The organism is Achromobacter sp. CSND-B12 (genome assembly GCF_052906545.1).
In genome coordinates, this window is sequence record NZ_JBREGJ010000001.1 from 786,604 (window position 1) to 844,274 (window position 57,671).

Consider the following 57,671-nt stretch of genomic DNA (forward strand, 5'->3'; position numbering starts at 1 on the left):
GCCTGTGGTTCGGCGCGCTGCAGATGCTGGCCCAGGCTGGCTGCAGCCTGTGCCGCGCCGAACCCGCTGCCCGCGCCACCCCGGCGCTGGCCTCGCATTGACCCTCTCGCGGGAATTTCCTCCATGGACGACGTCACCATAACCCTGGTCGCCACCGGCCTGATCTTCGTATTCCTGCTGCTGGGCGCGCCGGTCTTCGCCGCGCTGGCGCTGGCCGGCATCACCGGCCTGGTCCTGGTCGAGGACAGCGCTTTCGTGCTGAACCGTCTCAAGTCGTATTCCTATGCGCAGTCGGCCTCGTACCTGCTGACCGTGATCCCGCTCTTCATCCTGATGGGCGCCTTCGCCCATCACGCGGGCGTGGGCCGCAGGCTGTTCGACATGGCGCGCAAGTGGGTCGGCCACATGCCCGGCGGACTGGCCATCGCCAGCGTGCTGACCTGCGCCGGCTTCGCCGCCACGTCGGGCTCCAGCGTGGCCACGGCTGCCACCGTGGGCGCGGTCGCCATCCCCGAGATGAAGCGCGCCGGCTACGACGCGCGCCTGTCGGCGGGCGCGGTGGCGGCCGGCGGTGTACTGGGCGTGCTGATCCCGCCCAGCGTGCTGCTGATCTTCTATGCCGCCCTGACCGAGGTCTCGGCCGGCAAGATGCTGGTGGCCGGGGTGCTGCCCGGACTGCTGTCGACGCTGGTGTTCATCCTGGGCATCCGCGTCATCAGCGCTTCGCCGCAGATGGCCGCGACGGTGCTGCCCAAGAGCCCGTGGCGCGAACGCGTGCTGTCGATCCGCAACGGCTGGCAGGTGCTGGTGCTGTTCCTGATCGTGCTGGGCGGCATCTACCTGGGTTTCGTGACGGCGACCGAGGCCGCCGCGGTCGGCGCGTTCGCCGCGTTCGTGATGCTGCTGTGCGCCCGGCAGGCGCGCGGCGAACTGGGCGGCAAGCTGGTCGAAAGCCTGCGCAACGCCGTCACCACCACCGTGATGATCCTGTTCACCATGCTGGGCGCGGGCCTTTTCAGCCTGTTCCTGAGCCTGGTGCAGATCCCGCAGCAGATCGCCGAGGTGATCGTGTCCTCGGACATCCCGCCACTGCTGGTGGTGGGGCTGATGCTGCTGGCCTACTTCCCGCTGGGCATGTTCCTGGATGCCTTCTCGATGCTGGTGATCACGCTGCCGATCATGTTCCCCACGGTGGTGTCGCTGGGCTTTGACCCGATCTGGTTCGGCATCCTGGCCGTGAAGATGTGCGAGATCGGCCTGATCACGCCTCCGGTCGGGCTGAATGTGTTCGTCATCGCGGGCATAGACCGCCAGACGCCGTTGACGCGGATCTTCCACGGCGCCTGGTGGTTCGTCATCATGGAGGTGGTGACCACGCTGATCCTGTTCTTTTTCCCTGTCATCGTCACGATCCTGCCTGAGATGATGCTCGGAAAATGAAGCGGTACGCGCGGCCCCGCTCAGGCCATGTTGTCGACCAGGATGATCTTGGACACCAGTTCGGCGGTGTTCTTCGCGTCCAGCTTGCGCATGATGCGGGCGCGATGCACCTCCACCGTGCGATAGGAGATGTCCAGCCGCATGGCGATCTCCTTACAGCTCAGGCCGTTGGCGACGTAAGCGGATATTTCGCGTTCGCGCCGCGTCAGGTTGGCCGTGCGCAGGCAGTTTTCGGCGATGCGCTCGAAGCTCCAGATCATCAGGTCGAAAGGGTCTTCCGGGGTCAGGGTGATGCCGCGCGCGCGCGCCCAGAACACCTCGCGGCTGCGGTGCTGCATGAAGCGCTCGTCTTCGTAGTAGCAATTGCTTTCCAGGTGTTTGAGGCAGCGCTGGCCGATCTGGTGAAAATCGGAAAGCGAGGGGTAAAGCTGGAGTATCGATTTGCCCACCAGTTCCCTGCGCGTGTAGCCGAACAGATTTGCGAAGGAGTGATTGCATTCCGAGATCTTGCGCGCGCTGCAGATGACCTGCGGCGCGGGAGATTCCTTGAAGGCGAGCAATGTCAGGTGAAAGTCACTCATATTGTCTCCCCGGATAGCGTGCCGGTCTTGCCGTTGCGCGGCGGAATCCACCGCGCTTTTCTGGCGGCCCGCATCTTGTCCGTGCGGGCTTCGAGGCGCCAGTGTATAAGAAGCTTCCGGCACCTGGAATGGGCTTTTTCCAGCGGTTTCAGGCGGGTTTTTCCACCCCGTTTCATTCCTTTTCATGCACCTGCGCGCCACCTCTTTTTTCGCGCCGCTTGTCCGCGGCGGCCGGCCATGACCGGCGACTCGACCGAGGCCCTGCCCTCGCTGCCGTTGAGCGCCCGCCTGGCGCAGCGGCTGGAATGGATCACGCCCGGCGCCAGCGCCGCCGGCGGCCTGCCGCCGGCACAGCGCCGCCAGGCGGAGTTCCAGGCCGGCCGGCGGCTGGCGGCGGCGCTACTGGCGGCGCTGCGCGCGCCCGCCACCGATGTCGGCGTGGCCGCGGACCGCTCACCCATCTGGCCCGCGGGCTACGTCGGCTCCATCAGCCACAGCCGCCGGCTGGTAGGCGTGGCGGTGGCGCGTCACAGCGACGTGCGCGCGGTCGGCATCGACATCGAAGCGATTGCCGACCCCTCCTCCGTGGAGGCGATCGAATCGCTCTGCATGCGGCCCGAGGAACGCGCGTTCGATGCCGGCGCGCTGACCCGCGCCGAGTTCGCCACGCTGCTGTTCTCGGCCAAGGAGGCGTTCTACAAATGCATGCAGCCGCTCACGCGGGTGGCGTTCGATTTCGCCGACGTTTCCGTCACCCGGATCGATCCGGCGCGGCAGTGCCTGGAACTGCGCCTGCTGCGCGCCGCGACGCCGGAATTCGGGCCGGGTCGCCTGTTTGAATGCGGCTATCGCAGTGCACAAGGCCACGTCTATACTGCCTTGGAAATTGGCCATTGAAGCATCTCCCCCCTTACGTTGTTCCCATCGACAAGGAGCGTTCAAATGTCTGATCCCATCGTTATCGTGAGTGCCGCGCGCACCCCGCTGGCCGCCTTCCAGGGCGAATTTTCCACCCTCTCCGCCAACGAGCTGGGCGCCGTCGCCATCGGCGCCGCGCTCGAGCGCGCCGGACTCAAGCCCGACCAGGTCGACGCGGTGCTGATGGGCAATGTGCTGCAGGCCGGCCAGGGCCAGGCGCCGGCGCGGCAGGCCTCGATCAAGGCGGGCATCCCGTCGTCGGTGGGCGCCATCACGGTGTCCAAGGTGTGCGGTTCGGGCATGCAGGCCGCGATGCTGGCGCACGACGGCATCATCGCCGACACCTATGGCGTGGTGGTGGCCGGCGGCATGGAATCCATGACCAACGCGCCCTACCTGCTGACCAAGGCGCGCGGCGGCTATCGCGCCGGCCACGCCACCATGTACGACCACATGATGCTCGACGGCCTGGAAGACGCCTACCAGGTGGGCCGCGCCATGGGCACGTTCGGCGAGGACTGCGCCGCCAAATACGGCTTCACCCGCGAAGAACAGGACACCTTCGCGGTGGAATCGGTCTCGCGGGCGCAGAAGGCCGCGCGCGACGGCGTGCTGAAATGGGAAACCGTGCCCGTCACCATCAAGTCCAAGAAGGGCGACACGGTGATCGAGCTGGACGAGCGTCCGCAGAAGCTCAACGTCGAGAAGATCCCGACCCTCAAGCCCGCCTTCGCCGCCAACGGCACCATCACCGCCGCGTCCTCGTCGGGCAACGCCGACGGCGCCGCCGCGCTGGTGCTGATGCGCGAATCCACCGCCAGCAAGCTCGGCTGCAAGCCGATCGCCCGCATCGTCGGCCACGCCAGCTTCGCGCAGGAACCCGAATGGTTCACCACCGCGCCCGTGGGCGCGATCAAGAAGCTCTATGACAAGACCGGCTGGAAGACCGCCGACGTGGACCTGTTCGAGATCAACGAGGCCTTCGCCGCGGTGACCATGGCGGCCATGAAGGAACACGACATCCCGCGCGACAAGGTCAACATCCACGGCGGCGCCTGCGCGGTCGGCCATCCCATCGGCGCGTCGGGCGCGCGCATCATGGTGTCGCTGTTGGGCGCATTGAAGGCAACGCAGGGCAAGCGCGGCGTCGCCACGTTGTGCATCGGCGGCGGCGAGGCCACCGCGATCGCGCTGGAAATGGTCTAAAAAAGGGTCACGCCCTCGTTTTAAGACGTCACAGAACTGCGCGTAAACGTTTCCGCGGCGCCTCCGGGCGCCGCCCTGCTGTGCGCGGCCGGCCCCTCGTGGCCTGCCGACACAGGAAAACACATTGCGAAACTTGAAGCCTCCCGGGGTGCCTTGCCATCATGGTCGGACATTCATCCGGAACAAGGAGGTTTCATGCCGTATTCCAAAACCGCAATCCTGTCGGCCATCATGTTGACGGCCGCGCTGTCCGGTGCCCCCGTCCTGGCGCAGAACGCCCCCGCCAGCCAGACGCCCATGGCGCCGGCAGCGGTGCAGCCCACCGACCAGCAACTGCAGCGCTTCGCCTCGGCGTCGCAGAAGGTGTCGGGCGTGGTGGACGAATACCGTCCCAAGGTCGACGCCGCCAAGACCGATGCGGACAAACAGAAAGTGATCCAGGAAGCCGACGCCAAGATGGTCAAGCTGGTGCAGGCCGATGGCCTGTCCGTGGAGGAATTCAATGGCATCGGCCAGGCCGTGCAGCAGAATCCCCAGCTCAAGGAGCGCCTGATGAAGATGGGCAAGGCTGGCGCGACGGTGCAGTAGGTCCGTCCGTCTTTCCCCGCCTGCCCTGCCGGCCGCGCCTTGGCGGTATCCTAACGGGATACTTCCAAGGAGTGCGGCATCTTGACCATCGATCTCACCCTGTATGACCTGGCCGGCGCCGATCCGACGCTGCGCTTCAGCCCCCATTGCTGGAAAACGCACATGGCGCTGGCCCACAAGGGCCTGTCCGCCAACACCGTGCCGTGGCGCTTCACCGACAAGGAAGCGATCGAATTCTCGGGCCAGAAGCTGGTGCCGGTGCTGGTGCACGGCGAGCACGTGATCAGCGATTCCTGGCAGATCGCCTGCTACCTGGAAGACACGTTCCCCGAACGCCCCTCGCTGTTCGGCGGCGACACCGGCCGCGCGCTCAGCCTGTTCGCCAACACCTGGGCCGACACCACCCTGGTGCCGACGCTGGCGCGGCTGCTGCTGCCGGAGATCCACGCCCTGATCGACGCCAAGGACAAGGACTACTTCCGCCATACCCGCGAAAAGCGCTTCGGCCCGCTCGAAGACCTGCCCGCGCTGCGGGAGGAACAACTGGCGGCCCTGCGCGCCTCGCTGCTGCCGTTGCGCCAGACGCTGGCGCGGCGGCCGTACCTGGCCGGCCAGCAGCCGGCCTATGCGGATTACGCGGTGTTCGGTTTCTTCATGTGGGCGCGCTGCACCAGCGCGCTGGAACTGCTGGCGGCCGACGATCCGGTGGCCGCGTGGCGCGAGCGGCTGCTCGATGCCCATGGCGGGCTGGCGCGCCAGGCGCCCGTGGCGGCGGCGTAGCCGGTCCGGCGCTGGCGCCAGGCGCACACGCGGGCGCCTGGCGCGGGCCGCCCCCCTGCTCCGGCGGGCGGCCGACGGACAGGCTCAGGTCTTCAGGCGATAGCCGGTCTTGAAGATCCAGCGCACCACCACCAGGCAGACGGCCAGGAACACCAGCGTCATGGCGACGCTGACCGTGACGTTGACGTCGGCCACGCCATAGAACGCCCAGCGAAAGCCGCTGACCAGGTACACCACCGGGTTGAACAGCGTCACGCCCTGCCAGAACGGCGGCAGCATCTTGATGGAATAGAAGGTGCCGCCCAGGAAGGTCAGCGGCGTGATGATCATCAGCGGAATGATCTGCAGTTTCTCGAAGCCGTCGGCCCACACGCCGATGATGAAGCCGAACAGGCTGAAGGTGACGGCGGTGAGCAGCAGGAACCCCAGCATCCAGAACGGATGCGCGATCTCGAACGGCACGAACAGGCGCGCCGTGGCCAGCATGATCAGCCCCAGGATGACGGACTTGCTGGCGGCCGCCCCGACGTAGCCGGCGACGATCTCCAGGTACGAGATGGGCGCCGAATGGATTTCGTAGATGGTGCCCGAGAAGCGCGGCATGTAGATGCCGAACGAAGCGTTGGCCACGCTCTGGGTCAACAGCGACAGCATGATCAGGCCCGGCACGATGAAGGCGCCGTAGCTGACGCCGTCGATCTGCACCATGTGCGAACCGATGGCCGAGCCGAACACCACGAAGTACAGCGAGGTGGAAATGACCGGCGACAGCACGCTCTGCATCAGCGTGCGCCAGGCGCGGGCCATTTCGAAGCGGTAGATGGCGCGGATTGCGTAGAAATTCATGATTGTCCGTGCACCAGGCTGACGAAGATTTCCTCGAGCGAGCTTTCCGAGGAGTTGAGGTCGGTGAATTCGATGTCCAGCTCGGTCAGGCGCCGCAGCAGGCCGGAGATCTGGCCGCCGCCCTGGTTGTCGTAGGTGTAGACCAGCTGGCGGCCGTCGGCCGACATTTCCAGGTGGAACGGCTCCAGCGCGGTGGGGATACCCGGCAGCGGCGCCTTCAGCGTCAGCGTCAGGCGGCGCTTGCCCAGCTTGGTCATGAGGGCGTTCTTTTCCTCGACCAAGATGATCTCGCCCTTGCGGATCACGCCCACGCGGTCGGCCATTTCCTGGGCTTCCTCGATGTAGTGGGTGGTCAGGATGATGGTGACGCCGTTCTCGCGCAGGCGCCGCACCATCTCCCACATGCCGCGCCGCAATTCGACGTCGACGCCGGCGGTGGGCTCGTCCAGGAACAGGATCTTGGGTTCGTGCGACAGCGCCTTGGCGATCATCACGCGCCGCTTCATGCCGCCGGACAGGGCCATGATACGGCTGTCCTTCTTGTCCCACAGCGACAGGTCGCGCAGCACCTTCTCGATGTACTCGGGATTGGCCGGCTTGCCGAACAGGCCGCGGCTGAAGGTGACCGTGTTCCACACGCTTTCGAAGGCGTCGGTGGAGATCTCCTGCGGCACCAGGCCGATGGCGCTGCGGGCGGCGCGGTAGTCAGTGAGGATGTCGTGGCCGTCGGCCAGCACCCGGCCCTCGGTCGGGTTGACGATGCCGCAGATGATGCTGATGAGCGTGGTCTTGCCGGCGCCGTTGGGGCCGAGCAAGGCGAAGATCTCGCCGCGTTGGATTTCCAGGTCGACGCTCTTGAGCGCCTGGAATCCCGAGGCGTATCGCTTGGATAGCCCTTGAACTGAAATGACCGGCTGCACTCTGGCTCCCAGCGTGGTGGACAACCGGTGATTTTACCTGCCTGCCGCGGGTGACTTGTTCGGCCTGGTGGAACGGTGTGTTTGATAAATACGATAAACGCGCCGGCCTGCCGTACACTGCCCGGAAAGGAAAAACAGGGCGGAAACCGCCCGAACCAGGGGAATCGGGCCGGCCAGGCCCGTCTAAAGGCTATGTTCGCGGATCTGAAACATCTGTCGCACCACGCGGCCTGGCGCCGCCAGCTGGAAATGTTGCTGGAGTCGGCCGGCGAGGGCATCTACGGCATCGACCTGCGCGGCCGCTGCATCTTCATCAACGGCGCCGGCGCCGCCATGCTGGGCTACACCCCCGACGAGGTGGTGGGCCGCAACATGCATTACCTGATCCATCATTCCCACGCCGACCGCAGCCTGATGCCGGTGCACGATTGCCGCATCTTCAAGGCCTTCCGCGACGGCCGCGGCGAACGGGTCGACGACGAGGTGCTGTGGCGCCGCGACGGCTCCTGCTTCGACGCCCAGTACGCCTCGTATCCGATCCGCAACGACCAGGAGGTGGTGGGCGCGGTGGTGACGTTTTCGGACATCAGCGCGCGCAAGCGCATCGAGCGCGAGCTGCAAGCCACCCGGGCGCAACTGGAAGCGCGGGTGCAGGTGCGCACCGCCGAACTCAGCGCCGCCCATGAGTCGCTGCGGCGGCTGGCCTCGCACCTGAGCACGCTGCGCGAGCAGGAACGCGCCCACATCGCCCGCAATATCCACGACGACCTGGGCGCCTCGTTCACCGCGCTGCAACTGGACCTGAACTGGCTGCGCCGGCAACTGGCGGGCGAGCCGCCCTTGCAGGCCCACCTGGACCGCATGCTGGAGGTGACCCAGACGGCCATGGACGCCACCCGCCGCATCCTCAACGACCTGCGGCCGGTGGTGCTGGACCACCTGGGCCTGTGGGCGGCGCTGGAAACGCTGCTGCAGGACCTGCAGGCGCGCAGCGGGCTGCGCTGCCGCTACCTGTGCCCGCCCGACACCGAAAGCCGCCGCCTGGCGCCCGAGGCGGAAATCGCCGTCTACCGCATCGTGCAGGAACTGCTGACCAATGTGCAGCGCCACGCGCGGGCCCGCAGCGTCAGCGTCAGCGCGGTCTGGGGCGAGGATGGCCTGCTGCTGGAAGTGGAAGACGACGGCGTGGGCATGCGGTTGCCCGAGACGCGCCAGACCTTCGGCATCCTGGGCATGCGCGAACGGGCCCGCGCCATCGGCGGCGACCTGGAGCTGGACAGCGCGCCCGGCGCCGGCCTGTGCGCCCGCCTGCGCCTGAACCCGCAAGCGGCCTGAGGAGACGACGCCATGCCTCTGAACCTGCTGATCGTCGACGACCACCTCATCATCCGCCGCGGCCTGGCCCGCATCCTGCAGGAAGACCCGCGCGTGGGCCTGGTGCGGGAGGCCGCCGACGCCCCCGCCGCCCTGCGCGCGCTGCGCCAGGAGCCCTTCGACGCGATGGTGCTGGACGTGGCGCTGGGCGAGCGCGACGGCCTGGACGTGCTCAAGACGGTGCGCGCCGACCATCCGGCGCTGGGCGTGGTGATGCTGTCGGTCTATCCGGAATCGCAGTTCGCGGTGCGGGCCCTGCGCGCCGGCGCCCATGCCTATCTGAACAAAGGCTGCGATCCGGACGAGCTGCTGGCGGCGCTCATCAATGCCGCCGCCGGCCGGATGTACGTGACGCCGACCGTTGCCGAACTGCTGGCGCACACCGTGCGCCAGGACAGCACCCGGCCGCCGCACGAGCTGCTGTCCAACCGCGAATTCCAGGTGCTGCAGTTGCTGGCGGCTGGCAAATCGGTGTCGGCCATCGGCGAGCAACTGGCGCTGTCGGTGAACACCATTTCCACCTACCGCGCCCGCATCTTCGAGAAGCTGGGCGTGCGCACGCTGGTCGAGCTGGTGGACTATGCCCGCGCGCACCACCTGGGTGCGCGCTGAGCGCCACGCGCACCGGCCCGGCGCGGCCGCGCACCGTGTAGTGCGCCCCCTACACGGATATCGTCGAACCGGCGATACCGGGCGCCGGCGGCGCGCCCCAAGATGGAGGCATTCCGAACCCTGGAGGCCTCCATGTCCCTGTTCAGCAATCCGTTCGATCCCGCCAGCCGCCTGGCCTGCGCCTGCGGCCGCCATGCCTCTCAGGCCGAGCACGCGCGCGCGGCGGCGGGCGGCCAGGAGGCCCGCGCAGGCGCGGCGTCCGGCGACGCCGCCTTTGACCGCGCCGTTGAAGGCGCCGTCATGCGCGCCCTGTTCCCGCAGGACCCGCTGCGCCGCCGCTTCCTGCGCGCGGTCGGCGGGGGCACGGCCATGGCCGCCGTCGCCGCGCTGTTCCCGCTGGCGGCCGCCAAGGAGGCCTTTGCCCAATCCGCCGGCCCGCTGGAGAAGCAGAAGCTGAAGGTGGGCTTCATCCCCATCACCTGCGCCACGCCCATCATCATAGCGCACCCGATGGGGTTCTATGGCAAGCAGGGGCTGGACGTGGAAGTGGTCAAGACCGCCGGCTGGGCGCTCATCCGCGACAAGGCCATGTCCGGCGAGTACGACGCCGCGCACATGCTGTCGCCCATGCCGCTGGCCATCTCGCTGGGCGTGGGCGCCAGCCGCGCCGTGCCATGGACCATGCCCGCCGTGGAGAACATCAACGGCCAGGCCATCACCCTGTCCATGAAGCACAAGGACCGGCGCGATCCGAAGGACTGGAAGGGCTTCAAGTTCGCGGTGCCGTTCGACTATTCCATGCACAACTACCTGTTGCGCTACTACCTGGCCGAACATGGCCTGGATCCGGACACCGACGTGCAGATCCGTTCCGTGCCGCCGCCCGAAATGGTGGCCAACCTGCGCGCCGACAACATCGACGGATTCCTGGCGCCGGACCCGGTCAACCAGCGCGCGGTCTATGACGGCGTGGGCTTCATCCACACCCTGTCCAAGGCCATCTGGGACGGCCATCCGTGCTGCGCGTTCTCGGCCAGCCGCGAATTCGTGACCGCCCAGCCCAATACCTACCAGGCCCTGCTCAAGGCCATCATCGAGGCCACCGCCTACGCCCGCGACCCGGCCCACCGCAAGGAGATTGCCGCAGCCATCGCCGCGCCCAACTACCTGAACCAGCCGGTCACGGTGGTGGAACAGGTGCTGACCGGCACCTACGCCGACGGCCTGGGCAACGTGCTCAAGGACCCGCAGCGCATCGACTTCGATCCCATGCCGTGGGGCTCGTTCGCGGTGTGGATCCTGACGCAGATGAAGCGTTGGGGCCAGATAAAAGGCGATGTCGACTATCAGAAAGTCGCCAACGAGGTGTTCCTGGCGACCGACGCGCTGCGCCTGATGCGCGAGGCCGGCCTGACCCCGCCCGCCGACGCCGCCAAGACCTTCAGCGTGATGGGCAAGCCCTTCGATCCGACCCAGCCCGAGGCCTACCTGGCCGGCTTCAAGATCCGGAGGAGCTGATGCGGGCCGTGCAACCCTGGCGGGCGACCTTCCTGTCCGTCATCCTGTTCCTGCTGTTCCTGCTGCTGTGGCACGTCGCCACCCGCCCAGCCGCCGGCGGGGCGACCGTCGATCCGGCCTATGCGGCGCTGGTTGGCAACGCCGCCGCCAGCGGCTCGCAGACGCCCTTCCCCGGCCCGGCCGAGGTCGGCGCCCGATTGTGGCAGCACCTGCGCGATCCGTTCTACGACCGCGGCCCCAACGACAAGGGCATCGGCATCCAGCTGGCGTATTCGGTGGCGCGGGTGCTGACCGGCTTCCTGCTGGCGGCGCTGGTGGCGATTCCGCTGGGATTCCTGATCGGCATGTCCAGGACCGTCTACCGCGCCTTCGACCCGTTCATCCAGGTGCTCAAGCCGATCTCGCCGCTGGCCTGGATGCCGCTGGCGCTGTACACCATCAAGGACGCCGACACCTCCGCCATCTTCGTGATCTTCATCTGCTCGCTGTGGCCGATGCTGGTGAACACGGCATTCGGCGTGGGCGCCGTGCGGCAGGACTGGCTGAACGTGGCGCGCACGCTGGAAGTGTCGCGGCTGCGCACCGCCCTGCAGGTGATCCTGCCGGCGGCCGCGCCCACCATCATGACCGGCATGCGCATCTCGGTCGGCATCGCCTGGCTGGTGATCGTGGCGGCCGAAATGCTGATCGGCGGCACCGGCATCGGCTACTTCGTCTGGAACGAATGGAACAACCTGTCCATCGCCAACATCATCTGCGCCATCCTCTTCATCGGGTTGATCGGCATGCTGCTGGACACCGTGCTGGCGCGCGCCGCGCGGCTGGTCAGCTACCGGGAGTGAACGCCATGAGCCCACCCTTTCTGCAAGTGCAGGCGCTGGCCAAGCGCTACCCGGGCCGCGACGGCCGGCCGGCGGCGCCGGTGTTCGAGAACATCGACTTCGACATCGAACAGGGCCAGTTCGTCTGCGTGATCGGCCATTCGGGCTGCGGCAAGACCACCATCCTGAACATCCTGGCCGGCATCGACGAGGCCAGCGAAGGCGTCGTCATCATGGACGGGCGCGAGATCGCCGGCCCGTCGCTGGCGCGCGGCGTGGTGTTCCAGGCGCACGCCCTGCTGCCCTGGCTGAGCGCGCTGCAGAACGTCGAATTCGGCGTGCGTTCGCGCTGGCCGGCCTATTCCCGCGCCCAGGTGCGCGAGCACAGCCTGCGCTACCTGGACATGGTCGGCCTGGCCCGCGCCGCCGACAAGAAGCCGTGCGAGCTGTCGGGCGGCATGAAGCAGCGCGTGGGCATCGCCCGCGCCTTCGCCATCCAGCCGCGCATGCTGCTGCTGGACGAACCCTTCGGCGCGCTCGACGCGCTGACGCGCGGCACCATCCAGGACGAACTGCGCGCCATCGTGCAGGAAACCCGCCAGACCGTCTTCATGATCACGCACGACGTGGACGAGGCCATCCTGCTGTCGGACCGCATCCTGCTGATGAGCGCGGGCCCCCATGCCCGCATCGCCGAGTCGGTCGAGGTGGACCTGCCGCGCGGCCGCACCCGCGCCAGCCTGCACCACGAGCCGCGCTATTACGAAATCCGCAACCATCTCGTCGACTTCCTGGTCGACAAGGCTTCCCACAAGGAGTGAACCCCCATGATGTCCCGCGCCGAAGTCACCGAACTGATCGTCACCCGCCGCCTGGAAAAGAAGCTGTCCTGGGCCGCCATCGCCGAGGCCGTCGGCCAGAGCAAGGAATGGACCACCGCCGCGCTGCTGGGCCAGATGACCCTGACCGAGCAACAGGCCCTGGCCGTCGCCCGCCTGCTGGACCTGCCCGCCGACGCGGTGGTGCAACTGCAGGTGGTGCCCTACAAGGGCTCGCTGCCCACCACGGTGCCCACCGACCCGCTGATCTACCGCTTCTATGAACTGATCAACGTCTACGGCACCACGTTCAAGGCGCTCATCAACGAGGAGTTCGGCGACGGCATCATGAGCGCCATCGACTTCAAGATGGACCTGACGCGCGAGGCCGACCCCAAGGGCGACCGCGTGCAGATCGTGATGAGCGGCAAGTTCCTGCCTTACAAGACGTATTGAAGCGGCCGGGCGGGCGCAACGGCCCGCCCGCGTCAGCCTTCCACCGCCAGTTCTTCCCAGCCCAGGTCGCGGGTGCGGGCCAGGGCGCCGGTCACCGCCGCCGCCGCGTCACGCGCCGCGTCTTCCAGCGCATCGCCGGCCAGCAGCCGGGTGGTGATGGCCGCCATGAACACGTCGCCGGTGCCGTGCACCGACGGCGGGATGGCGATCTCGGGATGGCTCAGCACCACGCAGTCGTCGCGCGTGACCACCGCCAGCTGCAGCGTGCCGGGCGCGGCCGTCTGCGGCGCGGCGCTGGTCACCACGATCCACTCCGGCCCTTCGGCGATCAGTTCGCGCGCGGCCGCCGCCACCTCGTCGATCGAGGCCAGCGGCCGGCCCACCATCTGCTCCAGCTCGAAATGGTTGGGGGTCATGCCATGGGCGTGCGGCACCAGCTTGCGGCGATACTGCGCCACCAGCCCGGCGTCCACATACAGGCCATCGTTGCGGTCGCCCATGACCGGATCGATATGCACCCGCAGCTCGGGCCGCGCGGCCCGCAGCCCGCGCAGCCAGTCCGCCAGCAGGTCGGCCTGGCCGGGCTGGCCCAGGTAGCCGCAGACCACGACGCGCGCCACCGCGGTCACACCGCGCTCGTCCAGCCCGCGCAGCAGGCCCTGGAACCAGTCCAGCGGCACCGCGCCGCCGTGCAGCGTGGGATAGTGCGGGGTATTGCTCAGAATGACCGTGGGCAGCGCGACGGCCCGCAGCCCGGCCTGGCGGAATATCGGCATGGCGGCGTTGTTGCCGACGCAGCCATAGACGACCTGGGATTGGATGGAAACGACGTCGACCCGCGCGGTCACGGCGGGCAGCGCTGCGCCGGGCGTCGGGGCAGCGGGAATGGCGGTCATACGGAAGGCTCCTGCGGACAGAGACGGGATGCGCCCTATTCTATGCCCAGCCGCCCCCCTCTTGCCGGCGGCAGGCCCCGCCGCCGCCAGGGCCGCCGCCCTTCCCGTCAGTCCGGCGCGGCGGCCAGCCAGCCGGCCCCGTCCAGCACCGCGCCGTCGATGCCGGCCAGGTGCGGCGCGAACGGGTAGCCCAGCGATGAGACGATCTGGCACTGCGCCAGCTGTGGGTGATCGGCGTTCAGCAGGTACTGGCAACTGCCGGCCGCCGACGGCACCTTCAGCAGCAAGGTATCGCCGCGCGCCAGCCAGGCGTTGCCGAAGGCGCGCGAGGCCTGCAGGTCGGTCTGCCAGCCGGCCGGCGGGCGCGGTTCGGCCACGGCGGCCACCGGCACCCGCACTTCCAGCAGGAAGTAGTTGCGCGGCAGGGCGCGTGGATGCGCCACCTCGGCCTGCGCCAGGCGCGCGAACACGGCGGCGGCGGGGGTGGCGTCCAGCACCACCACCGCCGCGCCGACGGCATGCCAGCGGCCCGGGGGGCGGGCGCGCGGCATCAGGTCCTGGCTGTTGCTCAAGCGCCAGAGCGCGGTCATGGGCCGTTTCCTTCATCGATGTTGATCAGCCACTGTTCGATCAGCACGGCGTAGCGGCCGTGCTGGCACAGCAGCAACGGCACCCGGCCATGCAGCCGGCGCTTGGGGCTGCAGAGCCAGCGCCGCGCATCTTCCACGCCGCCGAACACCAGCTCGGCCAGCCACGCCACCCGTAACGCCCGGTACAGCACGCGCAGGTCGGCCAGGTCCAGGCTGTGGTCGCGCAGCGGATCGCGCGGCCGGCCGGGTTCGACCCGCGGCACCAGCGCCAGCCAGTGCAGCAGCTCGCCGGCGAACGCCACGCGCAACGACTGCAACAGCGCGGCCGCGCACTGCAGGCTGGCGGGCGGCCCGGACTGGCCCAGGGCCTGGCTGAGCCGCGCCTCCAGCGCCGCCGCGATGCCGCCCGGCTCAGGGAGCGCGGGCGGCGACGGCGGGCTGGGCCGTCGTGGCAGCCGCGGTTTGGTCGAAGGCGGCATTGAGGGCCGCGCCATCAATGCTGACGGTTCCTGCATTCAGCAACCCCTCCAGGTAAGCCCTCGCCGCCAGTTCCTGGCGTTGGGTCCGCAACGCGGCACGCAACTCATCCTTGACCTGCTCGTACGGCGCCACACTGGCCGCGCGCAGATCCACCAGTTTCAGAATATGGAAGCCCGCCGCCGACTGCACCGGCGCCGCGACCTCGCCCGCCTTGAGCTGTTCGATCACGGGCCGCATTTCCGGCGTCAGCTGCGCCAGCGGCACGTAGCCGATGTCGCCGCCCTGCGCGCGGGTCGAGGCGTCCTGCGAATGGCTCCTGGCCAGCGCGGCGAAATCGGCCTTGGGCGCCTGGGCGCGCTTGACCAGGTCCAGCGCCTGCTTGCGCGCGGCCGCCACCGCGTCGCCGTCGCCCGGCGCCGCCGGCAGGAAGATCTGGCTGACGCGGTACAACGCCGGCTGCGCCAGCTGCGGCTTGGCGCGCTCGTAGGCGGCCCGCAGGTCGGCTTCGGCCGGGTAGTCGTCAGGCGCGCGGCTGACCGAATCCAGGTAGGTCTGCAGCACGATGCGCTCCTGCGCCGCCTGGAAGGCGCGCTTGAGCTCGGGGCGCTCCTGCCAGCCCTGGGCGCGGGCCTGCTCGACCAGCGCCTTCTCGGCCAGGCGGGCGCGCAGCCACTGGTCCAGCCCGGCGCGGTTGCCCTTGAGCTGGGCGCGGGCCTCGGGCGGCAGCGCCTCCAGCTGGCGCACCAGTTCGTCGCGGTCCACCTGCACCGCGCCCAGGGTGGCCACGGCCGGCGCCTTGGCCGGGGCCGGCTGGGCGGCGGCGGCGGCCGGAGCCGCGCCCTTTTCCGGCGCGGCCGCCGCCTTGGCGGGCACGGGACTGGATTCGCTGCTCTGCGCCGGGCTGCCGCGCATCAGCGCCACCGCGCCGGCCAGCACCGCGATCAGCAGCACCGCGGCGGTCACGCGCAGCCGCGCGGGCTGATTGGAAAGAATGTTCATGGTCGGAACCTCGCTTGCTTGGATGCGCCATTCGCCGCCACGGCGGCCTGGGGGTTGGGGACATTGCCGTCCCGAACGCCAGGCGCCGGGCCTGGCGGAAGGATCAGTTCAGCGCCTCGGTGGCGGCGTCCTGCCGCGGTTCAACGGCGTCGGTATCGGCGCCGGCTTCGGCGCTGGCGTTGGCGCGCAGGAACAACAGGAATTCCTGCAGCAGGCGATCCCACAGTTCGGCGGTGGCGCGCAGGTAGTTCTCGGACACGCCGCCGGCCAGGATCACGTCCAGTTCCAGCACCAGGAACACGCCCTGCACCGTCAGGCGGGCGAAGCGCTTTTCGACGTTCCAGCGCTCGGCCAGTCCGGGCGGCAGTTCGCCCTGCACGCGCAGCGCGCAGCTCAGCGTGTAGTCCAGGTAGCTGCCGGGTTCGACGGCGGGGTTGCCCATGCGCGCGGCAAAGCCCACGCCCTGGCTGGCGCTCAGCAGTTGCACCATGCCGTTCTGCTCGGACACGGTGACGCGATAGCCCGCGGATTGCAGCAGTTCCTGCAGGCGTTCGGCGTTCACGTCGCGAATCAGGCTGGAGTCGGTCATTACAGTCATTCCTAGGTAAAAGAGATCAATTCAGAGAGATCAATTCAGAGAGATCGGTTCGCAAGCAAAGCCGTTCATTACAGTCTCCCTGCATGAAAGAGATAAGACAGCGCCTGGACGCTCAGGGTTGGGCCGCCGGCGCCGCCGGCGCTGTCGCGCCGACCTGCGCGTCGTACAGCTTGTCGCCATACGCCTGCGCCTGCTCCTCGAACTTGACGCGCGCGCTGCCGGCGAACGGCTGTTTCATGGCCAGGATGCCGCCGGTGCCAATGCGTTCGTAGGCGTTCAGGATTTCCTTGCCGGCCTCGTACATCTCGCGGTTCTTGGCGATGCAGGCCTTGGCCTCGGTGTCGCGCTGCGCCAGGGTGCGGGCCAGCGTCTGCCGTTCCGCCTCCTTGGCGCGCGACAGCGTCAACAGCTCGTCGTAGGCGCCCTTGAACTTGCCCAGCTGGGCGTGGCTGGCGGCCACCTGCGCCTGGGCGCTTTCCATCACGGCCTCCTGCTGCCCGGCCAGCTTCTCGGCCTGGCCCTTGGCGCTCGCCAGCTGGCTGCGCAAGGCGGCCAGTTCTTTCTGGGCGGCGTCGCGCTGCGCTTCGGCCGCGGCCTTGGCGGCGTTGACCTGGGCCTGCTCGCTTTGCAGCTGCTGCAGTTGCTGGGTGGTGCTGCGCAACTGGGCGCGCAGGCGCTCTTCCATGCTCTCGGCCTGCGCCGGCAGCGCCACGCTCAGGCCCGCGGCGCACAGGGCCGCGGCGGCGGCCAGCCGCCGGCCGCGTTCCCGCGCCCGCGGCTGGCGCGATTCATCCCACAAGGTATGCATGTCCATGGCCTCAGAACCTGGCGTTGATCTCGAACTGCATGGTGTCGATGGACAGCGGCGCGCCGTAGATCTCGCGCGTGCTCATCCAGCGCAGGACGCCGTACACGTTCTTGTCGAAGGCGTAGCCGCCGCCGATGTAGTAGCCGCGGGCGTTGGTGCCGCCCTGGTGGAACGACGAATCGTTGAAGGCGTCGGGCAGCGCATCCGGCTGGATGTACTTGTAGCCGACGAAGGCCAGCCAGTCGCCCTTCTCCTTCAGGTCGTACGACCGGCCCAGCGTGGCCTGCAGCATCCAGGCGTTGGGACCGCTCTCGACATCGCCGTTCTCGCCGAAGTTGTTGACGATGTTGCCTTGCGAGCGGTTCATCATCTTGCTCTTGCTGTAGGCCAGGTTGCGGATGTAGTTGGCGTTCACGCGCAGGCCCAGGCCGTTGAACACGCGCGTGTCCCAGCGCAGGTTCACGTCGAGCAGGTCGAACTTGGACGCCAGGCCGACGTACTGCGGCTGCGGCGTGTTGGCCGGATCCTGCGGGTTGGAGGTGATATCGCGCAGCAGGAACAGGGTGTTGCCCTTCTGCATGAAGGCCGGGCGCGACCAGTCGGTGTCGCAGTTTTCCTGGCCGGCCCACGGCGAGCAGGGGCTGGAGCGCTTGCCGGCGATGTTGTCGAAGTGATAGTAGGCCAGCGCGCCGCGCAGGCTGTTGCGGCTGTCGATCTTCCAGTCGGCGCCGGCCTGGGCGGCCAGCAGCCACTTGTCTTCGCTCTTGCCTTCCGAGAACGACGACGAGTTCCAGCCGTTCGAGCCGTACTCGGTCGAAAACGCGCCCAGGGTGCCGAACAGGGTCACGTCGCGGCCTTCCAGCGGGTGCTTGAAGATCGCGGCGACGCCGTCGAAGTTCAGGTCGTTCGAGAACAGCATGTCGGTGGACTCGAACGGATTGGCGATGCGGCCACCCGTCACCGTGGCCCACTTGGCGGGACGGTAGGTCAGGTAGGCCTGGTCCAGCCAGATGTCCTTCTTGCCCATGCCGCCGCCCAGCGTCTGGGTGGTCGAGACCGGGCTGTCGTCGCTGCCGGTGGCCAGGCGGATGCCGGCCGTCCACGCTTCCGAGATGTCGGCGCGCACGCCCAGGCGGGCGCGCACGCGCAGCTGGTTGCGGCGGTCCTCGCGCGTGTTCAGCATCGGCGGATAGTTGCCGTTGGTGTTGCGGTTCAGGTCGTACGGCCCCTTGGCGTTGAGCTTGGCGAAATCGACGATTTCGTTGCTGTTGCCGCCCGAGTACAGGCGCGACTCGTCGCGCACGCGCACGTCGCCATCGATGGTGATGCGCGAAACCCAGTCGGGGAACGTGTTGGGCTGGGCCCAGTTCTCTTCCTTGGCCTGCACCATCACTTCGGCCTTGACCTCGTCGCGGATCTGGTCGCGCACGGTCTGCGGGATGTACGGCACGCGCACGTCGCCCGCCTGGGCCACGGCGGCGCCGCGATCCTGCGGCGCGGCGCGGGCGGCCTTGGCTTCGGCTTCGGCCTGGGCCACCAGGGCGTCGGCCTGCTCCGGCTTGAGCACGCCCTGCTGCACCAGCAGGCGGATCAGGTTGATGGTGGCGTTTTCGGACGGGGCGGGCGCGGCGTTGGCCGTGACCGGCAACGCGGCGGCGGCGCCCGCCGCGGCCAGGGCCAGCGATGCCGCCAACCGGTTCAATTGGAACTTCATTCTCTTGGCACTCCAGGATCGGTTCAATTCAGCACTTCAGGGAGAGGGACGGCGACCCGTCACCAGGATTCGCATCGGCATGCCCATGGAGGCGGGCGGCCGCTCGTCGATACGGGGCACGGCGCGCAACGTCTCCACCACGCGGGCATCGATCTCGGCGTCGGCGCCGGCGCGACCCAGCGACACGCGCGTGATCTTTCCGTCGGCGTCGAACCAGATGTCCACATACGTGCGGAAACTCAGATTGCGGGTGCGGTCGTCCTGGCTCAGGATCTTCTGCAGCGCGTAGGCGACGTACTGGTTGTAGGTGCCGTTGCCACCGCGCCCTCCTCCGCCGCCGGCCATGCCCTTGCCCTGGCCGGCGCCGATGTTGAACGCGTCGGTGCCGGCCTGGGCATCGCCATCGATCTGCATCGGGTTGGCCAGGTCGTCGGCCGGGCGCGGCGGCGCCTCGTCCTGCGGCTTGGGCGGTTCGGGCGTGGGCTGCGGCTCGGGCTCGGGCTCGGGCGGCGCCACCGGCTCTTCCTTGGGCGGCTCGGGCTCGGGCGGCTTTTCCGGCTCGGGCGGCGGCGGAGGCGGCGGCGGCAGCGGGATGATCGCGGTGGCCTTGGGCGCCTCGCGGCGCACCCCGGCCATGTCGTTGGCCCAGCGCCATAGCGCGTAGGCCGCCGCGATCAGCGCCACCGCGACCGCGGCCAGCTTGAGCCAGCGGCGCGCGGGGTGCGGCGTGCGCGGGGAATCGGATGCGTGTTGCGGCATGACGGTCGCCTCGGCTCCTATCGCGGCTTGCCGGTGACCAGCCCGACCTGGGCCAGTTCCAGCCGGCGCAGCAGGTCCAGCACTTCCACCACTTTCTGGTACTGCACGGCGGAGTCGCCGCGCACGATCACCGGAAAGTCCGGGTTCAACGCTTTTTCCGTGCGCAGCCGGTCTTCCAGCTCGGGGAGGGTCACCGGATAGGCGTCCAGGAACACCTGGCCCGCGTCGTTGACGGAAATCGCCTTCGTCTTGGGCTGCGACAGGGCGATGGACGAACTGGCCTTGGGCAGGTTGACCTTGATGCCGGCGATCTGCGCCGTGGCGGTCAGGATGAACATGACCAGCACGACCATGAGCACGTCGACCAGCGGCGTGATGTTGATGCCGTCGACGGGCGCGTCGTCATCGTCGTCCTGGGATGCGGATACGGAAGCCATGGGGGTCGTCTCCTTATGCTTCGGCGGCGGCCGGCTGCGGCTCGCGCGCGGCCGGGCGGGCGGCGGCCGCGGCGCGCGCGCCGCCTTGGTGGGCGGCTTCCTGGGCCTGGCTTTCGCCATGCACTTCGGCCAATCGCGTCACGAACTCGTCAACGAACACGCGCATGTCGGCGCTGACTTCCTTGTTGCGCGAGACCAGGCGGTTGTAGCCAAACAGCGCCGGGATGGCGACGAACAGGCCCATGGCGGTGGCCAGCAGCGCGGCGGCCATGCCCGGGGCGATGGCGTTGATGTTGACGTCGCCGGCCATGGCGGTGCCCAGGAACACCACCATGATCCCCAGCACCGTGCCCAGCAGGCCGATGTACGGGCCGCCCGCAATGGCGTTCGAGAGCGAGCCGAGCTTGGCGCCCAGCACCTGGTTTTCCTTGGTGCGCACGGCGTCCATCGAGGCGCGGATCGCTTCGATGGTGGCGGCCGAGATCGAACTGGTGTCGGCGCCCTGTTCGCGGCGGGTGCGGATTTCATTGACCGCCACGCGGTACAGGCGCCACAGCGAGGCGTGCTCCAGGCGCTTGGCCAGGGCGGCGTCGTCGGCCAGCAGTTCCAGGCGCTGGCCGACCTTGGCGAAGGACTCGCGGAAGGTCTCGTTGGCGCTGGCCACGCGCGCCACGTTGCGGCTCTTCTTGATCATGATGACCCACGACTGCACCATCATCAGCACCAGGATGGCGATGATGACCCAGGCGTCGACCGGCACGGCCTTGAGCAGGAAGCCCAGGCCGCCGAAACCGAAGCCCGACTGTTCTTCGTCGTTGCCGTAGGCCACCAGGCGCGACTCGGCGCCCTGCGAGGTCGCGTCGGCCAGCAGCAGCGCGGCGGGACGGGCGACGCGCGACAGGCGCACTTCGTCGATGGCGCCGACGAACGGCGCGTACACATGCGGCGCCGGGGCGGCGGCCGCTTCGGCCGGCGCGGCGCCGGCTTCGCCATTGGCGGGCGCGGCCGGCGCGGCGGCCACGGCCGGGGCCGGCACGTCGCCGCCCAGGGCGGCGGGCGTGTTCAGCGGCGGCAGGCTGGCGGCCAGCGAGGACGTGGCGCGGCCGTTCACGTACAGCGTGACGCGGCTGCCGTCGGCCGTCACGGCCAGGTGCTGCCAGGCGGCCGGCGTGAGCGACTGGCCGGGCTGGCTGCGCTGGCCGTTCACTTCGACGAAGGGCACGCCCTGGTTGATACCGATCAGCAGCGCGTTGCCGGCGTCGCGGCGCGCATACACCAGTTGCTCACCGGCCGGCTGGTCGGCGCGCACCCAGGCGCTGAAGCTGAAGGCGCCCGCGGCGGGCACGGCCAGCGAGGGGCTGGCGGGCAGCATCAGCGGCGCGCCGCCGGCGAATTGCGCGGCGCGGCCAATCACGCCGTCGACCGCGGCGGCCATGGGCGTCTGGGCATTGTTGCTGTTGCCGGTGGTGTCGCGCGGCGGGGCGCCGGCGGCATTGTCGAAGTGGTAGACCAGCGTGTAGTTCGGATCGAACGTCAGCTGGCCGTTGGCCGATGCCGGCGCCTTCTGGTTGCCGTAGTACATCCAGATGTCCTGGCGCTGGCCATCGGCCAGGTCCGGCAGGTCGACCCACACCAGCGCCATGCCCAGCAGCGGATCGAAGGCTTCCAGCTGGTGGTTCAGCACGGTCTGGTCGTCGCCGGCCACGAAACGGATGTCGGCGCCCTTCTCGTTGATGCCGTCGAAGGTAAAATTGCCGGTGTGCAGGCGCACCAGCAGCGGCGTGCGGCCAGCGGGCCCGCCCAAGGGCGCGCCCTGCGGCGTGCTGTCGACGGTGATCTGCTTGCGGTACTGCCAGTCGGGTTGCCACCAGGCGTTGGCGGCGGACGGCAGCACGCCGGCCAGCACGGTCAGTAGGAGCATCAATAAGCGTTGCATGGTCAGGACTCCGGGATAAATACGGTTTCGCGCGCGCTCAGAAGCTGGCGCGGACGCTGAAGTTCAATCGGGGATCGTGTTTCTTGGTGTTGGGGCCGTCCTTGAGCGGATAACCCCAGTCCAGCGAGCCGGACAGCCAGTCCAGCACCTGCAGGCGCGTGCCCAGGCCGACGCTGGCCAGCGAGTAGCTCGAATCCTGCTCGGGCAGCGGATCGCGCAAGCGCAGCGTGGCGGCATCGGCAAAGGCGTAGAAGCGCCATTCGTTGACATTGCTGCCGAGCCAGCGCGCCAGCGACGGCGTGCGCCACTCGACCGAACCCAGGAAGCCGTCGTCGCCGGTGCGCTCGGCCGCCAGATAGCCGCGCACGCTGGTGCTGCCGCCGGCGGAGAACTGCTCGTTCGACACCAGCGCGCCCGAGGCCAGCTGGAAGCCGGCGCGCAAGCCCAGCTGCCAGTCGCCGAACAGGTTCTGGGTATGGGTGCCGTCGCCGCGCAGCAGCGCGAAGCTGGGGCTGGCGCGGTAGCGCTTGTCGTCGAATTCCTTCCAGTCGCTGCCCAGGCCGAAGAACGAGCGGCTGGCGCCGACGAGCGACAGGCCGATGCTGCTCTGCGACGCTTCGGAATAGCGGTAGCCGTTGTACGAGAAAGTGAACGGCACGTACTTCAGCGGGATCAGGTCTTCGTTGCCGCCGAAGCGCGTGGTCTCGTCGAACTTCTTGTAGTCCAGGCCGACCGACAGCGAGTTGTACCAATCGCCCTGCGGCGCCAGGGTGTAGATGGCGCTCATGCCGAACGAATAGCCCTTGCCCAGCACGTTGGTGCCGCCGATGGTGGCAACGTTGCTGTCGCTCTTGTAGCCGGTGAACTGCAGGCTCCATTGCTTGTCCAGCGGCATCGAGTACGAGCCGGACCAGACCTTGGCGTTGTCGGTTTCCTGCGGCGCCGTGAAGAAGGTCAGGCTGACCGAATGGCCCAGCTGCCACAGGTTGTCATAGCCCAGCGACGCGGTGCTGCGCAGGCGCGAGGTGTCGGCGCTGTAGTCATTGTTCAGGCCCAGGCTGGCGTGCCACGGATTCTTGTCCTCGACCTTGAGGTCCACGTCCATGGTGCCGGGGATGCGGCCTTCCTTGACCAGCGGCACCACCTGGCGGCTGGCGCCCTTGTTCAGGTCTGTCAGCTCGGCCTGCGCCTGGTTGAAGTTGGGCACCTCGCCTTCCCGCAGCGCCGGCACCTCGTCGCGGATGGCCAGCGGCGAATAGTGCTTGGCCCCCACCACGCGCACGCGGCCGACCTTGGTTTCGGCCACCTGCAGGAACACGATGCCGTCGGCCACCTGCTGCTCGGGCAGATCGACGTACACGGATTGGTAGCCCCGTTCCTGGTAGACGGCCTGCAAGGCTTCGCGCGCGGCCTCGATGTCGGCCAGCGTGCGGTCGGGCCCCAGGTAGGGATAGACGGCCTTCTCGATGTCGCGGGCTTCCAGCACGGTATTGCCGCGCACGATGTACTCGTTGATGTTGACGCGGCGCGCCTCCTGCGCGGCCGGCGCCGGCTGCGCCCAGGCCACGTTCACGGCCAACGCCAGCGCCACCGCTCCCGGCGCGCCGCGCATCATGGCGCGCAGCGCGCCGCCCCTGCTCTCGAAATCATGCATAGCGATGCACTCAGCTCCTTGTGTGATAGCCGGTCTGGCACCGGCCGCTACCGTGCAGCGCGCTTGCGACAATCCTGTTACGGCTTTCTGCCCGCATACCCGCGTCTACAGCTTCTGCTTGTTACTAGACGTTCCCGGACGGCGCGGACTGCGCGTTGTAAGAAAAATTTCATGAAACAGCGCCGGCCCGCGGAAAAGGTGCGCAGAAAAGAATCAGGGCCCGGTTTTCACCGGGCCCTGCCACGCGTTTTGCGCCGTGCTTTCATGACGCGGGCATGACAACCGGCCGGATTTTTTCCGACCGGTTGCAACCCTGGCATCAACCGCCGTTGTCCACGCCCTGCACCTGCACCACGCCGTCGGGACGATAGGACGGCGCGGCCGCGCGCGGTTGCGGCGCCGCGCCGGCGCCGGTCAGCGGTTCGTTGCCGTTGCCCAGGACCTGCACGCTGATGATGGACGGCTGGTTCTGGCGCGCCTGCTGGCGGGCGCGCTGCACCGATTCCTGCGCCGCGCCGGACGCGGCCGAGGACGCCGCGCTGGCCGACGACAGCGCGCCGGTGTTGACCACCGCCGTCACCGGGATGCCCTTGCTGTCGCCCTGCACCTGGATGTTGGCGGCATTGACCACATGCAGCGCCGCCACGTTGACGTTGCCCGACACGCGGATGCCGGCCTCGCCCGCGTCGATGGTGCCCAGCGGCGCGATCAGGTCGACGTCGCCCGCCGGCACCTCGGCGATCGGCGCCAGCGTGGCGATGCCGGCGCCCGTGGACGGCGCCGTCGGCGCCAGGGTGACGTTGCCCAGGGCGTCATAGACGCGCTTGGGCGGCGTATACAGCACGGTGGTCTTGGCGCCGCGGCCGGCGTTGATGTCACCCTCGGCCGACCAGGCCTGGATGTGGCCGCCGAAGGTGGTCATGATGCGGCTCTGTCCCAGCAGCACGCTGCCCAGCGCGTACAGCTGGATGTCGCCCTGCCCCTGCGTCACCACGCCCGCCGTCGCCGGCGGCGCCGCGCCTTCGATGCCCAGCACCTGCTGTCCGCCCGGGGTCAGCACCTGGATGTTGCCGCCGAACTGCGTGCGCAGGCCGGCGCCGCCATACATGGTGAAGTCGCCCTGGTACAGGCGCTGCGCGCCTTCGGCGTCGGTCTGCGGGAACAGCGCCGCGATGACGCGGCGGCCGCGCAGGTAGCTGCCGCTGCGCGGGCCGTCCTGCTCGTTGTACTCGCGGCCGCCCTTGCGCAGTTCGGCGAAGTACAGCTGGCGCGCGTAGATGCCCTGCTGCTCGGACGCCAGGGCATCCAGCGCCGCGCGCGCGCCGTCTTCGCCGCCGTCGTAGCCATGGTGCGCGCGCAGCCAGTTGACCAGGTGCAGCTCGCTTTCCTGGCGATAGTCCTGCATCAGGTCGCGGCGCTTGCGCGACGGATCGGCCGCCACCTCGGCATCCAGCTGCGCCTGGCGCTGCGACAGTTCCGCCGGCGCGCCGGCCTCGTCGCCCTGGTAGCCATACACCTGCCGCAGCCAGCCGGCCAGCGACAGTTCACCGGCGTAGGATTGCGCCACGCGGTCCGGATTGGCGCCCAGCGTCTGGCCGGCGGCCAGCGCCCGCGCCGGATCCAGGTAGCGCGCCAGCAGGCCGGCGTAGTCCGGCCCCTGCGGGCCGACGCCCGCCAGCACGGCAACGCTGGCGCCGGGGCGCGCGTCGCCGCGCACGATGGCGCCGACGCTGACGATGCTGGCCACGTCGTCCTGGCGAATGTTGCGGCCGGCCTGTACCAGCAGCGTGCCGGGGCCAGCCACCGTCAGGTCGGCCCGCACGATGTCACGCCCGGCGCTCACCTGCGACAGGTCGTTGGCGTTGCTGTGCAGGCCCAGCGCGCTCATCCCGAGGATGTCGCGTCCCGCCCGCACCGAGACCGGCAACGCGGCCTCGTACCAGGTCAGCACGGTGCGCGGCCGCCCCTGCAAGGCATCCGTCATGATCCGCGTCTCGGCGCCGGCGCGCAGGCCGACGATATCGCCATCCACGGCATGGAAACGCGCCACTGCCGTTCCGCCTTGGCGCGGCGACGCATCCAATGGCGTATTGGGACCGAACGTGAACAACGGCTTGGGCGAGTTCTGCCAGACCTTGTTGCCCTCGACCGAGACATTGAAAATGGTCTGGTCGTTGTTCTCGCCCGCGTTGATGGCCATGAAGCCGGGGCGCCACGGCGTCGGCAGCGGCGTGTCCGCGCCGGAGATCGACACCGCGTGAGCGCCCGCGGCGAAGATCGAGCCGCCGGCCAGCATCGACAATTCACCGCTGGACGACGGCGCCAGCAACAGCACGTGATTGACGCTTTCCGCGTCGCGCGTGGTGGCGGCCAGGATGATATTGCCGCCGGCCGCCGTCACGCCCAGCTTGGACGGGTAGAGGTAGCTCACCTGCCGCTGCGCGCCGACGCGGGTCGTTTCATCGATCTGCAGGTCGGTGCCCGGCTTGAAGGTATTGTTGGTGGTCAGCGGCGTCAGGTTGCCGCCCGCCGAGAACAGGTCGATGGCCGTGGCCGGCGTCCACAATGTGAACCAGCTTTCGGCGCCGCCGCCCTTGGACAGGCTGCCCTGGGTGTAGGGGCTGGTGTTGATCTGGCGCACGCGGCCGGGGTCCGGCGCATCAGCCAGCACCAGGTCGCCGCGCGTATCCAGCGAGGCCACCGCATCGCCCAGCAGCAGGCGCGGCCCGCCCATGGGCTTGCCGCCGCCCACCGCGGACATATCGGGCGCGCGTAGTTGAGCGCCGTCGCCATAGAACAGCGAGATGCCGCCGACGCGGCCCGCCGTCAACGCCAGTTGCCCGCGCAGATTGACCAGCAGCCCGTTCAGATCGACATCCTCGAAGTTGCCGGCGTAGCCGGTGCCGGTGCCAGCGCTGCCGTCGGTCTGCTGCATCGCGCGCAGATTGGGGTTGTACGCGCCACCGATGCGCAGATCCATGTCGCCGCCGCCCGTCAACACCAGGTCGCCGTCGACCACCCGGCCGGTGCCGGCCACCACGGCCACCAGGGCCTGCGAACGGCCGGATGCCAGATTGTTGTTGAGCAGCGCGTCGCCGCGCGCATCGCGCACGCCGGCATCGCGTCCGGCGCTGATACTGAGATTGCCGCCGCCCAGGGTGCCGAAGCCGGTGAAGCCCACGACCCGCGGCTGCTGGCTGTTGGTCGAGGCATTGGCCGCGTACGTGCCGAAGTTGATCCACCAGCTCGACGCGATGTCGTTCACGCCCGGCATGCCCACGCTGCCCTGGTGCCACAACCAGTTGCTGAGCGCGGCGCTGGGGTATTTGGTGTATTCGACATCCTGGGTGCCATAGCGCTGGGCGTTCATGGAATTCGCGCTCCATGCATCGCCGTAGATGTCGCGGCCCGCCGCCACGGTCAGGTTGCCGCCCTGGTCCGGGTACCAGGCGCGATAGGCGGCCAGCGCCGCGTCGTACTTGCCATCATGCTGGATGGTGCCCAGCACGGCGTCATCGTCGGTGGTGCCGCGCGGCAGGTTGAAGCGCGCGTCCAGCGGCGCCCCCAGCGACGAGGGCGCGCCGGCCGTGTACACGCCGTAGACCGAGGCCATGCCGACGTCGCGCCCGGCCAGCAGCGACAGGTCGCCGGTGCCGGTGCGCAGCACGCTGAACAGCGGCGCGCGATCGGCGTAGCGGTAGTCGCGCTTCACGGTGGTCTCCATGCGGCCGCCGCCTTCGCAATAACTGGCGTCGAAGCACACCTCGTTCTCATCGATGAACCACTCTTCCGCCAGTTTCTTGACGGAGTAGCCGACGTAGGCAGGGTCGCCGAAATACATGATCGCCCCGGCCAGCGTCAGCGTGCGCGAGGCCGTTTCGCAGTAGCCCGTGCCAGCGCAGAACTCATCCTCGGTCATGAAGAAGCTCTCGGCGATGGCCTTTGGCGAGGTCCCGAGCAACGACGGGTCCAAGCCAAGGTCCGTGATGGCGAGCTGCGTCAGCACACGGTCGCCGATGAAGACGCTGGTGATGGTCTTGGTGCCAAAGCCCAGCCGGCCGTAGTGCGTGTCGGCCAGGATGATGTCGCCCTGCCCGTCGGCGCGCCGCGCCGCCATGTCGGCCGCGGTCAGGTCCGCGCCCGCCACCGCCATCAGGCTCCAGGCGCTGGCGCCTTCGCCCAGCATCGGCGCCAGGGCCCAGTTGCGGCCCTGCCGGCCGTCCGGGCCGACCGGACGCAGGTTGATGGGCTGGTCGCCGGGCAGTTCGATGAAGGTCTGCGACGGGATCAGCGAGCCGCGCGCCAGGTCCAGGCGCGCGCTGGCCTTGAGCGCGGCCGGCAGCGGCACGCCCTTGGGCCAGGTGAAGGCCTGCAGCGCCGCCTCGTTGCGCAGCGTAAAGCCCACGCCCAGGCGGGCGCCCGCGCCCAGCGTCAGCGCCTCCTGCAGCACCGAGCCGGCGCGCAGCACGCGGCCGTCGGCCAGCGTCAGGTCGCCGGTCAGCACCAGGCCGGCGGGTAGCGCCAGCGGGCCGTTCAGCGTCGCCGCCATCGGCAGCACGGTGCCGGCCGGCAGCGTGGCGGCCTGCGCCGGCAGGTCGTAGTTCAGCGCGCGGCCGGCCGGGAAGATGGTGCCCGTTTCCAGCTGGACGCCATCGATGGGCACCACCAGGTCTTCCCCGAACGGCGTCTGGCCATTGTCCAGGAACCGCCCTTCGACCAGCTTCCAGCCACTGTCGTCGAGGGTCTCGGGCGGCGGCGCGAAGCCGTCGTTGATGCTGCCGTGGATGGCCAGGTCGCCGCCGGCGCGCAGCACCAGCTTGCCGGGCTCGCCGTAGCCGCGCAGCGCGGCCACCGCGCGGTTGGCGTTGGGGCCGTAGCGGTAGTTCGACAGGTCGATGTCGCCCGACACCGTCAGGTTGCCATCGGGCGTGGCGCTGACGATCTCGACGCCGGGACGCAGGTGGTACGGCCCCAGGGCCGCCAGGCGGGCGGCCAGCGCGCCGTTGCCGAGCGCGGCGTTCATGTAGGCCACGCTTTCGCCGTCGATGCCGTCCAGGTAGGCCTGCGTGATCAGCTGCGGCGTCTTGCCGCTGACGTCCGGCTTGGGCGCCAGCGGCGCGTCGTCGTAGCGGCGGAAGGCATGCACGGCCACGGTCTTGGCGCCCAGGATCTGCGGCGTGCCCGTGATGCCGATGGCCACGTCATTGGCGCCGTCGCCGGAACCGGCAATGGCGCCGCGCTCGCCGCCGCCGCCCAGGCGGCGGGCGTTCAGGTCGAGCGTGCCGAGTTGGCGGCCGCCCAGGCGGCTGGCGTCGTCGGTGCCGGCGCGCAGGTCGAAGCGTGCGCCGGCGTCCAGCGCCAACGTGCCGTCGCGCGAGGTCAGTTCGATGATGGCGCGGTTGGCGGCGTCGATGACCTTGCCATAGCTGTCCAGGCGCAGGCGCGTGCCATGCGTGTCCAGCAGGCCGTTGATGCGCAGGTCGTCGCGCGCCGCCAGGCGGATGCTGCCGACCTGGCGGCCGCTGGCGTCGATGCGGCCATTGACCGTCAGGCTGCCGCCGTCGACGCTGATCTCGACCACGCGCGCGCGCACCTCGTCGCCCACCACCAGGTCGCCCTGCTTGAGTTGGAAGCGGCGGGCGCCGGTGACGCCGCCCTGGTTCAGCCGTTGGTTCAGGCCGGCGAAATCCGCCAGCGTCTGCGCGCGCAGGGTGATCTCGGCGCCGTCATAGGGCACGCGCGTGCCGCCGGCATCGTGCTCGCCGCTGGCCCCGCCCAGAATGACGCCGTCCAGCGCCACGCGGCCGCCGGCCGCGCCCAGCGCCAAGGCCTGCATGCGGCCGCCGCGCTGGTTGCGCGCCGACAGGTCGATGACCGACCCGGCGGCCTGGACGATGTTGCCGGCCACGCTGTTCAGTTCGAGGTCGCCGCCCCAGCTGTAGCGGATGGCATCGAACGCCGTGAAGGCGCGTCCCGCCAGGTCGATGCGCGCCCCCGCGCCCAACGTGATGTCGCCATCGGCCTTGACGGCCAGCTTGCCCGACGGCAGCGCCACGGTCGAATCCAGCGTGACGCGCTGCGCCTTCAGATCGAGCGTGGCGCCCAGCACGTCGCGGGCGGGCGCCACGGCGCCGGTGCCCGTCAGCGCCAGCGCGCCGCCGGCGCGCAACGCCAGCGTCGCGCCCGCCTCGCCCGTCAACAGCGGCGTGCGCAGCGTCAGATCGCCGCCCTGGTAGCGCCAGCCTTCTTCCGCCACATAGCCGTTCTGCTTGTGATAGACGTGCAGGCTACCGGTCGACACGCCCGTGATCATCTGGGCCGCCTCCAGGTTGACCGCGGCAAAGCCCAGCGCCAGCCGGTTGGCCGGCACCAGCGAGGCCGGCACCGTGTAGGGCGAGTAGTCGAAGCGGATGACATCGGCCGCGATGGTCAGGCTGCCGTCGCCCAGGCGATCCAGCACCGCGCCGCCCGGCGCCGCGGGCTGGTCGTAGCCCAACGGCACGTTGCCGGCCACCGCGGCCCTGACCGAGCCGGCCCAGACGAATTCCGACGCACTGATGCGCGCCGTGTCGCCCGCCGCGCCATAGCCATACACCGCCGGCGCGCCCAGCACCAGCCGCCGCAAGGCCGAGGGGCCGGCCGCGGCGCGGGTGTCCAGCGTCACCGCGCCATACACGTTGATGGATTCAGCGGCATTGACGATCAGGCTTTCCAGCGCGGGCGCGCCCAACGCCGTATTGCCGCGCAGCAGCCGCGCCAGGGCATCCTGGTCCAGCGCCAGTCCGGGCGGCAATTGTCCTGCCGCCGCGGCCTGGGCCAGCGCCTGCGGCGAGCCCAGATTCAAGCCGGACACGCTCAGCATCAGGTTGCGCGTGCCGTACTCGACGTTGTCGCGCAGCGTGAAGGCGCCGTTGGTGGCGGCGCCGATGGTGCCTTCGGACACCAGGCGCGTGGTTCCCGAGCAGACACCCGCGCAGGCGCCGATGTCGATGGCCACACGGCCGTCCTGCGTCGGCGGTCGCAGGTTGACCAGCCCATTGGACAGGACCAGCGCGCCGTTGGACTGGACCGAATAGTAATAGCCGCCACGCGCGTCCTGCGGCGCCGGCCCCAGCCCGACGGTGGACAGGACGGCCCCCTGCTCGATGGTGATATTGCCGTTGTGGGGTGAGAACAGCACGATCTCCGGCGCGTACAGGCTGGCGCCGCCGCGCACCAGCACGCGCTGGGCGTCGCCGCCCAGGCTGATCGCGCCGAGCGCATCGGCCTGGGTGGAGGCGCCTATCACGCCACCCAGCACCATGCGCGCCGGACGCAGGGCGTTGAGCGCGTCCGCGGAAACGGCCACGCCAGGGCCGGCCAGGGCCGGCGCCTGCCCCGGACCCAGGATTTCCAGGCCGCCACCGCGCACGTCCACGGCCAGGGTGCCGCCCGCGCCGGTGCTGCCCGGCGCCGCGGAGAAGCGCGCCACGCCGCCGAACGACAGGGCGGGCGTGCCTTCGCGGCCCGCGCCCGGCGTCAGTTTCAGGCGCAGCATGCCCGCGTCGGCCAGCTGCATCGGCAACGGCGTGCCGGTGCGCGCCGCGTTCGCCACCAGGAAGGCGCTGTACGAGGTTTCGTTGTATTGCGCATGGCGACGCACCACCTCGCCCGGCGTCACCAGCAGCTGACTGGCGGCCACCGCGCCCGGGTTGACGCCCGGCGCCGTCATCCGGCCCGTGGTCACCCAGGAGCCGCCGCGGGTCGGCGCGGCCTGCGCGGCGTCGAACACGCCCGGCGCGCCAGCCTCGACGCGGAACGCGCCCGGCAGCATGGCGAAATTGGCGGGCAACAGCGTGTAGGTGCCGGGCGGCAAGCCCGGCACGCCGGCGCCGATGGTGACGCGCTGGCCGTACGCAGGCATGGCGGCGTCTTTCGTGGCCGGCGCATAGTCGCCGCCGAAGCCGGGCACGATGGCATAGACGGCATTGCCGGACTTGCTGAAACCGAAGCCGGGATTGGCGTCGGCCATGGCGTACTTGAGCACGTCCACGGAACCGCCGCGTCCGCGCACGAACGCGGCGCCGGTCAGTTCGCCGCCGCCTGACAGGTCCAGCAGCGAGCCGGCGTCGGCCACGATGGATTTCATGTTGATCTGGATCATGCGGGGCGGCGCGCCGTTCAGATCATTGCCCCCCACGCCCGTGGTGCGGATTTCCTGCCCGCCGTACAGGTACTTGATGCCGTCGGTTGTCCCTCCATAGGGCATTACCAGCCCCTGGCCGCTGATCGACGTTACGCTGCCGGCCAGGAAACGCACGCTGGACGGCGCGTCTTCAGGCCCCATGAAGAAAATCGAGCCAAGCGGCGCGCGCACCACGCCGCCCTGGACGATATTGGGCCCCGACAGCGTCACCGAACCGAAGGCGGAATACGGCATATCGGGCAATTCATCCGTGGCGCGCCGGATCGTCAGCACCGCATCCGGATTTCTCAGTACATTGCCGCCCCCCTGCCCGTAGTATTCGCCCGCGGCGATCCCGCCGCCGCCGCCGGTGGTGGGATAGATCTGGGCCGCGGTGATGGTCAGGCGGTTCGGCGCGCCAAGCAGCGTATTGCCATTGAAGTCCTGGCCCACCGACACCCTCGCCAGGCGCAGGTCGCCGGCCAGGTTGATCTGGACATCATCGAAGCTGCGCAAGTCGCGCATGCCGCGCAGATCCATCATGCCGGCGTCCAGCACCAGGCGATGCCCGCGCTTGAGCCAATCCGGCGCCACCATGCCGACCTGCACCACGCTGTCGGACCCCAACGGCGGCTCATAGGCCGCGTGATTCAGGAACACATAGGGCGCCGCCAGGTGCACCAGGCTGTCCGCGGGCGCGTTCTCGCTCAGCATCAACGGGCCCGACAGGCGCAGGCTCTGGGGCATGGCCAGCGACAGGCCCTTCTCGGCCCTTACCGACGCGAACAACGCCAGGTTGCCGAAACCGCCGGCCTGGACCTGATCCACGCCCAGGCCGCCGGCGCCATAGCGCAGGTCCGCGGCAAGCTCGCCCGGACGCAGGTCGGCGGGCAGCAGCGGGGCGCCCCGCTGCTGCGACAGCGTCAGCACGCGCGGCGTCAGCACCGCGGCCTCGGCCAGGCTTCTCAGGTAGAAGGCGGGCGCCAGCGCCACGCCCAGGGTGCCACCCACCGCGCCCGCTCCCCCCGCGGCGGCGCGCAGGTCGCCGTCCAGGTACAGGCTGTTGGCCGAGGCCAGCACGATGCTGCCGCCGTTGTAGGCCAGCAGCGTGGCGCCGCGGCCGGGCAGGTCCACCAGCGCCTGTGATCCGGATGCGTCCAGCAGCGAGCCGGGACGCAGGATCAGGTGCCGATCCATCGGCCGGCGCGGAGCGTAGGCATCGGCTTCCCAGTCCAGCATGCCGCCGATCTCGATCTTGCCGCCGGCGCGCGCCACGCCATAGCGGCGGCCGTCGGTGGCCAGCGCGACGTGGCTGTCGCCGGCCACGTCCAGCACCGCGCGCCCGCCGATCCACACCGAGCGGCCGTTGGCCTTGGGGGTGTAGTTCTGCTGCGAATTCACGCGCGTGTCCAGGATCGAGATCAGGCCGCCGGGCGCCAGCAACCGGCCCAGCACCGTGATCTGGTCGCCCCCGACCAGGCGGATCGACTGGCCCGGATCCACCGCCACCCGCGCGCCCTCGCCCACCTCGAGCACGCCGCCCAGGGCGGCGCGATCCGAGCGCAGCGTCAGGCTGGCGCCGCCACGCTGGCTCAGCCTGGCGCGCTTGGGGTCTTCCGTGTAGAGCGGCGGCGTCCACAGCGCCAGGGCCTGGGCCGGGTCGGCGCCCGATACCGGCAGCGCGCCGGCTTCGCGCCGCATGCGCCATGCCGGCATGGCGACGGCGATGTCGGCGCCCTCGGCGACCCGCAAGCCGCCATGGCCGTTGATGTCATAGCTGGCGAAGCCGGCCTGGAACAAGGACGGATCCAGCCGCACGGCATCGGCCGCCAGGCCGTCGGCCGGGCCGCCCAGCACGACGGTGCCGCCGCTGGCGAGGCTGAAGGCCCCGCCGCCGCTCATGCCGTAACCGCGCACCGCGCCGGCCAGCGACACCTTGCCGCCCGACTCGGCCTGCGTGCTGACGGCGTTGGCTTCCAGCGTCACACTGCCGCCGCGTCCGCCCTGCACCGCGCCGCTGGTCAGCAGCGCCGCGCCCGACGACACATCGATGAGGCTGCCCGCCGCCAGCGCCACGTCGCCGGTGCCGCGCAGCGACACGCGGCCGCCATCGATGACGGCCAGGCCGCGTTGCGCGGCCGGGTCCTGCTTGAGGTTGCTCCACACGCCGCGCGTATCGAGCACGACCCCGCCCGCCACGCGCAGCGCGGCCTTGGCGCCGGCCGCCGGCGCCAGCGCGACGTCCTCGACGCGACCGGTCTGGCCAGGCTGGCGCAGCAGGTTGCCGGCCTGGATCAGGCCGCCGCGGCTGACCAGGTCGGCGTTGATGTCGACGGCGGGCGCGTACAGGGTGATCTCGCCGCCATCGGCGCTGCGCAAGGCGGCGTCGACGCTGATGCCGCGGCTGGCGGCAATGCGGATGGCGCCCAGGCCGAAGCCGTTCAGGCGGTCGGCGTCCAGGAACAGCTTGCCCTTCAGGTCGGCGGGCAGCGCATCGGCCAGGTCCAGGCCGGCGGAACGGCCCGCCAGGTCCTTGCCCACCGCCACCTCGGCGGCCGTGCCGGTGGCGCCCAGCTGGTAGCGCAGGAAATTGCCGGCGGTGTCGTAGTACGGCTTGTAGCTGCCCACCACGAACTGCGCCGCGCGCGCCGCGTTGCGGTGCGACTGGCTGTAGCCGTCCTGGCCGGCCACCGGCGCGCGCGTCTGGCGGTCGCCCTGGTAGGTGTCGCTGATCAGATCGCCGTCCAGCACCGCGTTGCGGGTCGAGACCACCAGCGTGCCGGCGTCGCGGCCCACGGTGTAGCCCGACTCGTAGCGCGTCGGCGGCGCGATCAGCGGGTTGTAGAAGCGCCGCGTGGCGTTCTCGCCCCAGCGTCGCGACACGGCCTCGTAGCCCCGGTACAGGCCGCTGTAGAGCAGGTCGCCCGGCGCGCGGTCGGCCAGGTACAGGCGGCCGTCCTCGCCGCGCAGCCAGCTCTGGCGGATCTCGCCGCTCTGCACGTCGAGCGTGCCGCCCGACAGGTTGATGGCCGAGCCAGCCTGCGTGACCACCTCGGCGCCATCGAAGCGCACCACCCCGCCCTGCGCCAGCCAGTGGCTCACCGGCACGCCCAGCGTGCCCAGGTAGCCGCCCACTTCCAGCAGCCCGCCGGCCGTGTACCAGCGGTCGGTGTCGTTGCCGCCGCTGCCCGCCGCCAGGCGCACCAGGTCGCGCCGGTCGAGCCACACCTCGCTGTTGTTCAGCAGCTTGCTGTCGCGGTTGACCGGAGCGTCGCGCTGTTCGTTGCCCTGCAGGTTGATCTTGAGGTTGTTGGACTCCATCGACACGCTCACGCCGACCGCGCCGCTCACGTCGATGCGGGCGCCGTCGCGCACCAGCGCGCGGCCATCGGCCTTGACCGCCACCTGGCCGCCGGTGGCCAGCGACAGCGAGCCGCCCTGGAAATCCACCGTGCCCTGGCTGCTGATGCGCAGCAGCGACAGGTCGCGGCGGAATTCGTCGCCGGGAACCAGCGCGGTATTGCCGCTCACGGCCGGTTGCAGCAGGCTGCCGCGCTGGCCGTCCAGCGCCGTCGCCAGGCCGGCGTCCACCAGGATGGCGCTGACGGCGCTCTCGGCCAGCGTCACGGCGGCGCCATTGCCGCGCGCGTCCAGATGGATGGTGCCGCGCGCGTCGACCGAGGTGGTCGACACCACCACGCCGGCCTGCTCAACGCGCTGGGCGGTAAGGGTGACGTCGCCTTGCGGCGCCTGGATCAGGCCGGTGTTGCGCGCCAGCCCGGCGCCGGCCACCTGCACCTCGTTGCCGCGGGTGGTGGACGCGATGTTGCTGTCCGATCCCTGGCCGCGGCGGATGATGAAATTGTCGCCGGCAGCCAGCAGCGCCTGGCCCTGCGGCGTGCTGATCTCGCCGGCATTGAGCACTTCCTTGCCCGCCAGCAGCACGTAGCCGCCGCCGCGCGTGGCGCTGCCGGGCGCGGCGGTGGCCAGGCGCGCGCCGGGCTGCACCTCGATCCTGCCGAGCGCGTCCTGGAAAGTGGCGATCTTCCCGTCGGCGTCGGCGTAGATGCCGCGCTCGCGGAACTGCGCGTCGCTCATGGTGGCGGCGGCCACCACCAGGTTGCGCGCGTTGACCTGGCTGGTGCCGCTGAAGATCACGCCGTTCTGGTTCACCACCAGCACCGTGCCGTCGGCCTGGATCGCGCCCTGGATCTGGCTGGGCCGCGCCGACGCGCCCACCACCCGGTTCAGCACCGCGTCGTCGGCCTTTTGTTGGAACCGCAGCGTGGTGTTGCGGCCCACGTTGAACGTGTCCCAATTCAGGATGGCGCGCGACTGCGTTTGCTCGATGGTCACCAGCTGGCGCCCGCCCTCGGTGCCGGTGCGCGGCTTGTTGGCGCCTTCCCATTTGGCCTGCGCGCCCTCGGCGATCCACAGCCCGCCCTGCGCCAGTCCGTCCGGCACGGCGGCGCCGTTGGCCGCCGCGGCCGCGCGCGCCGCCGCCTGCGCCGCCTGCTGCGCGGCCACCGCCGCGGCGGTGCGATTCAGGTTGTCCAGCGAGCGCTGCAACTGCTGGCGCGACTGCGCCTGCTGGCGGGCGCTGTTGCCGATGCCGGCCAGGCTGCCGTCGGGCATGCGGCCGGTGCGCTGCGCGGTCGACTGCACCGCGCCCTTGTCCGCGAACCAGCCCGGGCTGAAGGCACGCGCCTGGGCCTGCGCCGCGCCGCTCCAGCCGCCCGCCACCAGCAGCACCGCCAACGCCTGCGTCACCGGCCTCAGGCGCCAGGCGGGACGGCGCGAACGCCGCGGGGAACTGCGGGAAACAAGAGCGTGATTACGGCTGGGCATGACGGCTTTTCCTTCCTGGAATCGGATCTGGCATCTGCAGCGCCGGGGCCGGTTCGCCGGGAAAAACGGCGGCACGGACCGGGCGATTCTGCGCATGGGTGCCTAGACCGTCTGAAGCGTCATCGACTGCGCTTTTTCACAAAAATTTCATATTTCAGGTTTTGGACGCGGCGGCCGCGACCTGCGGCGGACTCAGCTCAGCAGCACGATGCCGCCGGGCAGCGACGTGACCTGGGCGCCGTACACGTCGCGGATCAGCAGCGCGGCATCGGCCAGCTGGTCCAGCGAAAAGCGCGCCTGCACCAGGCTGCCCGCCAGGCGGTCGCCCACCAGCACGATGCGGCCGGGGCGATAGCGGTTGATCTCGTCGACCACCTGCGCCAGCGGCACGCCGTTGAACTCCAGCACCCCGCGGCGCCAGGCGGTGACCGCGTCCAGGTCCACCCGCCGCGGTCCGCTGGCGCCGGCCGCGCCCAGCACCACCTGCTGCGCGGCGGTCAGTTCCAGCGAGTCCTGCCGCGATGTGACGCGGGCGCTGCCCTCCAGGCAGGTCACGCGGACCTGGCCGTCGGTGTAGCGCACGTTGACGCAACCCGACGTGGCGTTGATCCGGCCGGCGCCCGCCGTCAGGCTGACGGGCTGGCCGGCCGTCGCCAGCTCGACCTCGCCGGCCAGCAGGTCGATCTGCTGCGCCTGGCCGCTGCGCGACAGGTTGATGCGGGTCTGCGTGTTCAACTGCACGCTGGCATCGCCCGCCAGCGCCACCCGGCGCTGCTCGCCGGTGCCGCTGCGCACGTCGGCGGTCAGTTCGTCGACGGCTGGCCACAGGCCCAGCGGCGGCTTGAACGCCAGCCACGCGCCGCAGGCCGCCACCGCGCCGCCCAGGAAGGCGCGCCGCGCCGGCCGCGCGCTGCGGCCGCGGCGCGCCTGCGCCGCCTGGACCTGGCGCGCGGCCGGCGCCAATTGCTGCCAGGCGCTGCGCGTTTCCTTGAAGATGCGGGCGTGCTCGGCGCTCTGTCCGCACCAGCGGCGAAAGGCCTCGCCATCGGCCACGCTGGCCTGGCCCGAAGCCAGGCGCACGACCCAGGCCTGGGCCTCGCGCTTGAGCGCGGCCGCGGGGTCGCCACCGGGGCGGGAGCGTCTGAACAGGGGTGTCATATAGCTAAGACGTTTCCCGGGGCCGGGGACCGTAGCGCTGGACATACTTTTTTTCCAATTTCTCGCAACAGTGCTCCAGCCCCGCGCGCAATTCCTTTTCCACGGTCCGCACCGAGATGCCGAAACGTTCGGCGATCTCGCGGTGCGGCACGTCGTCCACCCGCGCCGCGATCACGATCGCCTGGCGCCGGCGCGGCAGTTCGGCCAGCGCCGCTTCCAGCGCCTCGACCTGCTGGCGGCCCTCCGCCACCTGCGCCGGGCCGGCCGCCTCGTCGGCCATGTCGTACAGCTCCTCGATCTCGGCCATCGACAGGATGCGCGCATTGGCGCGGCGCTGGTCCTCGGCGATGTTCGAGGCGATCTTGAAGAGATAGGCGGCTGGATACTCCACCGGCGCGGTCTCGGCCAGGCTGTCGACCCGCAGCCACGCTTCCTGCATGGCGTCGTTGGCCAGGTCTTCCGACCCCAGCCGGATGCGCAGGCGCTTGCGGAATTCCTGGTACTTGGACAGGAACAGGTTGCGCAGGGCGTCGCCGGTCATGGCCATGCGCGTCAACCCGCCGCGCCGGCCAGGCGGCAATCGGCCCGCGGATCCGGGCGCGGCGCCAGCACGATGGTCACCGGCTGCGGCAGGTCGGCCGGCGGCGGCGTGTCCATGATCAATCCCGCCAGCACCCCGGCCAGTGCCTCGTCGCGGCGCGCGTCGCCGGTGCCCGCCAGCACGCGGGCCTGGCGCACCACGCCATTGCGCCCGATCCACAATTGCAGCGAGGCGCGGTAGCGGCCGAACTGCGCGCCGGTCCATTGGCACAGCGCGCGCGTCACGGTGTTCTGCAGCACGCCGGCGTAACGCGTCACGGCGCCCGCTGGCGCGCCGGCGGCCGGCGCGCGCGCCGCCGCGGGAGCCGCGGCCTCCACCAGCGTGAACGCCGACGCGCTGGTGTAGCGCGCCTGCAGGCCGGTGCCGGCCAGCAACTGGCGCAGCGCCTCGCGCGGCGCCAGGCGGCCGCGCACCGCGGCGCCTTGCCGGCCCGCCGTCACGCGGCTGGTGACCAGCACCGCCATGCCGGTGGCCTGGGTATACGCGGCCAGCGCCGCATCCAGCGGCTGCGCGGCGATGTCGAACGGGATCAACGCGGTTTCGGCGGCCCGCTGCTGGGCCAGCGCGGCCGGCGGCAGCATCGACAGGCCGAGCGCGAACCACCATGCGAACGCCCAAGCGGCCCCAGGCGCCTGCGTGACTGTCATAACACCCCGATGTCTCTAAGATGGCGTGGCGACTGCGTGCCGGCGACGGCCGGACGCAGGGCGGAAGCGGCATGGTAGCGGCCGCATGTGACGGTCGGGTGACGCCCGCGTGACGATCGAGGCCGCATCGCCCGGCAATCGTCATGTGCGCGTCACCCGCGCGCCGTCCGCCCTTACATCGCCAGCCGACTTTTCTCGATCGGGCTGAGCGCGCGCATCTCGCTGTCGTCCAGCGTCCCGGCCCCCAGGACCTGCACCGCGCTGGCGGCGTCGTAGCCGGTGGCCGGCCCCGGCGCCGCCGGCCGGGACGCGCCCGCCAGCGGCTCATCGCCGTGTCCCAGGATCTGCACGGTGATCACCGATGGCAGGTTCCGGCGTGCCTGGCTTTGGGCGCGCTGGACGGAATCCTGCGCGGCGTTGACCGCGGAACTGGCGGCGGCACTGGCCGACGCCAGCGCGCCTGTGTTGGCCGCAGCCGCCACCGGGACGCCCTGGCTGTCGCCCTGGGCCTGGATGTTGGCCGCGTTGACCACCTGCAAGGCGGCGATGTTGACGTTGCCCGAGACCCGGATGCCAGCCTCCCCCGCGTCAATGGTGCCAAGCGGGGCGTACAGGTCCACATCGCCTGCTGGCACCTCGGGCAGCGGCGCCAGCGTCGCGATGCCCGCGCCCGTGCTGGGCGCGGCGGGCGACAGCGTCACATTGCCGACGCTGTCGTAGACACGTTTGGGAGGTGTGTACAGCACACTGGTCTTGGAACCACGGCCCGCGTTGATGTCCCCCTGCGCGGACCAGGCGGTGATGCCGCCGCCGAACGTGGTCATGACGCGGCTCTGGCCCAACAGGATGCTGCCCAGCGCATACAGCTGGATATCGCCTTCGCCCTGTGTAATGATGCCGGCCGTGGCGGGCGGCGCCGCGCCTTCCACGCCGAACACCTGCTGTCCGCCCGGCGTCAGCAGCTGGATGTCGCCGCCGAAAGCGGTGCGGATACCGGCCGCGCCATACAGCGTGAGATCGCCCTGGTAGGCACCGGGCGCGGTATCCGGGAACAGCGCCGCGATGGCCTGGCGGCCGCGCAGGTAACTGGCGCTGCGCGGACCTGACTTGTCGTTGTATTCGCGGCCGCCTGCGCGCAGTTCGGCAAAATACACCTGGCGCGCAAAGATCCGCTGCTGCTCGGCGGGCAAGGCGTCGAAGTAGGCGCGCGCCTGCTCGCCGCTGCCCGCGAAACCGTAGCGCTGCGTCAACCACAGCAGCAGTTCCGCCTCATAGGTCTTGAAGGGCAGGCCCTGGTCTTCACGCGGCCGGCCGGCATCGGCCAGCCGCGCCGGATCCAGGTAGCGCGCCAGGAACCCGGCGTAGTCCGGCCCGGCCGCGCCCACCCCCGCCTGCACGGCGATCGACGCTCCCGGCCGCGGATCGCCCGGCAGCACCGGGCCGAGGCTGCCGATGGCGGCCCGGTCGGCCATCAGCACGTGGCGGCCCGCCGTGACCTCCAGCACGCCCGGCCCCGCCACCTGGAACGTGCTGTACAGGATGTCGCGGCCCGCCGCGACCCGCGAAACATCGAGCCCGTCCCGATGCAGGAACAGATTGCCGCTGGACACACCGTCGCCGATCCCGAAGGTATAGCCGTTGCTGGTGGGCACCGCGGTGGGCTTGCCGATGTCGGTGCCCGAGGCCACGATGTCCCGTCCCGCCATCATCCAGACCGGGCCGGCGGCCTCGAACCAGTTCAGGCCGGCCTGCGGCCCCTGCGCCACGCTGATCAGCTCGCCGCTGCGCAACCCGACGATGTCGCCGTCGCGCGCATATAGCCGCGTCACGGCGTTGGAGCCGGCGGCGCCCGCGGTCGGTGCGCCGAAATGGAACAGGGGGTAATGGATACCGCGCGTCGCGGCGCCACCGCCGGCCCCCTGGTTGCCCAGCAATACCGCATCGCTGGCCAGGGAGTCATAACCGGCGAAGGCGGGGTTGCGCACGCTCGCCATCACGGTCGGATCGGCGCCGGATCGATTGATGGCGTAGCCGCCAGCGTAGATCGAGTCGCCGGCCAGCAGTTCCAGTTGGCCGCGAGCGCCCGGCGCCAGGGTAAGCGAATACGGCACGCCATCGATTTCGCTGTTCAGGTAGCCCGCGGACGCGCCGGCGTAGACGCTGCCGTCGTAGGCGGTGGCGCGCAGTATCGACGGATACAGATAGCGCGCGTCCGAGGCCGACGTGTTGCGCCCCGTCTGCAGCGGTGAATTGCGGGCGCTGTGCGCGGTCTGGCGGCTGGGCGCGAGGTTGCCGCCAGCGCTGGCCAGTTCAATGGCGGTGCTGTCGGTCCACATCGAAAACCAGCTGTAGCCGCCGCCCGCCAGCGCGGTGCCGTCGGGCAGCCGGAACGGCGTGCTGTTGGGCACTGCGACACGGCCAGGGTCGCCAGCCCCGCCCAGCACCAGGTCGCCGCGCGTATCAACGCGCATGACCGCGTCGCCAGGCATCAGCACCAGCCCCCCCGTGGCGCTGGCCAGGGTGGACGTGTAGGGATCGTAGCCGCGGCTTTCCTTGGCGTCCTGCAGGGTCGCGTTGTTGCCATATTGCAGCGCCAGGCCGCCCACCGCGCCCGCCGAGAGGCGCACGCTGCCTCGCAGGTTGATCAGGGCGCCCTGCAGGTCCAGGGCCGGGTCGCCATAGAAGGGCTTGGCGCCCGTCGTCGTCGACACCAGTCCGCGCGCGTTCTGGGTCGGATTCAGCCGGCCGCCGATGCGCACGTCGATATCCCCGCCGCCGGTCAATGCGAGGGCGCCGTCGGCGGCGACGCGGCCAGTGCTGCCCACCGCAACGACCAGGCCCTGGCTGCGCGGGTCCGAAGCGGTGCCGCGCGCGTCGATATTGCCGGCGTCGCCGTCGGCGCGCACGCTGACGTTGCCGCCGCCCAGCGCGCCAAATCCGGTGAAACCAGCCAGCAAAGGCGTGCCATCCTTGAACGAAGCAGGGGCCTGCGTATAGCTGCCGAAGTTGATCCACCATGCCGTGGGTGTGTCACCGCCGTTGGCGCTGCCCGTGCCCTGGCGCCACAGCCAGTTGCCGACGCCGACGCTGGGATCGATCACGCGTCCCTCGAGGGAGGCGGGCACGGTCCTGCCCCATACGTCGCCGCGCAGCGCGCCGCCGGCATACAGGTCGAGATTGCCGCCCGCCTCGGGATACCAGGCCTGGTAGGCGCCGTCCGCCACGAACGGCTCATAGGTCGAGGCGTAGGCATCCCCCAGCACCGTGCCGCCATAACGGCCGCGCGACAGCAGGTAGGCCGGCGCCACGTCGGCCGCTTGCGTGCCCGCCGTGTAGACGCCATAGGCCGACCGCAGGCTGATGTCTCCCCCCGCCGCCAGCGCCAGATCGCCCGTGCCCGTGCGCAGCACGCTGAAGTTCTGCGTATGGTTAACGATCGTCAGGGTGGTCTTGTTCGCGACGCATTGATCGGGAAATGTCTTGCACAGCGCCAGGTCGCCATCGGCCACCGGCTCGCCTCCGGGGAACCCCAGCCAGTTGTCCTCGGCCCACACCCAGGGCGGCGGCGGCACGCACAGGCCGGGCGTGACATCGCACAGCCACTGCATTTCGTCCGGCACCGGTTTGCCCGGTTCGGCGCCGTAATCCGGCGCGTCAGGCCCCCACACCAGCCGGGCGTTGCCCTGCTCCAGACTGACGTTGTAATGGCTGTCGGCCAGCGTCAGGTGGCCTGCGCCCGGCAGGACGCGGCGCGGATCGGCCGCCTCCAGGTCGGCGCCCGCCACCAGCTGGACCGACCACGACTGGCTGCCGGCGGGCAGCATCGGCGCCAACGCCCAATTGCGCCGCTGCGCCGCCGTGGCGTCCGGCCGCAATGGCACGTATTCGGTGCCGGCCGGAAGCACCAGCTTGGCCTGCGACGGGATCAGCGCGCCCAGCTTGAGCGTGATCGTGCCCGCCAGACGCAGCACGTTGGCCTCATTGCCCTGGGTGGTGTGCAGGTTCGGCAGGGCCACGTCCGCCGGCCAGGTGAACGCCTGCAAGGCCGTGCCCTGCGCCAGCAGCGTGCCCGCGCCCAAGCGCGTCCCCGCAGGCAGTTCCACGGCCTGCGCCAGCACGGTGCCGGCCCCGTACAGCAACTGTCCGGCCGCATCGCGCACGTCCCCGGACACCACCGTGCCCGGGGCCAGCGACAGGCTCTGGTCCAGCACCGCCTCCACCGGCAGGCGCGTCCCCGCCGCCAGCGTGGTCGCCTGCAAGGGCAAGGGGTAATTCAGGGTGCGCCCGCCCGGGAACTCGGTGCCTTCGGCCAGCTCCACTCCCCCGCGCGGCAGGACCACGTCACCGCCGAAGGGCTGCGTCCCCGGGGTCAGGATCCAGCCGTTCTCGTCGTCCGGCGACGCCGGCGGCGGGGCGAAACCGTCGTTGATGCTGCCATATACATCCAGGTTGCCCTTGGCCCGCAGCACCAGCGCGCCCGCCTCGCCGGAGCCATACGCGGCGCCCAGCGGCGTGCGCGGATTCAGGCTGGCATAGCGATAGCCCGACAGGTCCAGGTCGCCTTGCACGACCAGGTCGCCGTCCGCACTGCGGCTGACGATCTCGACGCCGGGCCGCAGATGGAACACGTCGCGATAGACGGCATTGTTCAGGCCGGCGAGCTTGCCGCCGAGCAGGTTGCCGTTGGCCAGCGCGCGGCCCATGAAAGCCGCACTGTCGGCATGCTTTTCGTTCAGGTAATCCTGGTCGATGATCTGGTATTCGCGCCCGCCGCTGCGCTCGGCGGGATCACCGGGACGGGCATCGTCGTAGCGCTGCGTGGCGATCAGCGTGATTGCCTTGGCGCCCTCGATGGCCAGAGGTCCGCGCGCCTCGATGGCAATGTCGCCATATGTGGCGGCGGCATCCGGCGCGCCGCCCCCGTTGATGCCGGCGTTGCCGGCCGCATCGACGCGCGGCGCCAGCAATTCCAGCGTGCCGCGCGCGGCGCCATCGTGCTGCCCCGCCGCCGTGCCTTGGGTGGCCGCCGTGCCATGGCGCAAGTCGATGCGCGCGCCCCCGGCCAGGGTCAGCACGCCCTGGCCGGCATTGAGTTCGACGACGGCGCGGTTGGGCGCGTCGATGATCTTGCCGTAGCTGTCCACGCGCAGCAGCGTGCCGTGCGCATCGAGCACGGCGCCGGACGCCAGCGTCAGCCCTTCGCGCGCCGCCAGCCGGATGCGGCCGACCCGTTCGCCGCTGGCGTCGACACGGCCCGCCACGGTCAGGTGGCCGCCGTCCAGCGACAGATTGATATCGTTGGCGCGCAAGGCGTCGCCCACCGTCAGGTTGCCCTGCTTGATCTGGAAACTGCGCGCGCCGCTCACGCCGCCCTCGTTCAGGCGTTGATTCAGGGCGTCGAAATCGGCATCCAGCGAGCCCGCCGCGCCCAGGCGCTGCGCGCGAATGTCGATGCTGCCGGCCCGATACGGCACCAGCGTGCCTGCCGCGTCGTAGCGCCCCGACGCGCCGCCCAGTATGCGGCCGAGCAAGGCCACCTCGCCGCCGGTCGGGGACAGCGCCACCGCGCGCAGGGCGCCGGCGTCGTTCTCGCGCGCCGACAGGTCGATCAACGCTCCGCTTTCCTGGCGGATGGCGCCCAGGCCGCTTTCCAGGATCAGTTCGCCGCCCCAGCTGTAGCGCCATACGTCGTTGAAGGCGATGGCGCGGCCCGCCAGGTCCAGCGTGGAGCCCGCCCCCAACAACACACTGTCGCGCCCCGTCAGCGTCAGCTTGCCGCTGGGCAGCACAATGGCCCCGTCGATCCGCACGTTCGCCCCCGTCAGGCTCAGCTCCGCGCCCAGCGCCTGAACCGGCGCGACCGGCGCGCCCGCCGGCGCCACGACCCGCACGTCGCCACCCGCGATGAAACGGTTGACGGAGCCGGCGACACCGGTCAGCAGCGGCGTGTTCACCGTCAGGTCGCCACCGCTGTACGCGTAGCCACCGCTGCCATAGGCGCCTTGCGACTGGTACACCGCCAGGCTGCCGCGATGGTTCGCGGTGACGCGTTCGCTGGCATTGAGCACGACAGCGCCGAAGCCCAGTGCCAGGCGGGCGTTGTCGTCCACGCCGTTGGGCTGCGCCCCCTGGCCGTAGCCGAACTCGATGCGCTCGGCGTCAATGCGCAGGGTGCCCCGGCCGGTGCCGGCGCCGCCCGCCGCCACCGCGCCGGGCGCCTGCGTGGCCCCGTTCCAGACCAGATGCCCGGTGCGGATGGCGGCCTCGTCGCCGCTTTCACCGTAGCCGTACAGGGCCGGCGTGCCCAGCGCCAGTGTGGCCAGGCTGTAGCGGCCGCTGGCCGGGTCGCGCGTATCGAGCGCCACGGAGCCATAGAAATTGATGGCGTCGCGCGCGGTCAGCGTCAGCACTTCGAGCCCCGGCGCGCCGCTACTGACATCGCCACGCAGGAGCCGGGCGAGAATTTCCTGGTTCAAGGTCAGGCCGCTCGGCAGCACGCCACGCACCGCCGCCTGCTCCAGCGCGGTGGCCGTGCCGACATTGACTGCGCCGACCGCCAGCGTCAGGTTGCGGGTTCCGTAGCGCACCGCCTCGCCCAGGTCGAACACGCCATTGACCGCCGCGGCGATGGTGCCTTCGGAGTACAGCCCCGTTGCCGAGGGACACGGCACCGCCGCGCAGGTGCCGATGCGGATCGACCCGGCGGCCTGCGCGTCGGGCGCCAGCACATCCAGGCGCCCATTGGACAGCGCCAACAGCGCCACCGCGCCAGGCTGGAAGGCATAGCCCTGCGTCGAATCCACCGACGGCGCGCCGCGTCCCAGCGTCGACAGCCCCGCGCCGGCCTCGACTTCGATCTCGCGCGACGAGACCAGGATCTCGGGCGTGGCCAGCTGCGCACCGGACCGCAGGATCACCCGCTGCGCGCCGCCCTGGAAGGTGTAGAAGCGGCCGCCCTGTCCATACTCGACCACCGGCAGGGCGCCGATCACCAACCGGTTGGCACCCAGGGCCGCCAGCGCATCCGCCTGCACCGATGCGCCGCCAAAGCCGGCGCTCGGCGCCTGGCCGGCCGGCAGGATTTCCACCTGGCTGCTGCCGCCGTTGAGCGCCGCGGTGCCGGCGAAACCGCCCGCCGCCGCCCGGAAATCGGCAACGCCGTCAAAGCGCAGCGCCTGGCCGTCGGACGTCCCCGGGAATATCGTCAGCCGCAGCGTGCGCGCGTCGGCCGGCAACATCGCGCGCGGCACGCCCCGCCTGACCGCGTCGGCACGCACGAAGCTGGCGTAGCTGGTCTCGTTGTATTGCGAATAGGTTCGCAGCACGGCGGCCGGCGTCAGGATCACCTGGCTCGGCAAACTGTCGGTCAAGGCCGTGCCGGCAGTGGACAACGTGCCGCTGGCCGCCCATGACAGGTTGCGCAGCCGCATCGGCGCGATGGCCGGCCCCGCGGCCGCGGCGCCGTTGATCTCGACGCGGAAGGCGCCCGGCAACAGCGCGAAGGTGGAAGGCATCAAGGTATAGGTGCCGGCCGGCAAGCCGGGCACGCCCGCGCCCACCGTGATCTGGCGCCCCACGCCCGGCCTCGACGCGCCTGCCTCGCCGCCCGCGGGCGCATAGCCGGGTTGCGCGCCCGGCACGATGGCATAGACCGGATGGTCCGCCAGGGCCGGCAGGAAAAAACCGCCGTCGGGCGTGTTGCGCACCAGCGGAAAGTAGCGCGCATCGGTCGAACCGCCGCGGCCCGACACGAAGCCAGCGCCGGCCAGTTCGCCGCCGCCCGACAGATCCAGCAACGCGCCCGGCGCCGCATCCACGTCGCGAAACGCCAGCGTGATGCCGGTGCGCAGATAGGCGCCCTGCTCGAAGCCCGTCGCCCCGCCCACGCCGACCAGCGCCACCTCCTCGCCCTGGAACCGGTATGACACCCCATCCGAGGTGCCGCCGTAAGGCATCACCAGGCCGGCGCCGCTGACGGACGTGACGCTGCCCGGCAGCAGGGTCAGGCGCCGTGTCCCCAACCGTTCGCTCAGGTCGCCCAGGACGATCGCGCCCAGCGGGGCCCGCAGCACGCCACCCTGCTCGACGCTGGCGGCGGCCAGGCGCAGCGTGCCGAACGCGGAATACGGCACGGGCGGCAATGCCGCGGCCGCGTCCACACGGCCGACGCGCAAGGTCCGCGCCGGATCGAACACCAGTGCGCCGGATGCGAGGTCGCGGGTGTGGCCGGCCAGCACCTCCGCATCAGCTCCCGTGGCCGGATAGAGTTGCGCGGCGACCAGATCCAGGTCGCCGCGCGTCCACAGGCGCGTGCGCGGCTGATCATCGTTGGGGGCCAGGAAGCGCATGTCGCCGCCGCTGCGCAGCTCGACACGGTCAAAGCCTGGTCGCGTCACCACGAGCGGCGTGGCGCCGGCGACTTGGATCTGGCCCTGGGTGCCAAAGGACAGGCTGTTGCCGACCTCCAGCAAGCCGCCGGCACGCACGGTGAAGTTGCCCGCCCCCACCGTGGCCGCATCGCCGAACAGCACCCGGGGCCGCGTCAGGCCATTGGTGGCGAAGTATCTGCCCGGGCCCGACAGGCGCACATACGGGGCCGACAGCACCACCCGGCTGTCCGCCGCGTCGGCCCCCGTCGCCAGGGAAAACGCGCCGGCATAAAGCCGCAGACTGCCCGCGGCCGCCAGGTCGACCGCGCCGTCAAAGGACATCAGGCCGTTGGACAACAGGCCGATGTGATCGAAGCCCGCGCCGGCCAACACGCGCGCCAGGTCCAGCCGCGCCTGGCCATAACGCGGCTCGCGCGCGGCGGCGCCGCTCGTCAGCACTAATTCGCGCGGCACTTGCACCGCGGCCGTGGCCGTATCACCGCCCCATAGGCGGTACAACGGCGTTTCCAGCGCGATATCGAGCGTGCCGCCAGCGGCCCCGGGGCCTCCCGCGCGCGCCGCCAACTGGCCGTCCAGCTGCAGGCCCAGGTACGAACTGAGCGAAATCCGGCCGCCATCGCGGTCCAGCCGCAGCGGCCCGACGCCCTGCACGTCCAGATCCACGCTGGCGCCCGAGGCCTCCAGCCGCGCCCCGGGCCGCACGATCACATAGGCATCGGAGGAGGTCGCGGTGGCGCGCTCGTGGTCGATTTCCCCGCCGATGACGATGGCGCCGCCCTGATCCGCCACGCCGTACCTGCGCCCGCGCGCGTCCACGCCAGCCTCGGCGCGGCCGGCGACATCCAGCAGCGCCTGCTCTCCCACCAGAATGGACCGGTCGTGGACCCGTCCGCTGGCGGTTTCCACCGACTCGGCCACGTCGATATCGCCCAGCCGCAATTGCCGGATGTCGATCCTGCCGCCGGCGGCGCTCAATGCGCCCAGCACCGTGATCTGGCCCGCGCCCCGCAGCCGCAGGGTCTGGCCGGGGTCGACGGTGACGCGCGCGCCGCGGCCGATCGTCAGCGCCGCATCGACGTCGGCGCCGGCCGTCGCCAGGTTGCGGCCGCTCTGCAGTGACAGGCTGGCGCCGCGACGGCGCGTGATCGTTGCCGCCACCGGATCATGCTGATAGACCGGCGGCAGCCAGGCTTGCAGCGCCACGGCCGGCCGCGAGCCGGTCGGCACTTCGGCCGCATCGGCGCCGGGCCGGTAGACCGGCATCGCGACGTCGATGCGCGCGTCGTCGGCCACGGCCAGGCCTTCGCTGCCCGCGATCTGGTAGCGCGAAAAGCCGCGCTGGAACAGCGCCGCCTCCAGCACCAGCGCGCCGTCGCCCGCCGCGCCGGCATCGCCGAGCACCACCTTTGGCGCCGTTACCGCCAAGGTGCCGCCGCCCTCCACCCCATAGCCGCGCAAGTCGGCCGCCAGGCGCAAGCGGCCGCCTGCCGAACCGTCGGCCGCCAGCGTCTCCAGCGTGATGTCGCCGCCCCTGCCACCGGTCAGCTTGCCCGGCGCGCGCAATGCGGCGCCCGAGCCCACGTCGATCGTGCTGCCCGCATCCAGCAGCAGATCGCCGCGTCCTCGCACCGACACGCTGCCGCCATCCAGATAAGCCAGGGCGCCGGCCTGCGCCGGCGCCAGATTGCGCCACAGCCCCGACGCGTCCAGGCGGGCGTTCGCGCCCAGCGCCACGCGCTCGTCCGCGCCGTTGCCGCCCGCCAGGGTGTCGAGCATGCCGGTCGGCGTGGCCTGCGTCATGACGCTGCCCAGGCGCAGCGCGCCCCCGCGCGCGCTCAACGTGGCGTCCACCGACACCCGCTCGGCAAACAGCGTGATCTCGCCGCCGGGCGCCACCGCCAGGTCGGCGCGCGCGTCAATGTCGGCGGCGGCGATCCTGACGGCGCCCAGGCCCGACGCGCTCAACCGTGCGCTGTCGAGCAAGAGGTTGGCGCCGCGGTCCGCGGGCAGGGCGGTGTCCAGTTCCAGGCCGCCGGCGATGGCCGCCACCCACCCGTCCAGCACGACGCGCGCGGCGGTGTTCTGATTGCGTTCCAATGTGTACCGCAACGCCCCGGTGCGCTTGTCGTAATAGGGCGTGTAGGCGCCCACCACCAATTGCGCGCCGCGCGCCGCGGCGCGTTGCGATTGCTGGTAGCCATCCAGGTCAGAGCGCGCGGCGACGCTCTGGCGCTCGCCCAGGAAGGTGGCGCCGAGCAGTTCACCCTCCAGCACCGCGCCGCTGGTGCCCACCAGCAGCCTGCCCGCATCGCGGCCCACGGTATAGCCGGTCTCGAATCGCTCGCGCGGGGCGAGCAGCGGGTTGTAGAAATACCGCGTCTGGCCCCAGCGCGCGCTGCGCGCCTCGTACCCCAGGTACAGGCCGGCATAGGCCAGGTCGCCCGGCGCGCGCGACACCTCATACAAGCGGCCGTCCGCGCCTCGCAACCAGCTCTGGCGGATCATGCCGTCCTGCACGTCCAGGGTGCCGCCAGACAGATTGATGGACGAACCGGCGCGCGTCACCACGTCGCCGCCACTGAACTCGACATTGCCGCCTTGCGCCATCCATTCGCCGACCGCGTGCGGCCGCGTGCCGAGATAGCCGCTCACTTCCAGTAGCCCCCCCGCCGTGTACCAGCGATCGGTGGCATAGCCGTTGGTTCCCGCCGGCACCCACACCAGCTCGCGCAGATCCACCCACACATCGCTGCTGTTGAGCTTGCCGCTGTCGCGATTGAGCGGGGCGTCGCGCTGCTCGTTGCCCTGCACGTTGATTTTGATGTTGTTGTTTTCCATGGCGACGGGCACGCCCACCGCGCCGGCCACGTCCAGCACCGCGCCGTCGCGCAGCAGGCTGCGCCGTGCGGCGTGGACCACGATCTGCCCGCCCGTGGCCAGCGTCATGGAATCCGCCGCGAAATCGACCGTGCCGCCGCTGCGGATTTCCACGCGGGACAGGTCGCGCCGGTCGCTGCCTGCCGCGGCCATGGGCGCATCGGTCTGCGCGCCCAGGGGCACGCGCAGGCCATCGCGCTGGCTGTCCAGCGCCAGGTCGCCGCCCCGATCCAGCAGGATCGCCGTGGCGCTGCCTGCGGCCAGCGTGATCCGGCCATCCGCGCCCGCCGCGGCCAAGTGCAGGGTGCCGCGGGCGTTCACCGAAGTGCTCGACAACAGCACACCGCGCTGCGCCACCTCGGCGCCGGTCAATGTCACGTCGCCCAGGGCGGCCTGGATCAGGCCGGTGTTTTCGACACGGCCCGTCGCGCCCGCGGGCGTCACCTCGTTGCCCCGGGTGGTGGACAACTGATTGCCCGCCGTCCCCTGCCCGCGCTTGATGACGAAGCTGTCGCCGGCCGCCAGTTGTGCCTGGCCCCCCGGGGTATCGATCGTGCCGGCGTTGACGGCCTCCTTGCCCAGCAGCAGCACATAACCGCCGCCCGTGGTCGAGGAGGCCGGCGTCGAGGTCTGGAGGCGCGCGCCCGCCTGCACCTCGATGCGGCCGGCGGCGTCGCGGAAAGTCGGCTGGCCATTGTCGCCATACAGGCCATTGCCGCGGAACTGCGCGTCGCTCATGGTGGCGGCGGCCACCACCAGGTTGCGCGCGTTGACCTGGCTGGTGCCGCTGAAGATCACGCCGTTCTGGTTCACCACCAGCACCGTGCCGTCGGCCTGGATCGCGCCCTGGATCTGGCTGGGCCGCGCCGACGCGCCCACCACCCGGTTCAGCACCGCGTCGTCGGCCTTTTGTTGGAACCGCAGCGTGGTGTTGCGGCCCACGTTGAACGTGTCCCAATTCAGGATGGCGCGCGACTGCGTTTGCTCGATGGTCACCAGCTGGCGCCCGCCCTCGGTGCCGGTGCGCGGCTTGTTGGCGCCTTCCCATTTGGCCTGCGCGCCCTCGGCGATCCACAGCCCGCCCTGCGCCAGTCCGTCCGGCACGGCGGCGCCGTTGGCCGCCGCGGCCGCGCGCGCCGCCGCCTGCGCCGCCTGCTGCGCGGCCACCGCCGCGGCGGTGCGATTCAGGTTGTCCAGCGAGCGCTGCAACTGCTGGCGCGACTGCGCCTGCTGGCGGGCGCTGTTGCCGATGCCGGCCAGGCTGCCGTCGGGCATGCGGCCGGTGCGCTGCGCGGTCGACTGCACCGCGCCCTTGTCCGCGAACCAGCCCGGGCTGAAGGCACGCGCCTGGGCCTGCGCCGCGCCGCTCCAGCCGCCCGCCACCAGCAGCACCGCCAACGCCTGCGTCACCGGTGTCGGACGCCAGCGCGGACGGCCGCGCCCCGCCTTACGCGCCCTCAATGCCCTACCGCCGCGTTGCGCCAACCGTGTCTGCATGATCGTCCTTCCTCATTCCTATCGGGGTGTCGCCACCTGGAACAAGACAGACGGATGGAAAAATGCCGACCGGAACCCTGTCATAAATAATTCATGCAGTTTCCCGGCCCGACATTGGTGGCAGCTCAGGACAGCAACACCACGCCTCCGGGCAATCGAGTCACCTCGGCGCCGTAGGCGTCACGAATCAACTGCTCGGCGTCCGCCACCTGCGCCAGCGCGAAGCGCGCCTGCACCTGGCGCCGGCCCAGCCGGCTGTTGAGCAGCACCAGGCGGCCGCGACGATAGCGGTTCAGTTCCTCCACCACGTCCGCCAGCGGCACTCGATCGAACACCAGCCAGCCGCGGCGCCAGGCCGTTACGGCCTCGGTATCCGCCGCCACCGGCGGCATCACCCGCTGGCCGTCGTAGCGCAGCTCCTGCCCGGCGGCCACGTCATACGCCCCCAGCGCGTGCGCCAGCCGCAAACTGCCGGACAGGCAGCACAAGCTGGCTTCGCCGTCGAGATAGCGCAGGTTGAACCGCGCCTCGCGCGCGGTGATGCGGCCGGCGCCGGCCACCACCTGTGTCGCCGGCGCCGCCGCTTCGCCACGCGCATTCAGCGGCCGGCCAACGCGGACTTCGGCCTCGCCCGCCTCCAGTTCGATCACCGCGCCGGCGTCGGGCGCCGAGCGCACGTTGATGCGCGTCTGAGTATTGAGCTCCAGTTCCAGCGCCTCGCCCAGCGCCACCCGCCGCTGCTCGCCGGTGGCGGTGCGGTAATCGGCGCCGAATTCTCCCAGGCCGGGCCACAGTCCCAGCGGAGGACGCCAGGCCAGATACGCGACCGACGCCGCCACCGCGCCCCCCAGGAAGGCGCGCCGGCCCGACGGCGACGGACGACGCGGCGCGGCCCATGCCTTCGCCTCTTCGCGCACCGCCGGTCCCAGCGCCTGCCACAGGCGCTTCTGTTCGGCGAACGCGGCCTCGTGGCGCGCGTCCTGGCGCAGCCAGGCGCGGAATGCCTGCGCATCGGCCTCGGTTGCGGCGCCCGAAGTCAGCATCAACAACCATTCGCGCGCATCGCGGTCATGCGCCGACGCCTCGCCCTTGCGCCTTCCTGGCAGCCCCGTCAGCGTCATGTTTCGTCTTCCTCGCCGGCGCGTCGCGCTGGCTCCTCCTGCGCTTGCAGCACCTTGCCGCAATGGACCAATGCGCGCTTGAGCTCCTTGGACACGATGCGTTCCGACACGCCATAGCGCCTGGCGATCTCCGCATGCGGCACGTCGTGCACCCGGGCAGCCAACAGCATCTGCTGGGTGCGCTCGGGCAACTGGCGCAAGGCGCGACGGAACGCGTCGATCTGGCTGCGGCCTTGCGCGATGCGTGCCGGATCGGCGGCTTCGTCCGTGCCGCCGATCAGCTCGCTGATCTCCACCCCCGTCAATAGACGTGAATCACGGCGGCGCTGGTCCTCGGCGATGTTCAGCGCCACCCGGAACAGATAGGCCGCCGGCTGCTGGATCGACGAACTCGCCGGCAGGTCGTTCACTTTCAGGAAGGCTTCCTGCATCGCATCATGGGCCAGGTCATCGGACCCCAGTCGGCGCCTGAGCTGGCTGCGGAAATCGTTGTAGCGCTCCAGGAACAGCGCGCGCAGCGAGCCCGGCGACCTGTCATCCCGCATGGCCCGCCCCTCGCGGCGCGGCGCAGTCGTCAGCGCCACCGGCCCGCAGCAATATCGTCACCGGCTGCCGCATGCCGGCGGGCAATGGCCCGGCCGTCACCCCGCGCAGCGCGGTCTCCAGCTGGCGATTCAATGGCGCCGATCCCGTGTCCGATACCCAATCCACCCTGTCAACGCGCCAGGTCTTGTCGAACCAGAGCTTAACGAGGGCGCGATAGCGGCCCGGCTCGGCCCCCGAGCCCCTGCACAGCGCCTGTTTGAGCGCGCCTTGCAGCGCGGCCGCGTAGGGCGTGTCTCGCAACCGCGCCGCGCTGGCCGCGCGCACCGCCGGCGCCGTGTGCGGCGCGGCCACCAGCGTGAACGAATGCGTGCTGGCATAGCGGATCGCCAACGGCGCCCCCGCCAGCAGCCTGCGCAGGGCATCCCCGGGGGTATAGGTGCCTATCACCGCGGGCGCGTGTCGGCCGGCGGTCAAGGCGGTGTCGACCAGCACCGTGCGGCCGCTGGCCAGGCTGTACTCCGCCAGCGCCTGGTCCAGCGGCTGCGCGGCAATGGCGAATGCCATCTCGCGCGGCGGCGCCCCGGCGCTGCCCGCGCCGGCCAGCGCCCACATCCCCAACGCCAGGCAGGCGCGTCCCATCCAGCCCCCGCCCGGCGGACAGGCAAAGGTCATGGACGCCAACATGGAGGAAAAATGCCAGGCATTGCCGTTGTCGCGAGTGCCGGCGCACCCGCCTCGAAGGAAAGGCGCCATGCTAGGACGCGTGAATGACGCAATCGTGACACGCCACATGCACGCGACGCCGGCCCGCCACGCAATCGTCACCTGCGCGCGATCATCTGTCCCTATACTGATGGCACGGTGGCCACTGGTCGCCGGGCCTTTTTCCAAGGAGCCCGCATGCGCATCCCTTGCCCCTTTCCGCACCGCGCCGGTCTGCTGTTGCTGGCCGCGCTGGCGCTCGCGCCCCTGACGGCGGGCGCCCAGACCGCGCCCGCCGCGCAGGCCACGCCGGTGCCGCCGCCCGCGTCGACGGCCGGGCCCGCGCCCGGCGGCGCCTGCATCGAGACCGAGGTCAACGGCTACCGCGCCCTGTCGTATGGCTGCCTGAACCAGAAGATGGCGCCCGACGCGGCGCCCAGGCCGCCGCCCGCGCTGGGCTCCGAAGCCATCACGCAACGGCCGCCCAACCAGATGGGCCTTCCCACGCCCGCCACCATCGGCAACCGCATGGGCAACACCTTCGGCACCTCGGCCTATCCGCAGCGGCCGACGCCGTAGGGCGTCTTCAGCGCCGCGCGTTCAGGCGGTGCGGCTGATGAAATAGATCTTCTTGACGAAGGTATCGACTTCCCAGCGGCCGGTATAGCCCTCCGGCATCACGAAGGCCTCGCCCACGGTCAGTTCGTGCACGGTGCCATCCGGGTCAACCAGGCGCGCCGCGCCTTCGACGATGTAGCCGAATTCGATATAGCCGGTGGTGTTGGACTGGAAACTGCCGGCCGTGCTCTCCCACACGCCGGCCTCGGCGCGGCCGCCGTTGCCTTCGAACGCGGTCACGGTGCGGAACGCCGCGTCGCCCGAGAGGGGACGCTTGGGCTTGCCGGGCACCGGATTCTTCATGGGGCCGGCGTCGATGCGGACCAGCCGCGATTGATCATGCTTCACTGCGCTTTCCTTGGAGTTCAATGCGCCGCTACCACGAGCACCTCGGCCGCGCCGCGGCTGACCGTGCGCATGCGATGCGGCAGTTCGGAATCGAAATAGAGCGAATCGCCGGCGTCCAGGCGGAACTCGCGTTCGCCGACCTGGACCTCGATGGCGCCCTTGAGCACCAGCAGGAATTCCTCGCCGGGGTGCGGAAACACCGCGGCCGCGTCGGGAAACTCGCGCGGCGGGTGCACGATGAAGGGTTCCATGGCCTTGACCTTGCGGCGCCCGGCGAGCGATTCGTAATGGTATTCAGTGCCCAGGTCGCGCCGCTGCAGCGCTTCGCGATCGGCCACCCGCACCAGGCTGACGACCTCGTCCTGCGCCGCGCCATCGCCGCCCACCAATTGCGACACGCCCACGCCATAGGCTTCGGCCAGCCGCAGCACGGTGGAGATCGAGGGCTCGCTCAGGCCCCGCTCCAGCTTGGACAGATAGCTCTTGGTCAGGCCCGTGCGCTCGCCCAGCTGTTCCAGGGACAGGGATTGTTGGCGGCGCAGCGCGCGCAGGCGGTGAGGCAGGTCGATCATGGGCGGGAAAATGGCGGAAACGACCGGTAAGCATGCCCGAAACCCGTCCGGCCGTCGAGTCGGCCTCCCCTGCCCATCCGGGGCGCCATGACCGGCCCGCGCCCCGGGGCGGACCGCGCTACGCGCCCAGCACGTCCGGGTGCTGGCGCAACGCCCGCCGCGCGTAGTACGAAAAACCCACCTGCGAGCGCTTGGGCGTCAGGATCCAGTCGTGCGCCTCGCGCCCCAGCGCCGGCGGAATCGGCTGGATCGTGCCGGCCGCCATCGCCAGCAGCTGCATGCGCGCGGCGCGCTCGAACTGCAGCGCCAGCACGCAGGCCTCTTCCACCGAGCCCGCGGCCACCAGCATGCCGTGGTGCGACAGCAGGATGGCGCGCTTGTCGCCCAGCGCCGCCGAGATGATCTCGCCTTCCTCGTTGCCCACCGGCACGCCCGGCCAGTCCTTCAGGAACGCCACGTCGCCATACAGCGGGCAGTTGTCCATGTGCGAGACCTCCAGCGGCACCTCCAGCATCGACAGCGAGGCCGCGTGCAGCGGGTGCGTGTGGATGATGCAGTTGACGTCCGGCCGCGCCCGGTAGATCCAGGAATGGAAACGGTTGGCCGGGTTGGGCATGCCGCCGCCTTCCTGCACCCGCAGGTCCTCGTCCACCAGCAGCAGGTTGCCGGCTGTGATCTCGTCGAACCCCAGGCCCAGCCGCTGGGTGTAGTAGCGGTTCGGTTCCGGCGCGCGCGCCGTGATCTGGCCGGCCAGGCCCGAATCGTGCCCGCCGTCGAACAGGATGCGGCAGGTCAGCGCCAGGCGCTCGCGCAGCGTCCAGTCGGGCGTGTCGAACTGGCGCTGCATCTCGGCCTTGGCCCGCGCGATCAGTTCATCCTTGCCCAAATGCATCGTATCGGCCATCTTTGACTCCTTGCTATGCCGTTTCCAACAACGGCGTAAAACCCGGCAGCGCGCGCATGCGCGCCAGCCAGGCGTTGATGTGGGGAAAGGCGGACAGGTCGTAGCCGCCCTGCTCCGCCATGCTGGTGTAGGGATACAGCGCGATGTCGGCAATGGTCGGCGCCTCGCCTACCAGGAAGGCGCGGCCCGCCAGATGGTCCTCCATCCACGCCGCCGCGCGCATGCCGGCGCGGCGCCACTCGACCATCGCCGGGTCATCCACCCGCGCCGTGCCGCGCAGGTGGATCAACAGCCGCGGCTGCGCGAAGGCGTGCATGTGCTGGGTCTGCTCGAAGCTCAGCCAGCTGGCCACCTGCGCCTGCGCCAGCCGCCCCTCGGGCAGCCACGGCGTGCCCCGGCCCAGATACCACAGGATCGCCTGCGACTCCGCCAGCCACACGCCTTCGGGCGTGCGCAGCGCGGGCACCTGGCGCCACGGATTGATGCGGCCGAAGGCCTCGGTCTCCAGGTCGCCCTGCACGATATCGAAGGTGCGGCGCGTCAGCGCCAACCCCATGTAACCGCAGGCCAGCCGGATCTTCCAGGCATTGCCCGAACGCAGCGTATCGGCCAGTTCCAGCGGCTGTCCCGCCAAGGGATGCGTGGTCATCGTCAATCCATCCTGATATCGGCGCGCTTGACGATCTCGGCCCATTTTTTCTTTTCGGCCGCGATGAAGCGCTGGTATTCGTCCGGCGCGCCGGTGTACAGCTGCGTGCCCTGCGCCGCCAGCCTCGCCTTCAATTCAGGCGAGGCCAGCGTCTGGCGCAGCGCCGCGTTGAGTTTTTCCAGCACCGCCGGCGGCGTGCCGGCCGGCGCGAAGAACGCATTCCACGAGCTGATCTGCAGCCCCGCGTCGCCAGCCTCGCCCGCGGCCGGCACCTGCGGCG

At 70.5% G+C, this 57,671-nt stretch carries 40 protein-coding genes (2 of these 40 only partly in view); 13 read left to right on the plus strand and 27 right to left on the minus strand.

Going from position 1 to position 57,671, the window contains the following annotated elements; translation table 11 throughout:
• Both ACUTAG_RS03535 and ACUTAG_RS03540 read left to right on the plus strand, forming a co-directional pair.
• Positions 1–101: the end of a TRAP transporter small permease subunit gene (locus tag ACUTAG_RS03535; protein WP_148318284.1), read on the plus strand. The gene continues 430 nt to the left of window position 1, outside the view; 101 of the gene's 531 nt are visible here — the last part of the coding sequence; the start codon falls outside the window, past its left edge; the stop codon is at positions 99–101.
• 22 nt (positions 102–123) lie between these two features.
• Positions 124–1,440, plus strand: coding sequence for a TRAP transporter large permease (locus tag ACUTAG_RS03540; protein WP_006386117.1), 1,317 nt, complete (start codon positions 124–126; stop codon positions 1,438–1,440).
• 20 nt (positions 1,441–1,460) lie between these two features.
• Here the strand turns inward: ACUTAG_RS03540 and ACUTAG_RS03545 are convergent, their stop codons facing one another.
• The gene (locus tag ACUTAG_RS03545) at positions 1,461–2,021 is read right to left on the minus strand and encodes a LuxR family transcriptional regulator (RefSeq protein ID WP_006386116.1); all 561 of its coding nucleotides are present in this window, start codon (positions 2,019–2,021) and stop codon (positions 1,461–1,463) included.
• 237 nt (positions 2,022–2,258) lie between these two features.
• On the opposite strand from ACUTAG_RS03545, the gene ACUTAG_RS03550 reads away from it, so the two are divergent.
• From ACUTAG_RS03550 to ACUTAG_RS03565, 4 genes are all read left to right on the plus strand, one after another.
• Positions 2,259–2,918, plus strand: a complete 660-nt coding sequence (locus tag ACUTAG_RS03550; RefSeq protein ID WP_148318286.1) for a 4'-phosphopantetheinyl transferase family protein — start codon at positions 2,259–2,261, stop codon at positions 2,916–2,918.
• Positions 2,919–2,963: 45 nt separating this feature from the next.
• Positions 2,964–4,145 (plus strand): acetyl-CoA C-acyltransferase, encoded by a 1,182-nt coding sequence (locus ACUTAG_RS03555; RefSeq protein WP_020928590.1) that lies wholly within the window; start codon positions 2,964–2,966, stop codon positions 4,143–4,145.
• Positions 4,146–4,340: 195 nt separating this feature from the next.
• Positions 4,341–4,733 (plus strand): DUF4168 domain-containing protein, encoded by a 393-nt coding sequence (locus ACUTAG_RS03560; RefSeq protein WP_006386112.1) that lies wholly within the window; start codon positions 4,341–4,343, stop codon positions 4,731–4,733.
• Between the two features lie 81 nt (positions 4,734–4,814).
• Positions 4,815–5,513 carry a glutathione S-transferase family protein gene (locus ACUTAG_RS03565; protein WP_446649989.1) on the plus strand — a complete coding sequence of 233 codons (699 nt, stop codon included), beginning with the start codon at positions 4,815–4,817 and terminating at the stop codon, positions 5,511–5,513.
• An 84-nt stretch (positions 5,514–5,597) separates the two neighbouring features.
• Here the strand turns inward: ACUTAG_RS03565 and ACUTAG_RS03570 are convergent, their stop codons facing one another.
• Positions 5,598–6,359: an ABC transporter permease gene (locus tag ACUTAG_RS03570; RefSeq protein WP_054517026.1), complete on the minus strand. Its 762-nt coding sequence runs from the start codon at positions 6,357–6,359 to the stop codon at positions 5,598–5,600.
• A complete protein-coding gene (locus ACUTAG_RS03575; protein ID WP_148318288.1) occupies positions 6,356–7,279 on the minus strand; it encodes an ABC transporter ATP-binding protein in 924 nt (307 codons plus the stop codon). Before ACUTAG_RS03575 ends, ACUTAG_RS03570 begins: the two co-directional genes overlap by 4 nt.
• Before the next feature lie 192 nt (positions 7,280–7,471).
• Between ACUTAG_RS03575 and ACUTAG_RS03580 the strand changes: the two genes are divergently transcribed.
• The 6 genes from ACUTAG_RS03580 (at position 7,472) to cynS (ending at position 12,878) form a co-directional block, all read left to right on the plus strand.
• Entirely contained in the window at positions 7,472–8,614 is a 1,143-nt protein-coding gene (locus ACUTAG_RS03580; protein WP_148318290.1) for a sensor histidine kinase, read from the plus strand.
• Between the two features lie 12 nt (positions 8,615–8,626).
• Positions 8,627–9,265 (plus strand): response regulator, encoded by a 639-nt coding sequence (locus tag ACUTAG_RS03585; RefSeq protein WP_020928595.1) that lies wholly within the window; start codon positions 8,627–8,629, stop codon positions 9,263–9,265.
• Positions 9,266–9,397: 132 nt separating this feature from the next.
• Positions 9,398–10,783, plus strand: coding sequence for a CmpA/NrtA family ABC transporter substrate-binding protein (locus ACUTAG_RS03590; protein ID WP_148318292.1), 1,386 nt, complete (start codon positions 9,398–9,400; stop codon positions 10,781–10,783).
• A complete protein-coding gene (gene ntrB, locus ACUTAG_RS03595) occupies positions 10,783–11,625 on the plus strand; it encodes a nitrate ABC transporter permease (protein ID WP_058664855.1) in 843 nt (280 codons plus the stop codon). Before ACUTAG_RS03590 ends, ntrB begins: the two co-directional genes overlap by 1 nt.
• Positions 11,626–11,630: 5 nt before the next feature.
• Positions 11,631–12,425, plus strand: a complete 795-nt coding sequence (locus tag ACUTAG_RS03600; RefSeq protein WP_026383044.1) for an ABC transporter ATP-binding protein — start codon at positions 11,631–11,633, stop codon at positions 12,423–12,425.
• Positions 12,426–12,434: 9 nt separating this feature from the next.
• The gene (gene cynS, locus ACUTAG_RS03605) at positions 12,435–12,878 is read left to right on the plus strand and encodes a cyanase (protein WP_026383045.1); all 444 of its coding nucleotides are present in this window, start codon (positions 12,435–12,437) and stop codon (positions 12,876–12,878) included.
• A 32-nt stretch (positions 12,879–12,910) separates the two neighbouring features.
• On the opposite strand, the gene pdxK is transcribed toward cynS, so the two are convergent.
• From pdxK to ACUTAG_RS03700, 19 genes are all read right to left on the minus strand, one after another.
• Entirely contained in the window at positions 12,911–13,774 is an 864-nt protein-coding gene (pdxK, locus tag ACUTAG_RS03610; RefSeq protein ID WP_047991288.1) for a pyridoxine/pyridoxal/pyridoxamine kinase, read from the minus strand.
• Positions 13,775–13,881: 107 nt separating this feature from the next.
• Positions 13,882–14,364, minus strand: coding sequence for an RES family NAD+ phosphorylase (locus ACUTAG_RS03615; RefSeq protein ID WP_148318294.1), 483 nt, complete (start codon positions 14,362–14,364; stop codon positions 13,882–13,884).
• Complete coding sequence (locus ACUTAG_RS03620) at positions 14,361–14,843, minus strand: MbcA/ParS/Xre antitoxin family protein (protein ID WP_026383047.1); 483 nt, start codon at positions 14,841–14,843, stop codon at positions 14,361–14,363. The genes ACUTAG_RS03615 and ACUTAG_RS03620 overlap by 4 nt, the downstream gene beginning before the upstream one ends.
• Entirely contained in the window at positions 14,776–15,843 is a 1,068-nt protein-coding gene (locus ACUTAG_RS03625; RefSeq protein WP_024069654.1) for a peptidylprolyl isomerase, read from the minus strand. The genes ACUTAG_RS03620 and ACUTAG_RS03625 overlap by 68 nt, the downstream gene beginning before the upstream one ends.
• 103 nt (positions 15,844–15,946) lie before the next feature.
• Positions 15,947–16,432 (minus strand): YbjN domain-containing protein, encoded by a 486-nt coding sequence (locus tag ACUTAG_RS03630; protein WP_148318296.1) that lies wholly within the window; start codon positions 16,430–16,432, stop codon positions 15,947–15,949.
• Positions 16,433–16,553: 121 nt separating this feature from the next.
• Positions 16,554–17,255, minus strand: coding sequence for a hypothetical protein (locus ACUTAG_RS03635; protein ID WP_024069656.1), 702 nt, complete (start codon positions 17,253–17,255; stop codon positions 16,554–16,556).
• A gap of 4 nt (positions 17,256–17,259) precedes the next feature.
• Positions 17,260–18,963, minus strand: a complete 1,704-nt coding sequence (locus tag ACUTAG_RS03640; RefSeq protein WP_006385387.1) for a putative porin — start codon at positions 18,961–18,963, stop codon at positions 17,260–17,262.
• Between the two features lie 36 nt (positions 18,964–18,999).
• Positions 19,000–19,722 (minus strand): energy transducer TonB, encoded by a 723-nt coding sequence (locus tag ACUTAG_RS03645; RefSeq protein WP_148318298.1) that lies wholly within the window; start codon positions 19,720–19,722, stop codon positions 19,000–19,002.
• A gap of 17 nt (positions 19,723–19,739) precedes the next feature.
• A complete protein-coding gene (locus tag ACUTAG_RS03650) occupies positions 19,740–20,159 on the minus strand; it encodes an ExbD/TolR family protein (RefSeq protein WP_006384781.1) in 420 nt (139 codons plus the stop codon).
• A gap of 13 nt (positions 20,160–20,172) precedes the next feature.
• Positions 20,173–22,095, minus strand: a complete 1,923-nt coding sequence (locus tag ACUTAG_RS03655) for a DUF2341 domain-containing protein (protein WP_024069658.1) — start codon at positions 22,093–22,095, stop codon at positions 20,173–20,175.
• 37 nt (positions 22,096–22,132) lie between these two features.
• Positions 22,133–23,749 carry a ShlB/FhaC/HecB family hemolysin secretion/activation protein gene (locus ACUTAG_RS03660; RefSeq protein WP_006385391.1) on the minus strand — a complete coding sequence of 539 codons (1,617 nt, stop codon included), beginning with the start codon at positions 23,747–23,749 and terminating at the stop codon, positions 22,133–22,135.
• 319 nt (positions 23,750–24,068) lie between these two features.
• A complete protein-coding gene (locus ACUTAG_RS03665; RefSeq protein ID WP_446649990.1) occupies positions 24,069–36,761 on the minus strand; it encodes a filamentous haemagglutinin family protein in 12,693 nt (4,230 codons plus the stop codon).
• 192 nt (positions 36,762–36,953) lie between these two features.
• On the minus strand, positions 36,954–37,919 hold the full coding sequence (locus tag ACUTAG_RS03670; RefSeq protein ID WP_107315758.1) for a FecR family protein: 966 nt from the start codon (positions 37,917–37,919) through the stop codon (positions 36,954–36,956).
• Between the two features lie 4 nt (positions 37,920–37,923).
• On the minus strand, positions 37,924–38,460 hold the full coding sequence (locus ACUTAG_RS03675) for an RNA polymerase sigma factor (RefSeq protein WP_238921031.1): 537 nt from the start codon (positions 38,458–38,460) through the stop codon (positions 37,924–37,926).
• Between the two features lie 11 nt (positions 38,461–38,471).
• Positions 38,472–39,167, minus strand: coding sequence for an STN domain-containing protein (locus ACUTAG_RS03680; RefSeq protein WP_054447339.1), 696 nt, complete (start codon positions 39,165–39,167; stop codon positions 38,472–38,474).
• 173 nt (positions 39,168–39,340) lie between these two features.
• The gene (locus ACUTAG_RS03685) at positions 39,341–51,931 is read right to left on the minus strand and encodes a filamentous haemagglutinin family protein (RefSeq protein ID WP_446649991.1); all 12,591 of its coding nucleotides are present in this window, start codon (positions 51,929–51,931) and stop codon (positions 39,341–39,343) included.
• Between the two features lie 125 nt (positions 51,932–52,056).
• A complete protein-coding gene (locus tag ACUTAG_RS03690; protein WP_058664861.1) occupies positions 52,057–53,052 on the minus strand; it encodes a FecR family protein in 996 nt (331 codons plus the stop codon).
• Positions 53,049–53,597, minus strand: a complete 549-nt coding sequence (locus ACUTAG_RS03695) for an RNA polymerase sigma factor (protein WP_020928616.1) — start codon at positions 53,595–53,597, stop codon at positions 53,049–53,051. The genes ACUTAG_RS03690 and ACUTAG_RS03695 overlap by 4 nt, the downstream gene beginning before the upstream one ends.
• On the minus strand, positions 53,587–54,270 hold the full coding sequence (locus ACUTAG_RS03700; protein WP_446649992.1) for an STN domain-containing protein: 684 nt from the start codon (positions 54,268–54,270) through the stop codon (positions 53,587–53,589). The genes ACUTAG_RS03695 and ACUTAG_RS03700 overlap by 11 nt, the downstream gene beginning before the upstream one ends.
• A 228-nt stretch (positions 54,271–54,498) precedes the next feature.
• Here ACUTAG_RS03700 and ACUTAG_RS03705 point away from each other — a divergent pair, with 228 nt between their 5' ends.
• Positions 54,499–54,879, plus strand: coding sequence for a hypothetical protein (locus tag ACUTAG_RS03705; RefSeq protein WP_054436995.1), 381 nt, complete (start codon positions 54,499–54,501; stop codon positions 54,877–54,879).
• Positions 54,880–54,900: 21 nt separating this feature from the next.
• Here the strand turns inward: ACUTAG_RS03705 and ACUTAG_RS03710 are convergent, their stop codons facing one another.
• The 5 genes from ACUTAG_RS03710 to ACUTAG_RS03730 all read right to left on the minus strand — a co-directional run.
• Positions 54,901–55,266, minus strand: coding sequence for a cupin domain-containing protein (locus ACUTAG_RS03710; RefSeq protein ID WP_006384946.1), 366 nt, complete (start codon positions 55,264–55,266; stop codon positions 54,901–54,903).
• 17 nt (positions 55,267–55,283) lie between these two features.
• Positions 55,284–55,838, minus strand: coding sequence for a helix-turn-helix domain-containing protein (locus ACUTAG_RS03715; protein ID WP_020928619.1), 555 nt, complete (start codon positions 55,836–55,838; stop codon positions 55,284–55,286).
• Positions 55,839–55,956: 118 nt separating this feature from the next.
• Entirely contained in the window at positions 55,957–56,742 is a 786-nt protein-coding gene (locus ACUTAG_RS03720) for an aldolase (RefSeq protein WP_148318641.1), read from the minus strand.
• Positions 56,743–56,755: 13 nt separating this feature from the next.
• Positions 56,756–57,391, minus strand: coding sequence for a glutathione S-transferase family protein (locus ACUTAG_RS03725; protein ID WP_024069669.1), 636 nt, complete (start codon positions 57,389–57,391; stop codon positions 56,756–56,758).
• A gap of 2 nt (positions 57,392–57,393) precedes the next feature.
• Positions 57,394–57,671, minus strand: the final stretch of a protein-coding gene (locus ACUTAG_RS03730; RefSeq protein ID WP_148318639.1) for a Bug family tripartite tricarboxylate transporter substrate binding protein. 685 nt of this gene lie beyond the right edge of the window; the window shows 278 of its 963 coding nt (coding positions 686–963); its start codon lies beyond the right edge, outside the window — the gene reads right to left on this strand; the stop codon is at positions 57,394–57,396.

Bases quoted from the DNA above. Each gene is read 5' to 3' on its own strand.
- ACUTAG_RS03690 (WP_058664861.1), bottom strand. From the start codon at position 53,052: ATGACGCTGACGGGGCTGCCAGGAAGGCGCAAGGGCGAGGCGTCGGCG.
- ACUTAG_RS03590 (WP_148318292.1), top strand. From the start codon at position 9,398: ATGTCCCTGTTCAGCAATCCGTTCGATCCCGCCAGCCGCCTGGCCTGC.
- ACUTAG_RS03630 (WP_148318296.1), bottom strand. From the start codon at position 16,432: ATGACCGACTCCAGCCTGATTCGCGACGTGAACGCCGAACGCCTGCAG.
- ACUTAG_RS03720 (WP_148318641.1), bottom strand. From the start codon at position 56,742: ATGGCCGATACGATGCATTTGGGCAAGGATGAACTGATCGCGCGGGCC.
- ACUTAG_RS03685 (WP_446649991.1), bottom strand. From the start codon at position 51,931: ATGCAGACACGGTTGGCGCAACGCGGCGGTAGGGCATTGAGGGCGCGT.
- ntrB (WP_058664855.1), top strand. From the start codon at position 10,783: ATGCGGGCCGTGCAACCCTGGCGGGCGACCTTCCTGTCCGTCATCCTG.
- ACUTAG_RS03615 (WP_148318294.1), bottom strand. From the start codon at position 14,364: ATGACCGCGCTCTGGCGCTTGAGCAACAGCCAGGACCTGATGCCGCGC.
- ACUTAG_RS03620 (WP_026383047.1), bottom strand. From the start codon at position 14,843: ATGCCGCCTTCGACCAAACCGCGGCTGCCACGACGGCCCAGCCCGCCG.
- ACUTAG_RS03580 (WP_148318290.1), top strand. From the start codon at position 7,472: ATGTTCGCGGATCTGAAACATCTGTCGCACCACGCGGCCTGGCGCCGC.
- ACUTAG_RS03665 (WP_446649990.1), bottom strand. From the start codon at position 36,761: ATGCCCAGCCGTAATCACGCTCTTGTTTCCCGCAGTTCCCCGCGGCGT.
- ACUTAG_RS03700 (WP_446649992.1), bottom strand. From the start codon at position 54,270: ATGACCTTTGCCTGTCCGCCGGGCGGGGGCTGGATGGGACGCGCCTGC.
- pdxK (WP_047991288.1), bottom strand. From the start codon at position 13,774: ATGACCGCCATTCCCGCTGCCCCGACGCCCGGCGCAGCGCTGCCCGCC.
- ACUTAG_RS03695 (WP_020928616.1), bottom strand. From the start codon at position 53,597: ATGCGGGATGACAGGTCGCCGGGCTCGCTGCGCGCGCTGTTCCTGGAG.
- ACUTAG_RS03680 (WP_054447339.1), bottom strand. From the start codon at position 39,167: ATGACAGTCACGCAGGCGCCTGGGGCCGCTTGGGCGTTCGCATGGTGG.
- ACUTAG_RS03725 (WP_024069669.1), bottom strand. From the start codon at position 57,391: ATGACCACGCATCCCTTGGCGGGACAGCCGCTGGAACTGGCCGATACG.
- ACUTAG_RS03625 (WP_024069654.1), bottom strand. From the start codon at position 15,843: ATGAACATTCTTTCCAATCAGCCCGCGCGGCTGCGCGTGACCGCCGCG.
- ACUTAG_RS03715 (WP_020928619.1), bottom strand. From the start codon at position 55,838: ATGATCGACCTGCCTCACCGCCTGCGCGCGCTGCGCCGCCAACAATCC.
- ACUTAG_RS03650 (WP_006384781.1), bottom strand. From the start codon at position 20,159: ATGGCTTCCGTATCCGCATCCCAGGACGACGATGACGACGCGCCCGTC.
- ACUTAG_RS03660 (WP_006385391.1), bottom strand. From the start codon at position 23,749: ATGCATGATTTCGAGAGCAGGGGCGGCGCGCTGCGCGCCATGATGCGC.
- cynS (WP_026383045.1), top strand. From the start codon at position 12,435: ATGTCCCGCGCCGAAGTCACCGAACTGATCGTCACCCGCCGCCTGGAA.
- ACUTAG_RS03545 (WP_006386116.1), bottom strand. From the start codon at position 2,021: ATGAGTGACTTTCACCTGACATTGCTCGCCTTCAAGGAATCTCCCGCG.
- ACUTAG_RS03600 (WP_026383044.1), top strand. From the start codon at position 11,631: ATGAGCCCACCCTTTCTGCAAGTGCAGGCGCTGGCCAAGCGCTACCCG.
- ACUTAG_RS03635 (WP_024069656.1), bottom strand. From the start codon at position 17,255: ATGGACATGCATACCTTGTGGGATGAATCGCGCCAGCCGCGGGCGCGG.
- ACUTAG_RS03705 (WP_054436995.1), top strand. From the start codon at position 54,499: ATGCGCATCCCTTGCCCCTTTCCGCACCGCGCCGGTCTGCTGTTGCTG.
- ACUTAG_RS03560 (WP_006386112.1), top strand. From the start codon at position 4,341: ATGCCGTATTCCAAAACCGCAATCCTGTCGGCCATCATGTTGACGGCC.
- ACUTAG_RS03555 (WP_020928590.1), top strand. From the start codon at position 2,964: ATGTCTGATCCCATCGTTATCGTGAGTGCCGCGCGCACCCCGCTGGCC.
- ACUTAG_RS03645 (WP_148318298.1), bottom strand. From the start codon at position 19,722: ATGCCGCAACACGCATCCGATTCCCCGCGCACGCCGCACCCCGCGCGC.
- ACUTAG_RS03675 (WP_238921031.1), bottom strand. From the start codon at position 38,460: ATGACCGGCGACGCCCTGCGCAACCTGTTCCTGTCCAAGTACCAGGAA.
- ACUTAG_RS03670 (WP_107315758.1), bottom strand. From the start codon at position 37,919: ATGACACCCCTGTTCAGACGCTCCCGCCCCGGTGGCGACCCCGCGGCC.
- ACUTAG_RS03570 (WP_054517026.1), bottom strand. From the start codon at position 6,359: ATGAATTTCTACGCAATCCGCGCCATCTACCGCTTCGAAATGGCCCGC.
- ACUTAG_RS03585 (WP_020928595.1), top strand. From the start codon at position 8,627: ATGCCTCTGAACCTGCTGATCGTCGACGACCACCTCATCATCCGCCGC.
- ACUTAG_RS03550 (WP_148318286.1), top strand. From the start codon at position 2,259: ATGACCGGCGACTCGACCGAGGCCCTGCCCTCGCTGCCGTTGAGCGCC.
- ACUTAG_RS03640 (WP_006385387.1), bottom strand. From the start codon at position 18,963: ATGAAGTTCCAATTGAACCGGTTGGCGGCATCGCTGGCCCTGGCCGCG.
- ACUTAG_RS03655 (WP_024069658.1), bottom strand. From the start codon at position 22,095: ATGCAACGCTTATTGATGCTCCTACTGACCGTGCTGGCCGGCGTGCTG.
- ACUTAG_RS03540 (WP_006386117.1), top strand. From the start codon at position 124: ATGGACGACGTCACCATAACCCTGGTCGCCACCGGCCTGATCTTCGTA.